Source organism: Undibacterium sp. Ji83W (assembly GCF_049340385.1).
Lineage (GTDB): Bacteria > Pseudomonadota > Gammaproteobacteria > Burkholderiales > Burkholderiaceae_D > Undibacterium.
Genome location: NZ_JBMPOZ010000011.1, coordinates 1 through 57671, shown reverse-complemented (window position 1 = coordinate 57671; position 57671 = coordinate 1). Strand labels below are relative to the sequence as shown.

At 51.5% G+C, this 57671-nt stretch carries 54 protein-coding genes and 2 pseudogenes (1 of these 56 running past the window's edge); 23 read left to right on the top strand and 33 right to left on the bottom strand.

Annotated features, from left to right (window positions below):
* Positions 1–525 carry the 3' portion of a DUF2182 domain-containing protein gene (locus ACO0LD_RS18330; protein WP_423009383.1) on the top strand. It extends 213 nt beyond the left edge of the window, so 525 of the gene's 738 nt are visible here — the last part of the coding sequence; the start codon falls outside the window, past its left edge; its stop codon occupies positions 523–525.
* Positions 526–736: 211 nt separating this feature from the next.
* The gene (locus tag ACO0LD_RS18325; RefSeq protein ID WP_423009381.1) at positions 737–952 is read left to right on the top strand and encodes a VF530 family DNA-binding protein; all 216 of its coding nucleotides are present in this window, start codon (positions 737–739) and stop codon (positions 950–952) included.
* Between the two features lie 527 nt (positions 953–1479).
* Here the strand turns inward: ACO0LD_RS18325 and ACO0LD_RS18320 are convergent.
* From ACO0LD_RS18320 to ACO0LD_RS18275, 10 genes are all read right to left on the bottom strand, one after another.
* Complete coding sequence (locus ACO0LD_RS18320) at positions 1480–1902, bottom strand: hypothetical protein (RefSeq protein ID WP_423009379.1); 423 nt, start codon at positions 1900–1902, stop codon at positions 1480–1482.
* 479 nt (positions 1903–2381) lie between these two features.
* Positions 2382–2816: a hypothetical protein gene (locus ACO0LD_RS18315; RefSeq protein ID WP_423009377.1), complete on the bottom strand. Its 435-nt coding sequence runs from the start codon at positions 2814–2816 to the stop codon at positions 2382–2384.
* 147 nt (positions 2817–2963) lie between these two features.
* Entirely contained in the window at positions 2964–3347 is a 384-nt protein-coding gene (locus ACO0LD_RS18310) for an immunity 22 family protein (protein ID WP_423009375.1), read from the bottom strand.
* 103 nt (positions 3348–3450) lie between these two features.
* Positions 3451–3690, bottom strand: a complete 240-nt coding sequence (locus ACO0LD_RS18305) for a hypothetical protein (protein WP_423009373.1) — start codon at positions 3688–3690, stop codon at positions 3451–3453.
* Positions 3691–3901: 211 nt separating this feature from the next.
* On the bottom strand, positions 3902–4489 hold the full coding sequence (locus ACO0LD_RS18300) for a hypothetical protein (RefSeq protein WP_423009371.1): 588 nt from the start codon (positions 4487–4489) through the stop codon (positions 3902–3904).
* A gap of 88 nt (positions 4490–4577) precedes the next feature.
* Complete coding sequence (locus ACO0LD_RS18295; RefSeq protein ID WP_423009369.1) at positions 4578–5060, bottom strand: hypothetical protein; 483 nt, start codon at positions 5058–5060, stop codon at positions 4578–4580.
* 11 nt (positions 5061–5071) lie between these two features.
* Complete coding sequence (locus ACO0LD_RS18290) at positions 5072–5644, bottom strand: energy transducer TonB (RefSeq protein ID WP_423009367.1); 573 nt, start codon at positions 5642–5644, stop codon at positions 5072–5074.
* 53 nt (positions 5645–5697) lie between these two features.
* Positions 5698–6462, bottom strand: a complete 765-nt coding sequence (locus ACO0LD_RS18285) for a hypothetical protein (protein WP_423009365.1) — start codon at positions 6460–6462, stop codon at positions 5698–5700.
* Between the two features lie 76 nt (positions 6463–6538).
* A complete protein-coding gene (locus ACO0LD_RS18280) occupies positions 6539–7684 on the bottom strand; it encodes an energy transducer TonB (RefSeq protein WP_423009363.1) in 1146 nt (381 codons plus the stop codon).
* A 10-nt stretch (positions 7685–7694) separates the two neighbouring features.
* The gene (locus tag ACO0LD_RS18275; protein ID WP_423009361.1) at positions 7695–8123 is read right to left on the bottom strand and encodes a hypothetical protein; all 429 of its coding nucleotides are present in this window, start codon (positions 8121–8123) and stop codon (positions 7695–7697) included.
* 423 nt (positions 8124–8546) lie between these two features.
* Between ACO0LD_RS18275 and ACO0LD_RS18270 the strand changes: the two genes are divergently transcribed.
* Complete coding sequence (locus ACO0LD_RS18270; protein WP_423009359.1) at positions 8547–8963, top strand: CC0125/CC1285 family lipoprotein; 417 nt, start codon at positions 8547–8549, stop codon at positions 8961–8963.
* Positions 8960–9385, top strand: coding sequence for a hypothetical protein (locus ACO0LD_RS18265; protein ID WP_423009357.1), 426 nt, complete (start codon positions 8960–8962; stop codon positions 9383–9385). Before ACO0LD_RS18270 ends, ACO0LD_RS18265 begins: the two co-directional genes overlap by 4 nt.
* 296 nt (positions 9386–9681) lie before the next feature.
* On the opposite strand, the gene ACO0LD_RS18260 is transcribed toward ACO0LD_RS18265, so the two are convergent.
* The 3 genes from ACO0LD_RS18260 to ACO0LD_RS18250 form a co-directional block, all read right to left on the bottom strand.
* Positions 9682–11310 (bottom strand): SulP family inorganic anion transporter, encoded by a 1629-nt coding sequence (locus tag ACO0LD_RS18260; RefSeq protein WP_423009355.1) that lies wholly within the window; start codon positions 11308–11310, stop codon positions 9682–9684.
* 232 nt (positions 11311–11542) lie between these two features.
* Positions 11543–11980, bottom strand: coding sequence for a hypothetical protein (locus tag ACO0LD_RS18255; protein WP_423009353.1), 438 nt, complete (start codon positions 11978–11980; stop codon positions 11543–11545).
* A gap of 49 nt (positions 11981–12029) precedes the next feature.
* The gene (locus tag ACO0LD_RS18250; RefSeq protein ID WP_423009351.1) at positions 12030–12245 is read right to left on the bottom strand and encodes a hypothetical protein; all 216 of its coding nucleotides are present in this window, start codon (positions 12243–12245) and stop codon (positions 12030–12032) included.
* A gap of 493 nt (positions 12246–12738) precedes the next feature.
* On the opposite strand from ACO0LD_RS18250, the gene ACO0LD_RS18245 reads away from it, so the two are divergent.
* The 5 genes from ACO0LD_RS18245 to ACO0LD_RS18225 all read left to right on the top strand — a co-directional run bounded on the left by ACO0LD_RS18245 (position 12739) and on the right by ACO0LD_RS18225 (position 22002).
* Positions 12739–13713 (top strand): DUF535 family protein, encoded by a 975-nt coding sequence (locus ACO0LD_RS18245; protein WP_423009349.1) that lies wholly within the window; start codon positions 12739–12741, stop codon positions 13711–13713.
* 401 nt (positions 13714–14114) lie between these two features.
* Positions 14115–14531 carry an NAD(+)--rifampin ADP-ribosyltransferase gene (gene arr, locus ACO0LD_RS18240; protein ID WP_423009713.1) on the top strand — a complete coding sequence of 139 codons (417 nt, stop codon included), beginning with the start codon at positions 14115–14117 and terminating at the stop codon, positions 14529–14531.
* A 628-nt stretch (positions 14532–15159) separates the two neighbouring features.
* A complete protein-coding gene (locus tag ACO0LD_RS18235) occupies positions 15160–19266 on the top strand; it encodes a response regulator (protein WP_423009711.1) in 4107 nt (1368 codons plus the stop codon).
* Between the two features lie 186 nt (positions 19267–19452).
* The gene (locus ACO0LD_RS18230) at positions 19453–20397 is read left to right on the top strand and encodes a diguanylate cyclase domain-containing protein (protein ID WP_423009347.1); all 945 of its coding nucleotides are present in this window, start codon (positions 19453–19455) and stop codon (positions 20395–20397) included.
* A 300-nt stretch (positions 20398–20697) separates the two neighbouring features.
* Complete coding sequence (locus ACO0LD_RS18225) at positions 20698–22002, top strand: HEAT repeat domain-containing protein (RefSeq protein ID WP_423009345.1); 1305 nt, start codon at positions 20698–20700, stop codon at positions 22000–22002.
* Between the two features lie 281 nt (positions 22003–22283).
* Here the strand turns inward: ACO0LD_RS18225 and ACO0LD_RS18220 are convergent, their stop codons facing one another.
* Both ACO0LD_RS18220 and ACO0LD_RS18215 read right to left on the bottom strand, forming a co-directional pair.
* Entirely contained in the window at positions 22284–22709 is a 426-nt protein-coding gene (locus tag ACO0LD_RS18220) for a hypothetical protein (protein ID WP_423009343.1), read from the bottom strand.
* A 130-nt stretch (positions 22710–22839) separates the two neighbouring features.
* Positions 22840–23151, bottom strand: coding sequence for a hypothetical protein (locus ACO0LD_RS18215; protein ID WP_423009341.1), 312 nt, complete (start codon positions 23149–23151; stop codon positions 22840–22842).
* 555 nt (positions 23152–23706) lie between these two features.
* Here ACO0LD_RS18215 and ACO0LD_RS18210 point away from each other — a divergent pair.
* Positions 23707–24585: a HEAT repeat domain-containing protein gene (locus ACO0LD_RS18210; RefSeq protein ID WP_423009339.1), complete on the top strand. Its 879-nt coding sequence runs from the start codon at positions 23707–23709 to the stop codon at positions 24583–24585.
* Between the two features lie 141 nt (positions 24586–24726).
* Here ACO0LD_RS18210 and ACO0LD_RS18205 read toward each other — a convergent pair whose 3' ends face one another.
* From ACO0LD_RS18205 to ACO0LD_RS18195, 3 genes are all read right to left on the bottom strand, one after another.
* Positions 24727–25212: a hypothetical protein gene (locus ACO0LD_RS18205; protein ID WP_423009337.1), complete on the bottom strand. Its 486-nt coding sequence runs from the start codon at positions 25210–25212 to the stop codon at positions 24727–24729.
* Between the two features lie 99 nt (positions 25213–25311).
* A complete protein-coding gene (locus ACO0LD_RS18200; RefSeq protein ID WP_423009335.1) occupies positions 25312–26463 on the bottom strand; it encodes a branched-chain amino acid ABC transporter substrate-binding protein in 1152 nt (383 codons plus the stop codon).
* A gap of 242 nt (positions 26464–26705) precedes the next feature.
* A complete protein-coding gene (locus ACO0LD_RS18195) occupies positions 26706–27698 on the bottom strand; it encodes a LysR family transcriptional regulator (protein ID WP_423009333.1) in 993 nt (330 codons plus the stop codon).
* 269 nt (positions 27699–27967) lie between these two features.
* Here ACO0LD_RS18195 and yjjJ point away from each other — a divergent pair, with 269 nt between their 5' ends.
* Complete coding sequence (gene yjjJ / locus ACO0LD_RS18190; RefSeq protein WP_423009331.1) at positions 27968–29329, top strand: type II toxin-antitoxin system HipA family toxin YjjJ; 1362 nt, start codon at positions 27968–27970, stop codon at positions 29327–29329.
* Between the two features lie 142 nt (positions 29330–29471).
* Positions 29472–30380 carry an amino acid ABC transporter substrate-binding protein gene (locus tag ACO0LD_RS18185; protein WP_423009329.1) on the top strand — a complete coding sequence of 303 codons (909 nt, stop codon included), beginning with the start codon at positions 29472–29474 and terminating at the stop codon, positions 30378–30380.
* A 253-nt stretch (positions 30381–30633) separates the two neighbouring features.
* Here the strand turns inward: ACO0LD_RS18185 and ACO0LD_RS18180 are convergent, their stop codons facing one another.
* Both ACO0LD_RS18180 and ACO0LD_RS18175 read right to left on the bottom strand, forming a co-directional pair.
* Positions 30634–31830: a M20 aminoacylase family protein gene (locus ACO0LD_RS18180; protein ID WP_423009709.1), complete on the bottom strand. Its 1197-nt coding sequence runs from the start codon at positions 31828–31830 to the stop codon at positions 30634–30636.
* A 4-nt stretch (positions 31831–31834) separates the two neighbouring features.
* Entirely contained in the window at positions 31835–33064 is a 1230-nt protein-coding gene (locus tag ACO0LD_RS18175) for a diaminopropionate ammonia-lyase (protein ID WP_423009327.1), read from the bottom strand.
* 132 nt (positions 33065–33196) lie between these two features.
* On the opposite strand from ACO0LD_RS18175, the gene ACO0LD_RS18170 reads away from it, so the two are divergent.
* From ACO0LD_RS18170 to ACO0LD_RS18145, 6 genes are all read left to right on the top strand, one after another.
* Complete coding sequence (locus ACO0LD_RS18170) at positions 33197–33667, top strand: Lrp/AsnC family transcriptional regulator (protein WP_423009325.1); 471 nt, start codon at positions 33197–33199, stop codon at positions 33665–33667.
* Positions 33668–33813: 146 nt separating this feature from the next.
* Complete coding sequence (locus ACO0LD_RS18165) at positions 33814–34569, top strand: gamma-glutamyl-gamma-aminobutyrate hydrolase family protein (protein ID WP_423009323.1); 756 nt, start codon at positions 33814–33816, stop codon at positions 34567–34569.
* 25 nt (positions 34570–34594) lie between these two features.
* A complete protein-coding gene (locus tag ACO0LD_RS18160) occupies positions 34595–35848 on the top strand; it encodes a D-amino acid dehydrogenase (RefSeq protein WP_423009321.1) in 1254 nt (417 codons plus the stop codon).
* Positions 35849–35857: 9 nt separating this feature from the next.
* Positions 35858–36763 (top strand): ornithine cyclodeaminase family protein, encoded by a 906-nt coding sequence (locus ACO0LD_RS18155; protein ID WP_423009319.1) that lies wholly within the window; start codon positions 35858–35860, stop codon positions 36761–36763.
* Positions 36764–37236: 473 nt separating this feature from the next.
* Positions 37237–37902, top strand: a complete 666-nt coding sequence (locus ACO0LD_RS18150; protein WP_423009317.1) for a site-2 protease family protein — start codon at positions 37237–37239, stop codon at positions 37900–37902.
* 437 nt (positions 37903–38339) lie between these two features.
* Entirely contained in the window at positions 38340–38966 is a 627-nt protein-coding gene (locus ACO0LD_RS18145) for a LysE family translocator (RefSeq protein WP_423009315.1), read from the top strand.
* Positions 38967–39069: 103 nt separating this feature from the next.
* On the opposite strand, the gene ACO0LD_RS18140 is transcribed toward ACO0LD_RS18145, so the two are convergent.
* From ACO0LD_RS18140 to ACO0LD_RS18100, 9 genes and pseudogenes are all read right to left on the bottom strand, one after another.
* Positions 39070–39519 (bottom strand): hypothetical protein, encoded by a 450-nt coding sequence (locus ACO0LD_RS18140; RefSeq protein WP_423009313.1) that lies wholly within the window; start codon positions 39517–39519, stop codon positions 39070–39072.
* A gap of 115 nt (positions 39520–39634) precedes the next feature.
* Entirely contained in the window at positions 39635–39964 is a 330-nt protein-coding gene (locus ACO0LD_RS18135) for a hypothetical protein (RefSeq protein WP_423009311.1), read from the bottom strand.
* 494 nt (positions 39965–40458) lie between these two features.
* Positions 40459–41556, bottom strand: coding sequence for an SEL1-like repeat protein (locus tag ACO0LD_RS18130; protein ID WP_423009309.1), 1098 nt, complete (start codon positions 41554–41556; stop codon positions 40459–40461).
* Between the two features lie 217 nt (positions 41557–41773).
* The gene (locus ACO0LD_RS18125) at positions 41774–42529 is read right to left on the bottom strand and encodes a hypothetical protein (RefSeq protein ID WP_423009307.1); all 756 of its coding nucleotides are present in this window, start codon (positions 42527–42529) and stop codon (positions 41774–41776) included.
* The gene (locus ACO0LD_RS18120) at positions 42526–43344 is read right to left on the bottom strand and encodes a hypothetical protein (protein ID WP_423009305.1); all 819 of its coding nucleotides are present in this window, start codon (positions 43342–43344) and stop codon (positions 42526–42528) included. The genes ACO0LD_RS18125 and ACO0LD_RS18120 overlap by 4 nt, the downstream gene beginning before the upstream one ends.
* Positions 43341–44138, bottom strand: a pseudogene (locus ACO0LD_RS18115) (ATP-binding cassette domain-containing protein); the annotation flags it as partial. The gene ACO0LD_RS18120 and the pseudogene ACO0LD_RS18115, both read right to left, overlap by 4 nt.
* A 451-nt stretch (positions 44139–44589) precedes the next feature.
* Positions 44590–45057: a hypothetical protein gene (locus ACO0LD_RS18110; protein ID WP_423009303.1), complete on the bottom strand. Its 468-nt coding sequence runs from the start codon at positions 45055–45057 to the stop codon at positions 44590–44592.
* A gap of 173 nt (positions 45058–45230) precedes the next feature.
* Complete coding sequence (gene dapF, locus ACO0LD_RS18105) at positions 45231–46061, bottom strand: diaminopimelate epimerase (protein WP_423009301.1); 831 nt, start codon at positions 46059–46061, stop codon at positions 45231–45233.
* Between the two features lie 101 nt (positions 46062–46162).
* Positions 46163–47119 carry a quinone oxidoreductase family protein gene (locus ACO0LD_RS18100; protein ID WP_423009299.1) on the bottom strand — a complete coding sequence of 319 codons (957 nt, stop codon included), beginning with the start codon at positions 47117–47119 and terminating at the stop codon, positions 46163–46165.
* Between the two features lie 102 nt (positions 47120–47221).
* Here ACO0LD_RS18100 and ACO0LD_RS18095 point away from each other — a divergent pair, with 102 nt between their 5' ends.
* Positions 47222–47674, top strand: coding sequence for a MarR family winged helix-turn-helix transcriptional regulator (locus ACO0LD_RS18095; RefSeq protein WP_162060311.1), 453 nt, complete (start codon positions 47222–47224; stop codon positions 47672–47674).
* A gap of 580 nt (positions 47675–48254) precedes the next feature.
* The gene (locus tag ACO0LD_RS18090) at positions 48255–48722 is read left to right on the top strand and encodes a hypothetical protein (protein WP_423009297.1); all 468 of its coding nucleotides are present in this window, start codon (positions 48255–48257) and stop codon (positions 48720–48722) included.
* Between the two features lie 90 nt (positions 48723–48812).
* On the opposite strand, the gene ACO0LD_RS18085 is transcribed toward ACO0LD_RS18090, so the two are convergent.
* Positions 48813–50060, bottom strand: a complete 1248-nt coding sequence (locus tag ACO0LD_RS18085; protein WP_423009295.1) for an amino acid--tRNA ligase-related protein — start codon at positions 50058–50060, stop codon at positions 48813–48815.
* Between the two features lie 102 nt (positions 50061–50162).
* Complete coding sequence (locus ACO0LD_RS18080; protein ID WP_423009293.1) at positions 50163–50321, bottom strand: hypothetical protein; 159 nt, start codon at positions 50319–50321, stop codon at positions 50163–50165.
* A gap of 184 nt (positions 50322–50505) precedes the next feature.
* Between ACO0LD_RS18080 and ACO0LD_RS18075 the strand changes: the two genes are divergently transcribed.
* A complete protein-coding gene (locus ACO0LD_RS18075; protein ID WP_423009291.1) occupies positions 50506–51621 on the top strand; it encodes a metallophosphoesterase family protein in 1116 nt (371 codons plus the stop codon).
* A gap of 146 nt (positions 51622–51767) precedes the next feature.
* Here the strand turns inward: ACO0LD_RS18075 and ACO0LD_RS18070 are convergent, their stop codons facing one another.
* Complete coding sequence (locus ACO0LD_RS18070; protein ID WP_423009289.1) at positions 51768–52901, bottom strand: serine hydrolase domain-containing protein; 1134 nt, start codon at positions 52899–52901, stop codon at positions 51768–51770.
* A 739-nt stretch (positions 52902–53640) separates the two neighbouring features.
* Here ACO0LD_RS18070 and ACO0LD_RS18065 point away from each other — a divergent pair.
* Positions 53641–54000: a hypothetical protein gene (locus tag ACO0LD_RS18065; RefSeq protein ID WP_423009287.1), complete on the top strand. Its 360-nt coding sequence runs from the start codon at positions 53641–53643 to the stop codon at positions 53998–54000.
* A gap of 641 nt (positions 54001–54641) precedes the next feature.
* On the top strand, positions 54642–57518 hold the full coding sequence (locus ACO0LD_RS18060; protein WP_423009285.1) for a ligand-binding sensor domain-containing protein: 2877 nt from the start codon (positions 54642–54644) through the stop codon (positions 57516–57518).
* 45 nt (positions 57519–57563) lie between these two features.
* On the opposite strand, the pseudogene ACO0LD_RS18055 reads toward ACO0LD_RS18060, so the two are convergent.
* Positions 57564–57671: pseudogene (locus ACO0LD_RS18055) on the bottom strand (IS110 family transposase); the annotation flags it as partial.

Below are 57671 nucleotides of genomic sequence, written 5' to 3'. Positions count from 1 at the left end.
TGGCTATTGATGTTACTGGCCATGATGTCACCCTTGCTTGCACAAGAAGTGACTTACCTGTGGCAGCGCAGCCTGGCACGCCGCCGCCTGCGCGCATTGCTCTTGTTTGTCGCCGCCTACCTGCTCGTGTGGAGCCTGGCAGGTGCATTCATCATGCTGGCCTCGTTAGTGCTGCGTCTGGCCACAGGCGACTTGCGCTGGTGCTTTGCCATGTTGCTGGCGCTGGCCCTGCTATGGCAAATCAGCCCGGCTAAACAATATTGCCTGAACCGCTGCCACAGCCGCCCCCGCCTCGCCGCCTTTGGCTGGCAAGCCGACCGCGACAGCCTGCGCTATGGCCTGCAAGCCGCCCTCTGGTGTGGCGGCACCTGCTGGGCCTGGATGCTGGCCGCCACCGCCGCTGGCCCTTTCCACTTCCCCTTCATGCTGCTGTGTTCCGCCTGGCTATTGATAGACCGCCAAGCCCCGGGCCGCATCCCGGCGTGGCAGTTGCCATATAGCCTGCGTTGGTATCGCCTGGCTTAGAGGCTGGCGTAGAGGCTGCGGCAAAAAATAAGCCAAGCGCTTGCCAACTGCCATGAGGATTGACCCAGCGCATTGATAGGGTCCTTAATTCGTTTCTTGATTCGTTTCTTATTTCGTTTCTTATTTCGCGTCTCAATTGACTTCTCAATCAGATTTGTTCCCAGCCTGATATCATCCGGTATCACCGAGAAACAAACATGAGCACACAAGCATGAGTACGCCCACATCCCGCAGCCTGAATGGCATCACCCTGGAAGCAATCCTGGAACAACTCGTGGCCTATTATGGCTGGGAGCAAATGGGCAAATTGATAGACATCAACTGCTTCACCACCGACCCCAGCATCAAATCCAGCCTGAAGTTCTTGCGCAAGACACCATGGGCACGGGCCAAGGTGGAGGAATTGTATTTGGGGATGCCGGGGTGAAGACAAACGTGGCCGTACCTGTAGGGCGCATTGCAATGCGCTGGATGTAGCTTGAAAAACGACTAAAGTACATGTGTTTCATACATATCTACTTGATAGAGAAGTACGCCATTCCATTCTTGGAAGAAAAGACCAAAGTAAATAATTTTTTTTGCAGTAGTTTCGATTTGATCTGAAAAAGTTAATCGTTTCTACGCTCCTTATTGCCATAAACCCTATTGAACTCATTAACGTCCATTCCGTCTTTCAAAACGTTATAAACATAGGCACTCGCTTTTAAGGCAATATTTGGTGTCAGGATATACTCTACGTATGCTATTGCGTGAATGCATGACAGGTTACAGAGCATCCTCATTTCTTCATGATTGCGTGTAGAGAAGGATAAAAATGAATCGACGCTTGCTTGCTCTTCTTCAGTTAAGCCTCGTTCCAATTTCCGGTCTACAATCTTTTTGAGTATGTTATATGTCGGTAGCATAATTAAAAAAAGATACAATTATCAAATTCATATATTTCTACCTTTAGCCCTAATATGTAAGAACATACTTGCTTGAGGGATCTATTCTTCTTTTGCTGACGACCTGTCTTTTTAAGCTGAAAGGGTTGGCTATTCCTTGCATTGTTCCGTCTTCCATATTGAATAAGATTCTCGTTTGGCACTCGCTACCTGCCAAAAGTGTAGGTAACGATAACCTGCGCCTGGTTTCAAGTATTTCTCCACTGGCTACATCCATAATTTTATGTCGGCCGCCTTTAAGTTCTGCACAAGAAATACCATTTTCGGATAGCACTCGTTCTGCATCCCTAATGCTTTTGAAAAAAGACTCGTCAAATGTTGTCATATCAAAATACCAGCCATCTTCTTGAATTCCGTCAGGAGAAACAGAGCAGGTAATAGCATCAAGAACATTACCATCAAAGTACAAGGTCCATGTTCCGTATCCCCACATGTCCGCATCCAAATAATTTGGAATTCCCCCCCTGTTCTGAGTGTACCCAGCCAAGTGGGATACCAAACAACTCTGATACTTATTCTTTGGTATTGCCAGGTGAAACACCAGCGAGTTCTCCGGTTTGAATCCAGGAGAATATATCTACTTCAGGTTTCGAGGTTTCGAGATTCATATAGATAGAGGGATACGTTGCATTGATGCATTACTAAACTCTGGGAAGGAATATTTATCGCATGTTGCTCTTTCTCTCCCCTCTTGACGTAGCACCCTACCTGCAAGAGCTCAATACATTGTAGAGTGTTAAAAAAGACGTGGCTGTTTTAACATTCTTGAATTTCGAAATCATGCGTGCGAATACGCGGGGCTATTCGCACCTACGCGGGCTGTGGTCGCCGTTTGCCCATTTCAATGCGATAGACTTGACCCGATCGCTTTGCTGAAGCTAATAGAAATCGATTCAGCCCCAAAATCGAAGTTCAAGTCAACACTCTTTTAGTTTCTCTCCTATACAGCTTCTTGCTGTAGACAGCAACAAAACCCACAATCACACCAACGGCCAGCCAAATCCAGGGGGATTCCAGCTCATTACTTGAATACAAGACATATTCAAGATTGTCCTTCTGAAACATGACAGGAATTTGCTCTCCATTTATCAATCTTTCTGCCATCGCTTTGCTCAGAGGCTTTTTTGGCACCAGGGTTTCGCCGCTTTTTTCAAGGTATTTCACTGAGGCATAGACGCCACTGATAGGATGGTCACTCAGTTTTTTTGAGGGGTCCTGTATGACCATCATTGCCGGATGTCCAAAAAAATACCATTTCGCCTGAGTGCAAAGATTGATAGTTCCTATAATCAGCATGCATGCCGACATCATATAAAGCCCGACCACGAACGTAAATCCACGAAGCATCAATTTTCTCTTTGTATTAATTGGTCAAAAGCCCAGGGCGAGTAATAGTAGTCCAGCAGTTTACATCCGTCAAATCCGAGAGCTGCGAAACACTTCAAGTCCATACACGCGCAAATAGCAGCCCATGTTATTTGCAGACCGCTAGTCCTATACGCACTCAAAGCAACCAAGGTATTTCAAGAAATAGTCGCTTGCGCTGACAGTCCTGGGCGCATGGAACTGGTCTGCGTTGGCGATAACGAATACATTGATTTTATCGATACCCTCATCGCCGCATAATTTGACGACGGCATCCAGATATGATGCGCTGTAAGAATGACCGTCGATGAATTGCCGTGGCGATTGTGCGTCTTTCCAATCCAGATAGCTTATTTCAGTGAAGTCATAGTCAAAACTGAGCTCTCCCTGCTCCATGGCGAAGCTGTTCATGGGGTCTACACCCACCTCGCGCTCACGGTTTTCTACAAAATAATTTGCGGGCGCGGCATCACTAAATTGCCCTACCCAGATGTGTGATTGATGAACGTGCATTTACTGGCTCCAGTATGGCAGGAACGATATTTTCCCAGATAGATGGTTGTGCAGATTATTTCCCAGCAACTATGCACGACCGAAATTGAAGACTTAAGCCCCGTCAATCGCCATTACGCAAGTCATTGCCGTACAGCCTATTGAATTCATGAACGTCCATACCATTCTTCAATACATTATAAACATAGGCACTAGCGCTCGATTGAAGATCCGGAGCAAGGATATACCCAACGTATGCTATTGCATGAAGAGCTGACTGATTAAAGAGCACTCTCATTTCTTCATGATTGCGCTGGGAGAAGGATAAAAATGAATCGACGCTTGCTCTTTCTTCTTCAGCCAAGCCTCGTTCCAAATTTCGGTCTACTACTCTTTTGTATACGATGTATAGGGGATGCATAACAGGCAAAAAAAATGAGATGGCTCTCACATTAGCACGACTCAAAATCATGAGCCAGCAGTAGAGGACCTCATAGTGAGTGTGACGAACAATTGACTCAATCTCACAATGCAGCCACGATGCTCACTAAGCATGGGGACTTTTACCAGCATGACTAACTGGTCGACATTGCAATAAACTCTGCCCCTACTGGCCCAGAATGCTGAAGTACTAGCAATTCGCCCTCCCGGTTTTTCAGGCAGTTATATACAGTGTTGAAATTGCCGTTCTCCCAGAGAGTGTCAGCGCATTCCGAGCCACAATAGCTGCTGTCCGGAATAAAGCAGGCACGGCTTGAAGACAGCGCGCTGGCAAACAGGCTGATGCTTGCGATCATCAGTTGCCTGCATTGATCATCATTGCAAAATTTTTTCCAGCGGGTGCTGTCGCTAAAGATGACTGCATCCTGACACAGCTCTGCGCGCCAGCCGTAGGGACCATTCAAGCAAAAATACGCTTGCGGCATGTCGTCACCGACAAAGTTTTTCTTTGGGATGAATTCTGGCATTGTCCAGTTGGCGATATAAACCTCTCTGAATTTCTCCAGATTCAAGGCCTTGAAACCGGCGTTAACGGGCACTTCATAGTGATCATGCCACAGTTCACACATGTCTTCGTAGCTCGACTGCAAGGCGGCCAATACCGAAGCATGGGATGGCTCTTTCAGGCCTATATCAACGACTACTTGCAGATCAACTCCCATAGCCTTGCTCCATGCGATATTTGTTTGTGTTACCAGCTTGTACGGAGCGCTATAACGCACCCTGCCTGTGAGGCATTTTCCATCGCCATCACATATACAAGGTCTTGTGATGCAAATAATTGCGATAGACGATCTTGAATGCCTCGATATCGCGCTTGTCTGCCTGCACGAGCAAATCGCGTACTTCGCATTCGTTGTCTTCGATTTTATAAACCCAGAAATCGAGTTTTATTTCTGGATGATCTTGCGAAACGATGGAGACACCCTTGCCGCCACCAAGAAAATTGGAGAACAGATAGACCAGGAATTTACCCTTGAGGATTTTCTTGTCTATCTTTAATTCATCGAGAACGCTGGCGGCTCTTTCTTCTGCGGGCGAGATATCCTGGCGGTGGTCTGCGTAGGTATTGAGAAACTGGCGCAAATGTTTGACCTCTGCGGTTTTATAGGTCTGGCCATATTTGGCTAGCTGCTCTTGATTGAGTACGAGTTCTTTGGGTGCTTCTGTTTGTGCGTGGCTGGCGAGGGGGAGCAGGAACAGGGGTAAGAGGAGCAGCTTTTTGATCTTCATGTTTTTCTGGTTTATTTTGATGCGGTACTTTTGTTATCAGTGGGAGCTTCTGTTTCTCTCTTGTTAAAATTAAAATGGAAGATAAGCACACGTATTTCAGCTTGCTTGTTGCTTGTCCTAGCCTTCGAAAACCGGGAAAAAGGGGCACTATGCCGGGCAATACTCAGGGCTGCGTCGTCGAGATTCTTATTGCCAGAAGACCTTTCAATTTGTATCCCACTGCCTTGTTCATCGATGTTGCCACTTTCCGTGATGGCAACGGACACATAAGCTTCACCATATAATTTCTTGCCATCTTTTGATGGAAAATGATCTGTGCCATAGTCTTCTATTTTTTTCGAGACCATTTTGTAATAAAGGGCATGCTCCCGGTTTTTTGTCGAGTGCGTAATATAGGTTCGATTGTTTTTGCCAGCAACAGAGATATTTTTTTGGCCGTTCTGCTCGTCTATCATCCGGGAAATTTCTGCAACCTTTGCTGCTAATTGCTCATCTGGACTTTTTAATTTCTCAGCGTCGGCACAAGCAGCGCTGCAAAATAAGAACAAACTCAGGGATAACAGGTATTGCGCAAGATGCTTCATTGAGATTTTTAGTATTTTTAAATTGGTATGTGGCGACAGGTAGCGCTGCTATTTTACTTAACTGAAACCGTAGCATCAGATTTATCTCCTTTTTCTCGATAGGCAGTCCCCATCCAGCCTATTGTCAGAAACCAGAACCCGACCGAACCTACATACGAAAAATACCAAGATAAGAACAGGGCAATAACCAGCATGGCCGATGCCGCGGCACAATTGGCATTGACGGCGCGGTTAGAGGGGAAGCAAAAGTACAGGGCCCAGCCTGTCATGATGACGAGGAAAGGGCCTGAGATGGCGAGGTCCAGCAGCCCACGCACATTGCTGATAAAAAGCTCAGGCGCGCCCAAGCTCACCCATAGCCAGGGCGTACCAAGAAAAGTGATAGCCGCCACGGAATAAATCAGGCCCCAGTTTCTACCGGAGCTCACTTTTACCCCAGGCTCATCCCCGGCACTGCCAGACTGTTTAAACGTACCGCCTCTTAAAGTCTGCAAGAGCAATAAGCCGGCAAAGATGATGAGAAAGCCAGGTGTCTGTTTAAACATGGCAAAAGTATTGAGCAAAAAACCTATGGTCAAGAATGAAGCCCCGGCACCGATGATGACTTTTTCTGTCCTGTATTTTGGTATGCTGAGAAAAACGGTCCAGCCAAGTATGGTCAACAGATAGATAGAAGAATGCAAGAAATTCTGCAGCCCACGAAAGCCATGCATAAAATAATCAGTCTGAAAAAAATAGTACCAGACAGGTGGTAGCCAGACCAGCAGTGTCAACAACCAGGCAATGAGGAGGACTTGTTTGTGCTTTGATATCTGCATCAGGGTATCTTATTTTCCAGCGCCACATTGTGGAGCAAGTGAGGTTGAAAATTCATGCTTTATTTTGACACAAGCGCTACACGCAGCTTGCTAGCTGAGCTTCTTGCGGCAGCAGTTTATCTTCAAATCCCAGTCTATAAAATATCACGCGCACCTCAGTTGCACGGCCAGTGGATTTGCTTTTGGAAAAACCGGGAAAAGGGCCACTACGGCGGGCAATGCTGAGGGCAGCAAGGTCGAGCTCATGGTTACCAGAAGATGTTTCAAGTTTGATGCCCTCTCCTTTTACATAGATAGCACCATCTTCCTTAATGGGAATCGAGACGTAGGCTTGACCCTGGAGTTTTTTGTCTTGCCCGGACGGGAAGTTACTGGCCACATAGCTGTCGATTTTCTGGCTCACAGCCTGGTAGTAACTGGCCAGCTCGCTATCAATGGTCGTGGGGGGGACATAGATTTTTTTGACTTTGCGGGCGAAGAAGGCGGTTCTTAATTTATTGTCTTTTTGAATCGACTCAGCATTCATCAATACCTGCCAGACTGGCAGAAATAGCAAACCCGCATAAAAAAACTCTGGATCAGCTTGAAAAAACACGGCAATCGCAAGCAAGGAAGCTGCCGCGCCAGAACTGGTGTTGAATGTTCGTTTTGCAGGGAAGGACAACAACACTGCCCAGTAGCCCATGATGCCTAGCAAAGGCGCGGCCACAACGATATCTTGCAGGCCACGCATGCTGTGATGAAAAAAATCTTGCCCGCTCAAGAATTTCCAAAGCCAGGGCGTGGCGAGAAAGATGACACTTACCCATGCAGGCAAAGTGCTGTATCTCATTTGCAAAGGAGCTTTGCTGGTGGCTTGCTCAGATACAAACGCTTTACCATTTACCAGGCCAAACAAGAGCGCAAACCCGGCAAGCAGAAGTAAAAAGCTACCCTCCGGTGACAGGCCAGCATAAGTTTGCAGCAGCAAGCCCAGGGTCAGAAATGAACAGGCAGCACCGAAGATGTTTTTCTCAGTCCTGAACTTTGGTATCGATAAGATGACAGACCAGGCGAGGACGAGCAGCAGATAATATGCACTACTCCATGAATCCCGCAAACCATAGGCACTGGAAAAAAAGTAAGTTGTCCCGAAAAAATAATGCCTGGTAAGTGGCAACCAGACGAGCAGTGTCAATGCCCAGACTATAAAAAGGGCTTGTTTTTGTTTTGGGGTCATCATCGCAAGATTCTTATTTTCCATCATCAAGTTCAGGCTCTTCCCTCACCATACTTAACATGCTCATCCCTGAAAACAGGACGACGAAGCCGCCAGTATGATGAAAAATTTCATAATAAATGAGCACAAATCCCAGGCTCATGAAAGAACTACCTGCACCGATGATGATTTTCCGTGTCCTGGTTTTGGGTACTGAGAGAAGAATAGCCCAGCAAAATATGATCAACAGGAAAGGAGCAGACACTTTGAAATTTTGCAGCCCGCGAAAATTCCCCAGGAAGTAATCTGTCTGAAAGAAATAAAACCAGATCGGTGGCAGCCAGACGAATATGGTCAAGCCCCAGGCGATGAGGAGAATTGATCTGGTTTTGTTTAACAGCACAGGCTTCCTTATTTGGCGATGCTGACGATCATGCATGCTTGCCATATTACCATTATTCATATTGATCTTACAGCCAGCCTGATCACATTCACATCGTGGCAAATACCTGCTTTGTCAGCGACTGGCTGCTACGGCTAGTCTGTTCGCGGCTAAAGCCGCTCCTGCAGGCAGCAAGTGCATGGCATGCTGGATAATTATCGGCTCGCTACTGGCGGCAGGATGGAAATTTTACAGCAGCTGCGCGGCATCCTTTGTTACAATGGTGGGCTTTTTTTTATTGAGGATAGCTCATGAGCAGCAGGCGCTTCACGTTTGCCTTGCTTCGCATGCAGCGATCAGGCCATCTCCATTTGATGAAAACTGCCACCAACAAATCTGGCCGGGCGAAGTTTATGACGGCACTGAAGTGTTGTGCAAGCCCTACTCATATCTCATTTTTCAGCAGGTGTACATTTGCAAAATAAATTCTTTGGACCGATCGCGATGTCAATCTTGATATCGGCCACATTAAGTGGCTGTGCCACGCCCTATGGGGATGCAAGAAATCCCATTACCGGATGGACCGGTGGCTATTACGAAAGCAAAGGTCCAGGGGAATTGATCAAGGTGATTTTTGCTGGCAACAGTATCATTAAAACCGACACCGTCAGCGTCTATCTCTTGTACCGCTGTGCTGAAATTGCCCAGCGTGAAGGCAAGCCTTATTTTGCGTTCTACCAAAATCTGCCTGATGCCGTGCTGGATAAAAAAAGCACCAGTAAATCAGCCTCGACCGTAGGCAGGAAGCCAACGGATTATGCCTACATCCTATTGTCAAAAGAGGACAAGCCAGGCTATTTGTCAGCCAGTGCAGTGATCAGCAGTCTTGAGATACATGTCAAACCGGAGGGTGGGAAATGAAAACTACAGCGATCATCCTGCTAGGCCTGGTGACGGCAATTTCTGGCTGTTCTACAAATTATGCGATGAAAGAAGGCGCACCAACGGCCCGCCTGAATTTATCAACATCGCAATTCAAGACGGTCTGCGCCGAAGGCAAGCTGTTCAACCTGAGAGCGGATGCCAATAATATTGCCCTGGTCGAAGCGGGCAAGCGTATTACTGTGCGTGGTGGCTTTTATAACTATGTGTATGGCGGCGTATCAACTTCGTGCACGGCTAGCTCCAGTTTCGTCCCGCAAGAAAACCGCGAATATTTTCTGGATTTTCAGGTTGAGTCTGAACACTGCTCGTCCATTATTTATCAAGTGACGAACAAAGGGCCTACAGGCCTGGCGTGGGAGCCAAGTTTGCAGCCATCGAGAGAGTGTCGCGCGAAATAAGTGGCGACTGCGTGACAAGAAAGAGCATATCTGCAGTGATCAAGTGCAGGTAGCAATTGCCGTGACGTAGGGCGGATTGTAATCCGCCGCATGAGAATACTAATTTCTGCAAGCCTTGATATTTACCGTGCTCTGAATTGACGCTTTGTAGGTATGCCCGGGCTTGCTACCCTCTGAGGGGAAATCATTTTGCCGCGAGTGAGGCTCACATGCGGCGCATTGCAATGCGCCCTACGTCACGGCTACGTTTACTTGCGTCTGCCTGCGCCTGCTTGCGTCTGTTTTTCCGGCGCGCCTCAATCCTTCCCCACATACAACTCACGCGCCATGGTGACAACATCATCGACGCTGAGCTCACTGAAATTACCGATGTGCAGATGGGGGATGGCCGCCCTTTCCAGCACGGCACGGGCGCCAGATTTAAGGCGGGCGAACATCAGGTGTTTTTTCTGCAGATACAAGGCCGCGCAAAAGTCAGCAATGGCTTCTATGCTGGAGCTGTCGAGGTCTGGGGATTCTTCGAGACTGATGACGACTACTTTGGCATCGCTGGTGGCGACATAGTGTTTGGCTTGCGTCAGGGCGCGTTCGGCGTTGGCGAAAAACAAGCCTGTCTCTGGCCGCAAGATCAACACGCCGGGGATGACCTTGGCTTCAGGATAATTGACCAGGCTGACAAAATCATGACCGTTATTCAAACGACCCAGCACAGAAATACTTGATTCTGCCAGCCTGCGCAATAACATCAGCAAGCTGATACCGATGGCGACCAGCAAGCCATCCAGCACACCTAGCATGAGCACAGCGATCACAGCAGCGATCGCCACGAACCTGTCCCTGTGCAGGCTGAAATAAGGGTAAAACATGGATGGCCGTAGCGAATGGCTAACCGCATGGATGACGATGGCTGCCAGCACGGGTGAAGGCGTCAACGCTATCATGGGCAATAAACTCAGCATGATAATCAACAAGGCCGCTGCTGCAGACCAGCCCGCGACCTTGCTGCGTGCACCATTACTCTCATTGGCTGCCGTGGCAGAAAACCCCGCCCCCACCGGCAAACCCTGGAACAAGCCGGACAGCAAATTGGCCGCCCCCAGCGCCAGCAAGTCACGGTTGGGTGCCACGATATCGCCATGGCGTATCGCAAAATTGCGGATGGAGCTATACGACTCGGCATACAGTATCATCAGCATGGCAATACTCAATTCACCTATGCGCAGCCACTGCACATAGCTCATGTCGGGCAGGCTGGGCACTTGCAGTTGCAAGCTTATCTGCCCTACCAGCTCTACCCCGTTTTGCGCCAGACCCAGCCATTGTCCGGCCAGTATGCCAAGTACAATCACCAGCAGACCGGCTGGCATATAGGGTATGCGCGCCAAAGCAAACAAGAGCAGCAATGCCACCACGCCCACCGCCAGCGACAGCCAGTTCCAGCTTTGTACCTGGCTCAGTAAAGTATAGATAAAGCGTGGCATGTCGGTGTAATGCACATGTGCCCCCACGACGTGGGCAAACTGCTTGATGATGATGACGGCGGACAAACCAAAGGCAAAACCACGCAGCACTGGCCGCGCAATAAAATCAGAAATGCTGCCCAGCTTGGCCACCCCAGCGAGTATAAAAAACACGCCCGTCAAGATGACCAGCCCCATTGCCACCAGCATGCGCAAACCTGCGTCGCCATTTGACATGGAAGCCGATGCAGATGCCAGCACTGCCGCGGATGAAGACGTGGCCGCCACAATGGCAAAACGGCTGCTGCCTATCAAGCCATAACAAATCAAACCGGCAAACACGGCGACTATGCCTGCCTGTGGCGGCAAATTGGCGATGCTGGAATAGGCCACGGCTTCTGGCAGCAGAAGGCCAGCCAGCGACAAACCGGCGATGATGTCAGACCAGGCCCAGGTTTTGTTCATGTGGATTTTTTTGGTGAATGCGCTTGGGTGAATGCGTTTTTTGAAAGCACATATTGGATAAATGATTTATCTTTTAATTCACCCAGTATACGCTGCGCAGATACGAACGTGGGAAATGTCAGGCTGGGGCAGATGCTTTAAAGAGCTCGTGCATGACGTATCTCAAAGTCGCACCACACAGAGTGCACTGTGCGGAGCGCATGAATGGCAAACCCTGTCACCATCGCCTGTTTCAAGCCCGGCGTTTTTGCCCCTTGCCAGGGGCAGGCCCAGTGGCATCATCTATATCCATGGCCTTGTCGGCTGCAAGCTCATAGGCTTTCCGATCTATTGTCTGCCTGTAGGTATTCAACAATGCACCTCCTATCGGCATAACGATCAGGCCGCCAGTATGCTGGAACATCTCATAGTATTGCATAAGCAAGCCCATGGTAAAAAGTGAGCCACCTGCACTGAGGACCATGCCCCAGGTTCTGGTCTTTGGCAGCGTAAGCAAAATAGCATAGGCCAGTATGATCAATAAAATGGGCGCAGAAACTGCAAAATTTTGCAGGCCGCGCATATTTTTGAAAAAGAAATCTGTCTGGAAAAAATATTGCCAGACTGGCGGCAACCACATCACGATAGTCAGGGACCATATAGCGATTAGCGTATCTTTGCTTTTGGGCATCTGCATTGCAGGATTCTTTAATTTCAATTGATGATATGCATAGCCAAAGCTACGGACCACGCTCAGCATCCTCCTGCTCTATCCCCACAAGTTTCAAGGCCAGCACGGCAAGACCCAGCACGATGCCAACAAAGATGTCAGTGAGCTTGCCCGAATAAGGTAGCAGGAAGATGCTGTACATGATGCAAGCCAGGATGATGACAATGCATGCCCCCACGACCATCGTCCTGATGATTGTCGCTTTGTTTGCGGGAGGTTTGTTCATGTCAATCACGCCTTGCCAAGCCAGACCTGGATTGTGCTACATACCTTTATGCCACATTTTACTTCGTATTGGCAAAAAGTATTTAGTACTTCGCAATTTATATTTCCTATCAGCAATAAGTTCACGTACCTGCATTGGCTATTGGCGCACTGTCGGAATTGCATCCCGCTTTTACAATCGTTTTCAGTCGCTGGTAACGGGCTGCTGCCGTACTTGCATGCAAAAACTGCGAGGATGGGTCACCCAAGAACTGATGTGAATTGCAACATAACGTTACAAAGCAAAATATCTGCCTCCAAAATCGGCTAACTCCGGCTTTTTTCTTTACCAAAGTCAACATTATTTCCATGCGGAAATTATGCAAATTTATCATTTTCTCTTAACTCCACACAAAATGATAACAAATTGACGACAAAATTAAGCTTGCTAATATATTCCATCATTTGATACATTGGGTTACATTTATCCGCAGTACGAAACAAATGGTGCGATCGTGAATATATTGAACTGGCGTGAACTATGGACTGCAGGCAGGGTGCTGGAGGCCATTGATACAAAGAAGCTGCATGAGACCGGCAGTTTGATGGATAGCTTGCGCTGGGCTTTGCAATTGCGCCTGAACGATAGCAAAAGCAACCTGAAGAGCAAATGCCTGTTCGTGGTACGCAGCGGCTTGCGTCCGCAGATCAGCTTGCGCTGGTATCACTATCTGCACCAGACCTATTTGCGCAATGCCGCGCCAACAGATATCGCTTTGCTGGACGCCATACACCGCCCTTTCTTTGACCGCCAGATTTGCCAGGTCTCGCGCCTGCGCCTGCTGCGCAATCATTTTCATTTGTCTGACCAGCTATTTGGCCGCCACCGAGCACAAGACATGCTGTCTGGCCGTGACTTTACACTGGCGACGATACAGGGCAAGGATCAGGAAGACTATCGTATCAGCCTGTTTCGCAGTTGTGCCTTCAAACGTGAAGGCGGGCTTAGCCTGGGCCTGTTCCAGGGCACGAACCTGCTGCAGTGCATCAGCTTTTCTTTTGACCGTAAAGACCATCAATTGATGATACGCGTAGGTGGCCTGCAGTCTTGCAAGCACAATGCCCGTGATGTCATGCGCGCCTGTACCAAGAACCTGCATGGCATACAACCGCGCCTGTTGCTGATAGAAGCACTGCGCAGCCTGGCGCGCGAGCTGCACTGTGCCGGCATAGAATGCATCGCCAAAAAGAATCACATTTACCAGTCCTGGCGCTACCGCTTCAGCAAGACCATCAAGGCAGAATATGACAGCCTGTGGCAATCCGCCGGGGCTGCAGCGCAGGCGAATGGCAATTTCCTGTTGCCGCTGGCGAGTGATGATGTACCACTGTCGGAGCGGCCATCCAACAAGCGCAGCGAATACAGGGCGCGAGATGGCTTGACGACGAGGATGCGGGAAGGGATCAGGCGGAGCCTGGTGGGGGTTTGATGCAGGTTTGATGTGAGCTTGCGGCAAGAATTTCCGACTGCGATCCTACCGCAGTTGCCATCATCGCCATCGTCACCTTAACGTAGCCGCTATGTGAGGCGCATTGCAATGCGCCTCATGAAATCATCATATCTCAGGGCAAATCATCGTTGCCGTGTGCGGGGTGCACATGCGGCGCAATATATTGCGCCCTACGTTACGGCTGCGTTTCAACAATGCCGCTTGCCCTGACCAGAAGAGCTGATTGCCTCAAAAATAAGTCGATTCGATCGCTGTGAATCACCTCTCCCCAAACAATCCCAGCCAGATTTGGATACACTATCCAGTATCAGTCGCGCCCTCCCCCAATCACGCGACGAACACCGCCAAAACAACCGGAGATATTCATGAGCAATGGATCAATGTCAAATCCTGAGGACCTGCGTGCGCAGACGCTTTATCACGGCACACGGGTTGACCTGAAAACGGGAGACCTCATCGCGCCTGGTTACAGCTCCAACTACGGCAAGGGCAAGAAGGCGACGTACGTCTACCTGAGCGCTACACTGGATGCGGCCACCTGGGGGGCGGAGCTGGCAGCAGGTGACGGCCCCGGCAGGATTTATATCGTTGAACCGGTTGGCGAGATCTTTGATGACCCCAACCTGACGGATAAGAAATTCCCTGGCAACCCCACAAAATCATACCGTAGCCGTGAGCCATTAAGAGTCGTGGGCGAAGTCAGGGATTGGCAGGGGCATCCGCCAGAAACGCTCAAGACCATGAAAGACCATATTGAACAACTGAGGCTACAGGGGATTGAGGCGATTGACGATTGAGTTACTTTCATGCATTCATGGGCATGCGTTGCAATTATTCCGGGTGGGATGATCGCAAACGGTATTTTTGAGCGCAGCCGTGAAGTAGGGCGCAATATATTGCGCCGCATGCACACCTCGCACACGGCAAAGATAATTTACTTGAGGATACAGTGGTCACATGCGACGCATTGCAATGCGCCTCATATTATTACGGTTACGTTACGGCTGCGTTACGGCTACATTAGGTCGATGATGGCGATTGCAGTAGGTTCGCAGGCACAGTGGTAGCGTAACAAGACGACTTTCGCTGCAAACCCGAATCAAACTCCCAGCAAACTCCGCCCGATCTCCTTACCCCCTGGCCCGCAAGGTGTCTTGTAACACACCGTTTTTGGATTTCGCCTATCAATCGAAAATGAACTTTCATTTCGTCCATATGCTATGAATCACGCAGGTGCATCATGTCAAATCCACCCCCATTACGACTCGCAGGTAGTGTCTTAGCTGCAGTGCACAAATCGCGCGAGCATCAATAAACCACACACGTCTGGCCTCAGTCTGCAATTTCCAGCAGAAAATCGTGTAAACTTAACCACACTATCCTCACCCACGCCATACCCAGCGCCTCAACCGGAGAACAAGCTTGATGACAGCCCAGCATGAGCCTACGTCTGCCGCCAGGGTATTGCTACCGGCCTGCCTCTGGTATTTTGTGCTGGCGGTGGCGGGTATGTGGCTGACGCGGGGGGAGAACCAGGTTTCGATACTCTGGTTTGCCAATGCGCTGGCAGTCGCCTATATGTATGGCCAGGGGCGCACGGGTCAATTGCAGATACTGGTACTGACGATGGTGGCCAGCCTGGCGGCGAATCTGCTGACGGGCAATAACCTGGCGGTTTCTACCCTGTTCACGCTAGCCAATGCGCTGGAAATCGTGCTGGTAAGTTATACCATACGCCATGCTGGGCTGGACCAGAACTTTGAGCAATCCAGTGGCGACATGCTGAAACTGATACTGCTGGGCTTTTTGCTGCCCTGCGCCTGCAGCGCCACGCTGGCGGCAGCACTGGCTGCCTGGGTCGGCCTGGGTGAGTTTGAGCTGATCTTCACTGGCTGGTATGTGGCTGCATCGCTGGGGCTGATCCTGATTTACCCCCTCGTGCGCATGATGCGGCGTGATGCAGCCCCCGCCTGGGCCAGCCGGATCAACTGGAAACGCTTTGCCCGGTTTGCCTTGCCGATACTGGTGCTGGTACTGGTCTCGCTGCTGTATCTGCCACTGCCCTTCCTGTACATTTTGGTGGCGCTGACATTTGCTACCCACAAACTCAATTTTGATGAATCGCATTTGCTGACTGTGCTGGCCATCACCAGCCTGGGGCTGATGTTAAGCCTGGGCAATGTCATGCCACTGGGTGGTGTGGCGCGCTGGCAATTGCTGTTTGTCTACCTGCCTATCCTGATCACCTCGGTGCCGCCAATGTTGATGGCAGCAGCGCGCAATGAAAACCTGATCAAGGAAGCAGAACGCCAACGATTTTCTGAAGAGCTGCAAAAGAGCAAGCAGTCACTACAATCCACCATCGACCATATGCCAGCGATGATAGGTTATTGGGACCAGAAATTGCACAATCACTTTGCCAATGCCGCCTACCACAAGTGGTTTGGCCTGACGCCTGAGCAGATACGCGGCATGCATATACGCGATGTCGTCGGCCCGGAAATTTATGAGCTGAATTCCCACCATATGCAGGCAGCACTGGACGGTGAGCCGCGAATATTTGAGCGCTCCATCGTCGACCCCGAAGGTAATCTGCGTTATGCACTGGCCTACTATACGCCGCATGTCGTCGCCAGCCAGGTGCAGGGTTTTTATGCTTTCGCCACAGACATCACGCCGCTCAAACAGGCACAACTGCAAGAGAACCGCGCCCAGGCAAAATTGGCCAGTGTGATTGAAGCCGCCAGTGAATTTGCCATCATCGCTACTGATATGGACGGCACCATCACCCTGTTCAGCAAGGGTGCAGAGCGCATGCTCGGCTACCAGGCCAGTGAACTGGTGGATCAGAAAACACCCATCATCTACCACCTGCATGAAGAAGTCATCACCCGTGGCGCAGAGTTGAGTGCTGAACTGGGCTATACCGTACAAGGCTTTGAAGTCTTTGTCGCCAAGGCACGGCGCGGCTTGCCGCAAAGCCAGCAATGGACTTATCTCAGCAAGCAGGGCCAGCACATTCCTGTCAGCCTGATCATCAGCACCATCCATGATGAGCATCAGCAAAACATCGGTTTTTTGGCCATCGCCACCGACATCGGCCGCCAAAAACAACTGGAAACCTCATTGATTGCCGCCCGCGACCAGGCCGAGATGGCCAGCCGCACCAAGTCAGAATTCCTGGCCAATATGAGCCATGAAATCCGCACCCCCATGAATGCGGTGCTGGGCATGAGCTATTTGCTGGGCAAGACTGACCTGACCTCTACCCAGCGTCATTATCTGGAAATGATACGATCGTCCGGCCAGTCTTTGCTGGGGATCTTGAATGACATCCTGGATATCTCGAAGATAGAAGCAGGCCGCATAGAATTGTCGCCGACCCGTTTTTATCTCAAGGATGTACTCAGCGCGCTGGCCAATATGATGTCGGTCAATGTCGGTGAAAAGCAGCTGGAATTGTCGATGGGCATAGACTCTGCCGTGCCCAAGGAATTGATAGGTGACGCCCTGCGCCTGCAACAGGTACTGATCAACATCATCGGCAATGCCATCAAGTTTACCGCGAGTGGTGAAGTCTCGCTGCTGGTGCAAAAAGCAAACCCGGCAAACCCGGTAGACACAGTTGACGCAGCCAGCCAGAGCGAAGACAGTCTGATGATACAGTTCATCATCCGTGACACTGGCATAGGCATGTCGGCAGAACAGATCAGCCGTCTCTTCAATGCCTTTGAACAGGCCGATGCCTCGACCTCGCGCCGCTTTGGTGGCACCGGCCTGGGGCTGGCCATCTCCAAACGTTTTGTCGACCTGATGGGCGGTGATATCCGTGTCAACAGCCAGGAAGGTGCAGGCACGGAGTTTGTCGTCAGCGTGCCCATGCAAACTGCGCCTGCACTGGCGCAAGATAATGCCAGCACAGCGCTCAGCAGCAACCAGGCCAGGAAAATCCTGGTGGTGGATGATAATGCCACCAGCCGCAGCTATATCGCCAAGACCATAGAAGCCTGGGGCTGGCACGCCGACACCGCCAGCACTGGTGAACAAGCCCTGCAAAAAGTGCGCGACCACCTGGCGCATATGCCCGCTGCCGAAGATGAATATTGCGCCATCCTGATCGACTGGCATATGCCCGGCCAGGACGGCCTGGCCACCCTGGCCGCCATCAAGGGCATGCAAACCAGCCCGCGCATCCCCCTGATTTTAATGAGCAGCGCCTATGACCGCAGCGCCCTGCAAATGGAAGGCCAGCCCGGCGCACCCGATGCCGTCTTGCTGAAACCCGTGACCGGCTCCAGCCTGTATGATGTGCTGCAAGAAACCAGCCTGCATCTGCACCATGCTGCCACCACACTCTCTGCCGCAAACCAGAACAAGCAACAGACCATGAACAACAGCAGCAGCAACCACAACAGCAACAGCCCCGTCAAAGTCGGCACTGGCAGTTTTAGTGGCAAACATATCCTGCTGGTAGAAGACAATTATTTCAACCAGATCGTCGCCACCAAAATCCTGGAACAAACCGGTGCCAGCATCAAGGTCGCCAGCAATGGCAGCGAAGCGGTAGAAATTTTTAAAATCGCAGAAGAACAGTTTGACCTCGTCCTCATGGATGTGCAAATGCCCATCATGGATGGCTGGACCGCCACCGAAATACTGCGTAAGGAATTAGGTTTGCCCATCCCCATCCTGGCCATGACCGCCGGTGTCATGACGGCAGAGCGCGAACAGTGCATCGCGGCAGGCATGAATGATGTCATCTCCAAACCCATAGACATAGACCAGATGCTGGGCGTGCTGGCGCGCTACCTCTCGCCCGAGCAGCCCGTTGCACCTGCGCCTTCCCACAAGCCGGTTGCCGCTGCACCACTTGCCAGCGCAAAACCAGAGGCATTGCCAGAAGCATCGCCACCTGCAAGCACAGCAACAGCCCCCCCGGCCAGCGGCATCTTTGACCCTGGCAAAATCATGGCACTGGCCAAGGGCAATACTGCTCTCATCAAAACCCTGTCAGGCGTCATACAAAACATGATCAACCATGCCAGGAAAGATTTTGACCAGGCCGTCAGCCACTGGCAGCAAGGTGACGCCCAGCAAGCCGCCCGCACCCTGCACACCATGCGCGGCAGCATAGGCACCCTGGGTGCCAGGGACTTTGCCGGGGCTGCCCTGGCACTGGAACACGCCATCGTCCAGCAAGACCAGCAACGCGTCCCCAAGTTACTGGCAGATGCCGACCACCAGCTCAGCCTCACTATCTCCAGCGTGCAGGCCTGGCTGCATGAACAAATGGCGCACAACGCTACGCCCGCCCCTACCGCAACTACCGCGAGCCAGATCAAACCGGCTGAACTGCAGGAATTAAAAACCTTGCTGCAAGCCCAGAACATGCGCGCCACCGTCCGCTATGAAGAACTGCAGGCCAACCTGAAACAGCACTGGCCCGCCGGGCAGCAGCAAGCCATGCAAGATGCCATGCTCAACCTGGACTTTGCCACCGCTTTAAACTTGCTGGATGAGATCACCGTATAAATATTGCAACAAAGCAAAATTCGATTGCGTTCTGCATAACAAATGTTATGCTGGGAAGTCAGTCCGGCAAGAGCGATGAACTTGGCAATGTGCTTTACAATGCGCTTTGCAATGCGCTTCAAAATGAAATACGGCAATGAACTAAAGCAATAAATTAAAGTAATAAGTTAAGCACCATGTAGAGCCATGCCCAACAAAAAATCCCTGGCCAGCCTGATCGACAATCTTGAGTTTCTGGCGCATCGTCCGCGCATACTCGTCGTGGATGATCAAGTCATCAATATCCAGGCCCTGTACCAGATCTTTGCCAAAGACCATGAAGTCTTCATGGCCACCAGCGGCCAGAACGCCCTCGATTTTTGCAAGAAAACCCCGCCTGATCTCATCCTGCTCGACGTCATGATGCCCGACATGGATGGCCTGGAAGTCTGCGCCCGCCTGAAGCAGGATGAATACACAGCCGACATCCCCGTCCTGTTTGTCACCGCCCAGAACGATGCCAACCAGGAATCGCGCGCCCTCATGGCTGGCGGCATGGATTTCATCAGCAAACCCGTCAACCCCGACGTCGTGCGCGCCCGCGTCCGCACCCATATCACCCTCAAGCTGCAGCGCGACCTGTTAAAAAAACTGGTCTTCACCGACCCGCTGACCGGTCTCGCCAACCGCCGCAGTTTTGACCAGGCCATCGCCAAAGAATGGCGACATTGCCAGCGCAACAGCAAATCCCTGGCCGTGCTGATGATAGACATAGACTGCTTCAAACAATACAACGACACCTATGGCCATCAACAAGGCGACACCTGCCTGACCGTCGTCGCCAACTGCCTGCAAACCAGCCTGGGCCGCCCACACGATGTCGTGGCCCGCTACGGCGGCGAAGAATTCATCTGCCTCATGCCCGAATGTGAACTCGCCGGTGCCATCACCAAAGCCAACGCCCTGCTACGCTCCATCACCGACCAGACCATCCCCCACAGCACATCCAGGGTCAGCGACATCGTCACCCTCAGCATAGGCGTCGCCGCCGTCATCCCCAACGAGCAACACAACACCGCCGACCTCATCGCCAAGGCAGACCAGAAATTGTATGAAGCCAAACAGGCGGGGCGGAACCGGGTCGGGGCGTAGGGCCAGTTTGTGGGGTGTGCCGCGCTTACCGTTCGCAATCACGATTGCCGTAAATTTGAATACCAAAACCGGTGCGCACGGCACACCCTTCGGGTTTGAAATAAGCCTATCCCAATGGTGAACATCGCCGTAAGGTAGGGAGTATTGCAATGCGCCGCATGGTATCCTCACCCACCGAAAAAATATCTTCCCAGTTAACGACGCGCACGTACGGCACAATATATTGCGCCCTGAATGAAGGTGCTATGCCACGCTATGTCACTCGATTCACGCCAAGCCAACACTTTTTACTTTTAAGTCATGCAATTCTTACGACTCGCCGTCACAACCACCGCAACATTATTCCTGCTGGTTGCCTGTCAAAAAAATATCGATGTCAATTTTGATCCGTCTGATATTAAACCAATAGCTGACGTGAACTTACCAGACGCAGATGCAGACTTGCCCACTATCTTTTCCAGGCTTGACGTTCAATTTGCAAAAAACAAGATCCAGGTGATGCCACCGCTTGATGATCAGGAAATTGATACTTTGGAACAGCAACTGCCCTGCAAGCTACCACCGATCTTGAGAGCGATGTATCGGTGGCACAATGGCATCGTGGAATTCACACCTGCATATGAATTCCAAGCTTTAAACAAGGTCGTAGAAGGGTACAAATTCTTCAAACGCTTGAACAAGGAATCCGGCTTGAATGAGAGCGAAGGTTGGCCAGCGCACTTTTTGCCGATTTTGCAGTTTAACGGCAAAATGTACCTGGCCCTGGATTGCAAGGATCAGGGCCACACTCCTCTGTTTTCTTATTTCATCGAAGACGGCGCGCCCCAAGCCATGTACCGTGGCCCTGGCCATCTGCTACAAGTAATGCTGAGTTCTTACGAATCAGGCGCATACAGACGTGAGTTTAATAGTATGGAAGTTGATACCCTTGCAGAAGCCAAGGTATTTCGCCAACATGCTTTTGCAAGTGAACTGCAAACCATGGAAGATAATTGGGTGATGACGAAAAAATTCCTGCCGACGGCCAAAGGAGAGAACTTCAGGACGGTGGTTGGGTCCATGGACCCTGACGAACGCGCCATTCCTTTCCTGATAGATAAGTTGCGTGATGCAGATCCAGAAGAAATCGTTGATATCTGTCTTGCATTTGGCAATTTTAAGTCAGAAGCAACAAGACCCGCATTAAATGATTTGCTCAAACACAAATCATCCCGAGCACGCGATTTTGCAGCCAGCGCCTTATCAAAATTGAGAGGCCCGCAAAGCCCGGCTGAAACTGAGACCCTGCTGACCATGCTGGAAGATAGTGACAAGCTGGTACAGCTCAGCGCTATCCAGGCATTGAAACATGCCAAATCCTATCGCGTGATCGATACCCTGATTGATAAGCTGCATCACAGCACGCCAGGAATACAGGTCTATATTATTGGCACATTAGCCGATATAGGCGACAGGCGCGCCCTGCCTGCATTAAAAGAACTACAGGCCAGTTTCCCTGCGCAACTCGATAACAAACGATACGCCCGCGCCCGCGGCGATGATCCCGCACCTGCTGATTTCAAATCAAGCGTCGATGAGGCGATCAGACGATTCGGGCAACAGTGATTTTATACTCAGAGCTCTTGCCGACTATCGTTCATCTGGCAAAGCCTGATGATCACAAGTACGCAGGCTAAGCATCTGCTCCCACACGCGCCGCATTGTAACGCACCTCACGTTACGACTACATCAGGGTGATGCTTGCGGCTAGGATGTACGCAAATCCTGCCCTGTAGGGTGCGCCATGCGCACCGATGTCACCAAGAAAAAAACGCGCCACATCTCACAATGGCGCGTTTCTCTTTACTACTTAATCTACTGCTCAATTTACGGCTTACGCCGCAAACTTATTTCACTGCTGGTGTTACTGTTTTGCTGGCACCTGCCGTTGCAACTTTGCCTGCGTCAGTTTTTACTTCCGCTTTGACCTCTGGCTTGGCTTCTGTTTTCACTTCAGTCTTTGCCTTGGCATGCTTTTCATGAGCGACATGCTTGGCGTGCTTTTCATGTTTCTCTGCTGTTTTTTCTACTGCTGCAGTTTTACCTTCAACTGCCGGTGTTACCGCTGCAGTTGTGGTTGTTACCGTTGTCGTCACTGCCTTGCCTGCAGGTGTAGTAGTCGTTACAGCTGGTGTTGCTGCTGTCGTCGTTACTACTGCAGGTGCTGCTGTTGTTTTTGCTGGCGTCGTTGCAACAGTCGCCGCAGGTGTTTGTGCAAATGCGCTACCCATCAAAACAGTAGAAGCGATCAGGGCGGTAATGAGTTTGTTCATGGTGATATTCCTTAATATATATGAGCGATTTGCGTATTTTTTTACCGGCAGCTTTTGCTGCCGGTATGTGTTCTAAAACTGCTTATTGAAACTTTGTATTGAAACTTTGTATTGAAACTTTTACTGAAACTTATTTCGATGCTGCGCTGGCTGCGGCAGAGGCGCCTGCTACTTTCGCTTCTTTCTTGCTGTGTTTAGTGTGCTTTGCAGCTTTTTCGCCTGTGTGCATGACTGGCTTGGTTTCTGCAGCTGGTATTGATGCACTGGCTGATGCAGGTGCTACCACAACTTTAGCTGCCGGGGCAGATTTGGCTACACTCGCTGCTGCCGCGGCTGTTGCTGGTTTTGAGGCAGCAGTAGCAGATGCGGAAGCTGGTGTCTGTGCAAATGCGCTACCCATAACAACTGTGGAAGCGATGATGGCGGTGATCAGTTTGTTCATGATATTTCCCTCTTTATGTTTGGGTTGCTTGCTTGGTTTTGCATTTCGTTTTGCGTCTCGTAGTCACGCTACGTAAGCCAAAAACGCCGCCCGGATACATTGCGTTGACGCAAAAAACCACAGGACATGGGGCTTAGTGTTGTTGCTCTAAACGACATGCCACCTGTCAACCGAATGCCATGCTCATGCGTTACGCGCGTAGGAACATAAAAAAACGACGCCTGCTTGATGCATGGCGTCGTTTTGTTTTGGGAGAGAGTGAGCACGACAAACTGTGCCCCTTAAGCGAAGTCGTGACGTAGGGCACAATGTATTGCGCCGCATGTCAACGTCGTGCACGGCAAAGATATTCGGCTTTTGAATGCGGTACTCACATACGGAGCATCGCAATGCTCCTCCCGTTACGACTATGTTAGGGCAATGATTTGGATATGCGTGCTTTTCCCCTACTGCCTTACTCATCACCGTTGCCACAAAACACAATACGTTCCTGTGAATCGCACTGCTCTAACCGAATGTCAGTACAATCATGGCACCTAACCATGAAGGCAAGACATGTACGACGAACATACATGGATGCAGAATGCAATAGCCGAATTCGCCCATGCAGATACCAAACAGAAAATCGCTTATCTGGAGAATTTTTACCTGCGTCTGCGACCTTTACCCATAAAGATACAGACACTGATATGCGATGTTGCCGGGCAGAGCCCGCCTGCTGACAATGATGGTGATCAAATGAAATGGCGCCATGCCATCATCGGAGCGCTATCACGTTGTGACGAGATGAAGCAGCCTGCCATTGCTCTGTTGTGTAACTACCTTTACAGCAGTATCTGGCATTTGCGTGGCAGCGCTGCAATCTCGCTCGGAAAGCTGGGCGTGGATGACACTGCCATCATCAGCCGCATCGGCGACCTGTTATCTGACCATGAAGGCAATGATGAATTTGTCCATGAGTATGCGCTGATCGCGCTGACACATCTGGGCAGAGCCGGGCGACAAGAATTGTCGAAGATACTTGATCTCGCCAACAATTTTCTTCTGGAAGAAGGGAATGGCTGGGACAATAGCACGGCGTATCTGCCTGATTGCCTGGCCAACCTTGAAGTACGCACGCCTGAAGTATTTGACATATTGTGCAGCATTGTGCGTGAACATCGCTACTTCAGCCACGATGCCTGCCTTGCCCTGGCCTTGCTTGATGCCCCGGCAGAGCTGGCAAAACCAGCCATTGCAGGCTATCTGCTCAGTGACGAATTTTATATTTATGAGGCGTCCAAGCTACATGAACTCATCAACGCATTGATAAATGTTGCCGAGGGTGACCATGCCATCATCATGCAATGCCTGGAACATCTTTGCAATGACTGCAACACTGAAATGGCCAGCATTGCCTGGGAATATCTGGACAGGATGCGGCGTCTGGCCTGAGCACCCCGGCACACCGCAAGCGTGTGTCGACGTCCGGTAGGGTGCGCCGTGCGCACCTGGTTTTGATTTAAATGATGGCAATATGTTGGCTGAAAATGGTGCGCACGGCGCACCCTACTGGCATGGGATTTTGATATCCGTTCACAAAAAACTCTTGACCTTCCTTACCCCACGCCTACCCCAACGTCGCGCTGTCCTTTGCGACTGGCTGACGCGGTCCAGCTGTACGCAACGCAGGTGCGAGCTGATGCTCTGGTCTATGTTCCACAGGGCCTGGGTGATGAGCAAATCCATTTCTGTGGTGAACTTGCCTGTCACTGGCGCATTGGTGATGATACGTGGTGCATCTGCCATGCTGATGCGCCACGCGTCTTCCAGCGTGATACCACCTGCGGGTTTGGCGAGGTTCCAGTGCAGGCTGTTTTCTGCTGCCGATATCAAACCTTCTTCCTGCAGGCGCAGGCAGATTTTGCGGATGGCATACTTGCTCATGCCACAGTGTTTTGCCAGTTGATCCAGCCTTACCTCAGCCGGAGCAGCGGCCACAAAATGCTCCAGCACCCTGGCCAGTTTGCGGAACATGCCGTATTGCGAGGCGGGTAAAAATTGTGCTGTGCTCAAACTCATGGCTGGATCTTTCTTTGATACTCTCTTTGATACTCTCTTTGGTACTTTTCAGGCATGGCACATACAGGCAATGTATGCGCCATGCAGTTCACAAAACAATCAGTGCGTTACCGCGATCAACTCGCGCTTGCCACCCTTGTAGGTATACAAAGTCAAAGTACCATCACGAATATCGCCATGCGCATCAAACGCAATTTCACCTGTCACGCCCTTGTGTTTGATCCTGGCCAGTTCAGGCAAGTATTTAGCGGGTTCAGCGGAGTTGGCCTTCTGCATGGCGGCGACCATGGTCATCACGCCGTCATAGGCATAGGGGGCATTCAGCACGACTTCATGCCCATATTTTTTGCTGAAGTTGGCTTTGAATTTATCCAGATCTGCCTTCTTGCCCTCTTCTACCCCGCCTGCCTCGGCACAGACCACGTTGCCTTCACCGATGGCATCGCCTGCCAGTTGTGCCAGTTCTGTCGAGCAGATGCCGTCGCCGCCCATGAACTTGACCTTCATGCCCAGTTGCTTGATTTGCTTGAGCATGGGGCCGCCCACTGCATCCATGCCACCAAAGAAAATCAGATCAGGGTTTGCCGCCTTGATGGTGGTCAGGATAGCGCTGAAGTCAGTTGCCTTGTCGGTCGTGTATTGACGCGAGACGATCTTGGCAGGCATGAGTTTGCCGGTCGCACCCTTGACGAATTCATCTGCCACGCCTTGCCCATAAGCGGTGCGGTCATCGATCACGGCGATATTTTTTGCCTTTTGCATTTGTACTGCATAGCGGCCCAGCGTGCCACCGAGTTGCCCGTCATTGGCGACAACGCGGAAAGCTGTCTTGAAGCCCTGCTGGGTGTATTTTGGATTGGTGGCGGAAGGTGAAATCTCTGGTATGCCCGCATCATTGTATATTTTTGACGATGGGATGGTGGTGCCAGAATTCATGTGACCAATTACACCATTAACCTTGGCATCGACCAGCTTTTGCGCCACGGTCGTAGCTTGCTTGGGCTCACCCGCATCATCTTCTGCCAGCAATTCAAATTTTGCTTTCTTGCCACCGATGGTGACACCTTTGGCATTGAGTTCATCCACAGCCATGCGTGCGCCTTCTTCGGTATCTTTGCCCATGTGTGCAGATGGGCCGGACAAGGGGCTGACGTGGCCTATCCTGACTACAAGATCCTGCGCACTGGCATTGCCTGCCAACAGGATGCCTGCAGAAGATGCGGCGACGATGAGTTTGATGGTCGTGGACATAGGTATTCCTCTCTGAATGGGTTTTAGGTATTGGTTTTGTTAATTCGGTTTCGCCTTTCGGTGATGAATGATTGTCTGGCGCATCTCAATGCACAAGGCAATAATTCTAAGGGTATGAATTAGCAGGACTAATGCGTAAAGACAGGCCACGCCCTGTACAGGTGCAGTGGCCAAGAGGAAAAAGATGGATTAGCAGGGGTAATACTATTGCGCTCAATTTGCCGTTACAGCGAGCCAGAAAATCAGACCAGGCGCGCAATACCTGACAAAATGGCATTGCGCTGTGTTTCAAATTCGCGACACTCTTCCGTCAGCCAGTCTTTGAAGATACTGACGGACTTTTTATTACCCACATGCTCATTGATGACTAAAAAATAAGCCGCACTGGCCTTGATACAGATAGGCACGGTAGGCTTCAACTGCCCCTGGATGAGTTCATCGAGTATCAATGAAGTGCGCGCCATCGCCATGCCCTGCCCGTAGGTGGCAGCATTGATGGCCAGGTGCGAGAGATTGTATTGATGGCCGTGGCGCACAAAATCCTGCACCTCGTTGTCATTGCACTGGGTGGCAATACGCATCCACTCACCCCATTCTGCATAGGGTGGCGCGTTCTCCCAGGGGGAATCATCATGCAGCAGGATGTGCCCGGTAAAATCAGATGCCTGCGCCAGCGCCGGGTAACGCGCCAGGTAATCACTGTTGGCCACCGGCAACAGGTATTCAGACATCAACCTGCTGGCATGGTGGTTACTCTGGTCTGGCCCCTGGCCGTACAGCACCAGGATGTCTATGGATTCTGCACTCATCTTCAGCGCGCTCATGCCAAACAGCTCACCACGCAAGTGGATTTCTATCTCCGGGTACAGCCGCCCAAAGCCACTGAGCCTGGGCATGAGCCACATCATCGAGAACGAGGGGGATGAGCGTATCGCCACGCTCTTGTTGTTCAGGCTCGGTTGTATGGCCTGTAATTGCAGTTCCAGCTCTTGCAGCAGGCGGTTGACCACCCTGTGCAGCTCGCTACCCTCGCGCGTCAGCCGCAGGCTGCGCGTCATGCGCACGAACAGGCGCGCCCCTATCTGTTCTTCCAGCCCCTTGATCTGCTGGCTGACCGCCCCCTGGGTCACATGCAACTCAGCCGCCGCGCGGGTAAAACTCAGGTTGCGCGCCGCTGCATCAAAGTATTTGAGTGCATGTAAAACCAGGGGAGTAACAAGCTTTTGGGTGCGCATGAGCGGGCTTTAAAAGTGGGGCTAGGGTGATTATAAGTTTGAAACGTACAAACCGGGCTATGTCGGACATATGTACTCATTCAGGAAACAGAGCAGGCAAATATTCCAAGGTGCCTCTAAAAGTATCTTTATAGAAAAATTATTAAAAGTATCTTACCAGAGAATCTATTCACAAATCTATTCATTAATCTATTCACTAATCTATTCATTTAGAGTAATCTTCTCTATGAAATATACTCAATATTATCTATTCAGTGAAACGCAGTAAAATGTCTAAAAATCAACAACTGGGCAAACTCAGGCATTTGCTCATGCAAGGGCCACAGAAAACCGCCGCCATCCTGGCCGCGCTGGACATCAGCCAGCCCACGTTTTCACGCCTGTGGTCTACTGCGAGCGATGGTTTCGTGATAGGAGCGGCCAGGGCGCGCAGCTATGCCTTGTTGCGTCAGGTGGCCGGAGTGGATACACCGATACCAGTATTCAGGGTGACTGAGCAGGGGCAGATCGAATCCATAGGCAACATCGATCCACTGCAAGGCGCTTATTACGCGCTCACAGGCAAGTCCAGCCAGTTGTTCCAGGGCATGCCTTATTTTCTAAGTGACCTGCGACCGCAAGGTTTTTTAGGTCGCATGGAGCCGGGCAAAAATCCTGACCTGGATTTGCCTGCAGATATCCTGCGCTGGACGGATGAACATGTCCTCAAGTACATTGCACGCCGCAGCGAACATGCTGCAGGCGACCTCATACTGGGTAATGAGTCGTATGCCCGATATCTGTCCGACACAGGCAGGATACATGCATCAGTGATACCAGAATCACAGCGTCAGGCGCTCTACCCTGCCATGGCGGAAAACGCCATGCAAGGAGAACCGCCTGGCTCCTCTGCGGGTGGAGAACAACCCAAGTTCACTGCGATCGTCCAGCGCGATACACAAAGCGCTGAGACAGAGAATATTGAACATGTCATCGTCAAATTTTCACCTCCGGTTGATACGACAAACGGTGGCCGTCGCTGGGCCGACCTGCTGATCTGCGAACACCTGGCGCTGGAAATCTTGGCACACAATCAGATTGCTGCGGCAAAAACCGCACTGATTGAAGCTGGTGGACGCGTGTTTTTGGAAGTGCTGCGTTTCGACAGAGTGGGCCTGAAAGGCCGCCGCCCCATGGCCACCTTTGCTGCCATGGATGGCGACCTTGGCATGATGGATCAAAAATGGACAGCCGTCGCACGCGAACTTGCCCGCATGGGGCAGTTGTCTGCAACAGATGTAGAGACCGTTGAAATTCTGGACCTTTACGGCACACTGATAGGCAATACAGACAAACACCACGGCAATATCGCGCTGGCCTGGACATTTGAGCAGCGTCACCATTTACTGCCAGCTTACGACATGCTGCCCATGTTCTACCGGCCCAACGCACATGGCGAGATCGTGCCGCGGACATGGGTAGCTAATCTTGCCGCAGGTCTTGAGTTGCGCCACCTGCCCAGATGCTATGACATGGCGCATCAATTCTGGACAGCAGTATTAAATGACAGCCGTATTTCCCAGGCATACAAAGATGAAGTGGCCGAGCCTCATTTGAAGACCCTGAGCACTTTGAATAATCAACGTGAGTGATCACGCAAAATGCAAGCAGATTAAAACGCAATAGCCCCGCTAATAACCCCGATTAGAAATTATCGTTTGTTGCGCAAAACGACAGCACCCACAATCGCAGCCATCATGTGCACCCGCTCATGAACACGATTGGGGAAATACCATGCACGTACTTAGCGCAAGATACCAGGCAGCCATGCTGATCATGGCAGCCGCAGCATTCAGCATATCCAGCAACTCAGCAATGGCGGGCGAGACGCTGGAGCGTATCAGCCGCAGTGGCAAGATCGTGCTGGCGACCAGGGATGCGTCCATTCCTTTCTCCTACAAGGACAATAATGGCAAACCCCTGGGTTATACGGTGGACATCTGCCTCAAACTGGTCGATGCCATCAAGCTGCAACTGAAGCGGCCTGATCTGCGCATCGACTATATGCAGGTGACACCGTCCAGCCGTTTCAAGGCCATTACCGAAGGGCTGGCGGATCTGGAATGCGGGCCTACCACCAACACCGCAGAGCGGCGTGCGCTGGTGGGTTTTACGATTGCGAATTTTATTGCCAGTGCAAAGATGCTGGTCAAAAAAGACTCTGGCATACGCAACTGGGCAGACTTGCGCAACAAGACCATTGTCACTACCGCAGCTACCACCAATGCCAAGTCGATCGCTGACCGCAATGACGTGGGTGCCTTGCGCATCACCCTGCTGGAAGCGAAAGATGACCTGGAATCTTTCCATCAGGTAGAAACCGGCAAGGCCGATGCTTTTGCCATGGATGATGTCTTGCTGTACGGCCTGAAGGCCATGTCCAGGCACCCGGCAGATTACCAGGTTGTCGCCAGCCCGCTGACGGTGGAACCGTATGCCATCATGTTTTCTAAAAACGATATCGAACTGAAAAAGCTCATGGATGCAGAAATGGCCAGGATCATTTATAACGGCGATGTCGAGAAGCTGTATAAAAAATGGTTCAACAATCCCATTCCGCCTTCTGGTGTGAATCTGGATATGCCGATGAATGCCTTGTTGCGTAATTCGTTTCAGTTTCCGTCTGATAAGGTGGCGGATTGAGGAGGTATGCTTTGTGCCAGCGGAATCTAAGCCAATTGGTATATCCCCTCCCTTTCAAGGGGATGTAGTCGGGGTTTCATAAAGCATGCTTTGTGCCGACGGAATCTAAGCCGCTTGCAAGCGGCGCAGTGGACGGGCTAGGGTGGGGATGGGTTTCAGTTGATTTACCAGCAATGATATTTCGTCAGAAACCCATCCCCATCCCAACCTTCCCCTTGAAGGGGAAGGAGTTTAAAAATGTCACTCCAGCGAGTCAGAAGATTCCCCCCTCACCCAACTCCAGCCGCACAATCTCAGCAAAATACTGCGCCCCCGTCGCCAGGATTTCATCATTGAAATCATAGCCCGCATTGTGCAAGGGGATGCCACCCTGGTCGAGGGCGACGCCATTGCCGATGAAGCTGAAGTTGCCCGGCACGACTTGCAGGAAAGCGCCAAAGTCTTCAGAGATCATCATGGGCTGCACGTTGGCATCGACCTTGTCTTTGCCGACGATGTTGGCGGCGGCCCTGGTGGCGACATCGACAAACTCAGCCGAATTAACAGTCGGGGCAAATTCATGGGTATATTCAAACACGCATTCTGCACCGTGCACGTGGCAAATTCCCTCACTGATGTCGCGCATGCGTTGTTCGAGCATTGCTTGCACCTCGCGGGAATAACTGCGGGTATCGCCCTTGATGATGACGTTCGATGGGATCACATTCCTGATGCCGTCAGTGATGAATTCAGTGCAGGAGATCACTGCCTGCAAACCTGGGTCAAGATTGCGCGAGACGATGGTTTGCAAGGCCAGCACGATTTGCGAAGCGATGACTATCGGGTCTATGCCCATGTGCGGCCTGGCTGCATGGGTGCCACGTGCCTTGATGTGGATGACGAAATTATCTTCCGATGCCATGATGCCGCCTGCGCGGGTAGCGAAAGAACCCGCAGGCATGCCCGGCATATTGTGCACACCAAAAATCGCAGCGACAGGGAAACGTTCAAACAAGCCATCCTGCATCATCGCCTTGGCACCGCGCCCGTGTTCTTCTGCCGGTTGAAAGATAAAGCGCACGGTACCGTTGAAGTCTGGCCTGGCGGTTAATAATCTGGCTGCGCCCAGCACCATGGCCATGTGGCCGTCATGCCCGCAGGCGTGCATTTTGCCGTGCGTGCATGAGGCATGTGGCCTGTCGGGTGCGTTCTCGGTGATGTGCAGGGCATCCATGTCGGCGCGCAAGCCTATCGCCCGCTTGCCATTACCTGCGCCATTACCTGCGCCCTTACCCGCACTGAGGCTGGCCACCAGGCCGGTGCCGCCTATGCCGCGATGCACTTCCAGCCCCATGTCCTGCAAGGCTTTGGCGACATAGTCAGCAGTTGCGACCTCTTCAAAACCAGTCTCTGGATGCTGGTGCAGATGCTTGCGCCAGGCCAGCAATTCTGCCTGCAATGCTGATTCCAATGATTCATTCATGATGCCTGTCCTTCCAGGAATTTTGTTGAGCAAGTACCGCGCCTGCCGATACGCCGACCAGATCGTGATACACCGCTGCTGCCGTTGCGCCTTCGGTATTGATGACCAGCACCCTTGAGCTGGCATCCAGGCCCACTTGCTTCATGCAGACCTTGTTGCTGCAAATACTCAGCAGGCCAGCCAGACCCGCCACGCCAGATTCGCCAGCAACTATGGGAATATCCGTCTCGCTGCCCGCTGCCAGCACGCGCATGGCCTGGATGGCGAGTTCATCCTCTATCGTCAAAAAATAATCGACAGCAGGCTGCAAGAAGCGCCAGGCCAGAGGCGAAGTCTCGCCACATGCCAGGCCCGCCATGACGGAATCAACAGAACCCGTCGCCCTGCTCGCCCGGCCATGCAAGGCACTTTGGTAAAGACAATCTGCCTGCGCAGGCTCTACCACGATGAAGCGCGGGCGGTTGACGCCATACAATTCCCAGAAATAACTGACTATTCCGGCAGCCAGGCCGCCGACGCCGCCTTGCAGAAAGATATGAGTGTATGCGCTTGCTCCCTCATTTCCAGCCATCTGCTCCACCACTTCAGCAGCAATGGTGCCATAGCCTTGCATGACATCACGCGGGATATCTTCATAACCTTCATACGAGGTATCTGAAATCACCTGCCAGCCATTGGTGCGAGCCGACTCTGCGGCTACTTCCACTGACTCGTCATAATTACCTGCGATGCGCACTATCCTGGCACTATAGGCCGCAATGGCGGCTTCGCGCTCTGCACTGACATGTGCATGCAAGACAATCACACACTGGCAGCCTGCAGACTTTGCGGCGGCTGCCAGGCTGCGCCCATGGTTGCCATCGGTAGCGCTGATGACGGTATAGTCTTGCAGCAGTTGTGCATAGCGGCCTGTCAGTACCTGTTCAGGGACTATATCGTGGCCAGGATAAAGCCGCAAAACCTGCCTGACCAACGCGACAGGTGCACCCAATGCCTTGAAACTTCCCAGCGGTGAACGGACTGATTCATCCTTGACATGGATACTGCCCACCTGCAATTTAGCTGCCAGATCCGGCAGAGCATGCAGTGGCGTTGCAGCGCTGGCCAGTTCTTTCCAGGGTGCCAGCCAGCGCTGGCTCTCCTGCGCATTCTTTATGTTCATGATGGCAGCAAGATCAGCGGAATAAGGCCGGCGTACAGCGTGTGGATTGGATAACAGCATGCTTGTTCCTGACATTGGTGATGATGGTTATTGCAATAATATTCCGTAGTCAGTGGTAAGATTTACGAAAATAACAAGGATGAACGCAAAATCTTTGCATAGATAAGCATAACTAACAATAACGGAGCATGCATGACTACCCTGGACAATTTTGACCGCCGCCTGCTGGCAGAAATCCAGCAAGACAGCAGCCTGCCACAAAGCACGCTGGGGGAAAGGGTTAATCTCTCCACCGCCGCCGTCAACCGCCGCCTGAAGCGCCTGAGTGATGACAAGGTCATAGAACGCTACAGCGCACAACTGCGCCCGGATGCACTGGGTTACCCCCTGACCATCGTCGTCGAAGTGGAAGTAGAAAACGAGCGCATGGATTTGCTCGACGCCATGAAAACCGCCTTTCTCGCCTGTCCCCAGGTGCAGCAATGTTATTACGTTGCTGGCGAATGCGATTTTGTCCTGATCTTCATCGTGCGCGACATGGCGCAATACACCGAACTGACCCGCCAGCTTTTCTTTGAAAGCAATAATGTCAAACGGTTCAAGACTCTTGTGGCGATGAGCAGGGTGAAGACGGGGCTGGATGTGCCGGTGGATCAAATCTGATGCCTGTCACTTAAGCTTCAGATTAAATACCAAATCATGCATTAGAAAAACTAATACCTGAACATAGAATTCATGGTTTGCGTTGAGTGTTTTGAACAGGGATGATGGCAACATCAAACCAATCAAAAACAATCAAAACAAAACCAATGACCAGCTCTCCACCACCCCGCATAGGCATCACCCCCGACCGCAGCGCGGCCGCAACAGATATCGAAGCCCTGTTCTTTGTACGCCGCAATTATTGCGCTGCAATCAGTGACAATGGTGGCGTGCCGCTGGTGCTGCCCTATGACCTGGATGCGGTAGAGACTTATCTCGACCAGATTGATGGCTTGCTCATCACGGGTGGCATGTTCGATGTCAACCCCGCCCTGTACGGCATGCCTGCCCGTTATCCAGAAAAAATGGCCCTCAAGGAAGACCGCACCGCATTTGAACAAGCCATGCTGCGTGCCGCCATTGCGCGTGACATGCCGGTTCTGGGCATCTGTGGCGGCATGCAATTGATTGCCGTTGAGATGGGTGCAAAGCTGCTGCAGCACATCCCTTCTGATATTGCCACCACCATAGAACACAAACAGGCTGAAGACTGCGATCTGGCCAGCCATGCCATCCACATTCGCCAGGGTAGCAAGTTAAGGGCGATTCTGGGTGTGGAAAGTTGCGAGGTCAACAGCCTGCATCACCAGTCCGTTGCGGCATCCACCGACAAGGTCAAGGTGGCAGCAGTGGCCGATGATGGCGTGGTCGAAGCCATAGAAGTGCCATCGCTATCATTTTGTATGGGGGTGCAATGGCACCCTGAATACCGGGTCAATGCCAGCGAAAAAAACCTGTTCACTGCCCTGGTTGCAGCAGCGAGGGAAAGCGCTGCACGCCATCTGACTACCATCAGCGTTTAATTTATTTTTATTCAATAAATCTATCATGAAAGTTTGTATCATCGGCGCTGGCGTCATCGGCCTCACCACCGCGTATGCACTGGCAAGACGCGGCCATGATGTCAGCATTGTCGAGGCACATGATGGTGCCGGTGAAGGTGCCAGTTTTGGCAATGGGGCGCAGCTCAGTTACTCTTATGTCGCGCCGCTGGCGGATGCCTCGGTCTGGGCCAGCATGCCTTCTTACCTGCTGAATCCCGATTCTCCCTTAAGCTGGCGCCCTGCGCTGGAGCTGGCGCAGTGGAAATGGCTGTGCGGTTTTTTGCAGGCCTGTAACCAGCGCAAATCGCGGCAGACCACGGCAGAGCTGTTGCGTCTGGCCTTCTATAGCCGCGATTGCCTGGCGACTTTGCAAACACAGTTATCACTGGATTTTGATCTGCGCCAGGCAGGCAAACTGGTCATGTATTCATCTGATGCTGCCCTCAAGAGTGCAGCGTCACAAGTCGTCTACCAGGCGCAACTGGGTTGTGAACAGCAAGTCTTGTCCACCCAGGCTTGCCTGGATATAGAGCCTGCCCTGGCACATGCTGCTGCCCGCTGGGTAGGCGGCGTTTATACGCCGTCTGAAGATGTCGGTGACTGCGCCCGCTTTTGCAGGCAATTGTCGCAGGCATTGACGCAGCACTATCCGAATGTGAAGTTCCTGTACCACACCCAGGTCCATGGCATGCTCGTGCAGGCAGGCAAATTGCAGGCCCTGCAAACCAGCCAGGGCGATATCAACGCCGATGCCTTTGTCCTGGCGAACGGCTCGCATGCTGCCACCCTGGCTGCCAAGACTGGCGTGCACCTGCCCGTCTACCCGCTCAAGGGTTATAGCATCACGCTGGATGCGCCAATAGCTGATGCCAGCCTGCCCAGCGTCAGCATCACCGACAGCGCCAGGAAGATCGTCTATGCCCGCATCGGGGACCACCTGCGCGTGGCAGGCCGGGTAGAAATCGTCGGCCACGACATGCGGATCAATGCGGCCCGCGCGCAAAGTCTGCTGAAAGAAACACAGCAATTATTCCCCTCGGTGAATGCAGATGCAAATGCCATACACGCCTGGGTGGGCATGCGGCCAGCGACGCCTACCGGCATCCCCATCATAGGCGTATCACCCGTCAGCAATCTCTACCTCAATGCAGGTCACGGCGCACTTGGCTGGACACTCGCTTGTGGCAGTGCCGAACTTCTGGCGCAGCAAATCGATGGCGAGCAGAGTGCGATTGACGCCAGCCCCTATCACTATTAAGGAAACCACATGCAAGTCATTACCAACGAACAAGTCGCCTCACTGCTGACAGTCAAGGACGCCATCACCGTCATGCGCGAGGCGTTTGCGCATTACGCCACAGCAGGTGCCATGCAGGAAAGGGTACGCATAGACAGCGGCAAAACCAAGCTCAGCGCCATGGGTGCCGTCATCCCTGGCTTGAATGCCGCCGGGGCCAAGATTTATTCCACCATCAATGGCAAGTTCACTTTCGTGATTGTCTTGTTCGCCGCTGACGATGGTCGCCTGCTGGCCGTGATGGAAGGCGACACCATGACAGAATTTCGTACCGCTGCCGTTACCGCTTTCGCTGCCGACAAACTGGCGCGACAAGATGCCAAGACGCTGGCCATCTTTGGCACTGGCATACAGGCGCGCGCCCACGTCCCTGCCCTGCTGGCCGTACGCAATTTTAAAGAAGTGCTGGTGGTCGGCATAGAAGGACAGGAGGCTTTTGCCCAACAAATCAGTACGCAATACGGCATCCCCGCCCGCACCACCAGCGCTACCGAAGCCGCCAGCCAGGCCGACGTCATCCTCACCGCTACGCGATCAAGCACGCCGCTATTTGATGGTAATGATGTCAAACCCGGTGCCTTTGTCGCCGCCATCGGTTCGAGCAAGCCTGACACGCGCGAAGTAGACGACACCCTGATACACCGCGCCAGCAAGATCGTCGTTGAATGGAAAAAACAGGCCGCCTATGAAGCAGGTGATTTGCTCCTGTGCGACAAGAGCAGCTTTGCATGGGACGATGTGCTGGAGATGACCGATGTAGTACAAGCTGCAGGCATACGCAGCAGTGAGTCAGACATTATTCTGTACAAGGCCATAGGTGTAGGGCTGGAAGACGTGGCGCTGGCGGAGTTTGTTTATCGTAGATTGGCTGGATAAGTTTGGCTGGACAAATTGACCTGCATAACCGGTAGGGTGCGCCGTGCGCACCGTTTTTATTCTTACTCTGGCGATTTGGAAACACAAACGGTGCGCACGGCGCACCCTACGAGTTGATAGTCGTTCCACCTCAACGGACTTTGCTCACATGGATCCCAGCCTGCGCTGGGATGACGACTTTGAGAATACGGCTGGATTGAAACCGGGATATTTGATCGCCCACTATCGTAGCAACGTCATTCCAGCGCAGGCTGGAATCCCGCGGCGTTCATCGCACTCGTCTGACTTTGTTATAAGCACGCAAGCCGCCCACCCGCAATGAGCATGCGCGACGTCCCATCATCGCCGTAATTGCCACTCATAGAAGCGGCACTTCCCCCTTCTCCGCGCATGACAGCAAACCATGCAAAAAAGATCAACAACTCCTTGTTCCAGACTACAATTACGCCAGATCCATCCACACACCACGTGCCATGCTCAATTTTGTCCTCATCCTCTTCATCTGTGACGCTGTGCACCTGTTCAGCATTGCCGCAGCAGGCCGGACCGCTGGTGCCAGGGTGCTGGAAATATCCATAGGCGTGGGGCCTGTGTTGTTCAGGTATAAAAGATTTGTCCTGAAACCTCTCCCTATCAATGGCTATGTCAAATTTCTCGACACCCGCGAGCACATCGTCAGTGATGACGACCTGCCCTTTGCCATCGACCGCTTGAGCCTGGGGCGACAAATCATGATCGCGCTATCTGGTTGCACCGCCCTGATGATTGTGGCCGCAGCTTTGAACGGCGCAGATGCTTGGCAAGACTTTATCGCGTTACCAGCACAATATGTGATGGGTGCGCTGTCCCCTTTTGGAACAGCGCAAACCCTGCTGCATGAGGCATGGCGCGTTATCAACACCACAGCATTGCTAAGCCTGCTGGGCATCACTGCTGCCAAGTTGGCGGCTTTTAATTTACTGCCACTGGCAGGTTCCAATGGCAGCCATATCATCAATGCAGTGGCCCAGCGCCTTGGCCTCGCCAAACCCTATCCTGGCGCCGTTCATAAGCTTGTCGTGTTCATCACCATAGCCGCCATCATCTCCTGGGTACTGGCCATGGTCAGTGCCCCTGTCTTGGCAGCATATGGTCTGTAGGGTGCGGTCGTACGCACCGTCTTTGATTTAGTTCGGCGATTTGGAAACGCAGACCGGTGCGCACGGCGCACCCTACAAGTTGGCACTCGCTCCATCCCAACGGATCTTGCGCAGATGGATCCCAGCCTGCGCTGGGATGACGACTTTGAGAATACGGCTGGGTTGAAACCGGGATATTTGATCGCCCACTATCTTAGCAACGTCATTCCAGCGCAGGCTGGAATCCACCGGGCTGGCGCGCCAGTGGCGTTCGTCGCATTCATCCAAGCTTGTTACATGCATGCAAGTCACCCACCTGCAATAAGCATGCGAGCACAACACCGCTGGGAAAAATATCTTTGCCGTATGCGGCGCATGCCGGATTACGCACCAAACATCTAGCCAATATGGCGTCTGCTGTAAAATTACGCATTCACCCCCAACTGCCAAGGACTCCCATGGAAAACTACGCTTCACTCATCGGCATCTGCGCCGCACTCACTGTCGGCGTCGTCAGCCCCGGCCCCAGTTTTGTGATGATAGCCCGCACCGCGATGGCGTCTACCCGTGCTGAAGGTGTCAGCGCAGCGATAGGCATGGGCATGGGCGGCACGCTGTTTGCAGTGGCGGCCTTGCTGGGTCTGCAAGGTGTCTTGCTGGCCTTGCCTGTGCTGTTTATTGCACTCAAGGTATTGGGCGGCCTCTATCTGGCCTGGCTGGGTTTCAAGATCTGGCGTGGTGCGCATGAACCTTTGCAGATCAATGCGGCTGAACAATCAGGTGAACGCAATTTGCGCAAATCGCTGTTACTGGGCTTTACTACCCAGGTCAGCAATCCCAAGACATCCATCGTCTATGCCAGCGTGTTCGCCGCCTTCATGCCGCGCACGCAAAGCCTGGCGTTTGATGTATTGCTGCTGGCTTGCGTCTTCATCATCGAAGCCAGCTGGTATGCGATAGTCGCTGTCGCCCTGTCTTCAGAAAAACCACGCACGACTTACCTGCGTTACAAGGCATGGCTGGACCGCGTTGCCGGTGGCGTCATGATCGCGCTGGGTATCAAATTGGTGGCATCGGCACGCTGATACCAGACTTGCCTGTTGCACATAACAAAAGACGCTCCATCGCGAATGATGGAGCGTCTTTTTTTCAGCTCTGATTATTGCCTGCTGCTAAAAGCCTTGCAACTTATTTTGTTGCTGGCGTTGCTGTCTTGCTGCTACCTGCTGTTGCAACTTTAGCTGTATCAGTTTTGACTTCAGCTTTGACGTCTGGCTTGACATCAGTTTTTACTTCAGTTTTTGCCTTGGCATGCTTTTCATGGGCGACATGCTTGGCAGTTTTTTCATGTTTTGCGACTGTCTTTTCTGCAGTGGCTGTTACTGGCTTTGCGTCTGACGTTACCGGTGCAACTGTTGCCGTTGTTGACACTGCTGCCGGCGTGGTGCTTGCTGCCATGGCTGTTGTGGTCACTGCTTTTGCTGCTGGCGTAGTCACAGTAGCTGCTGTTGCTGCTGTGGTCGCAACGACTGCCGGTGTAGCAGTTGTGACTTTAGCTGCTGTCGTAGCAGGAGTCTGAGCGAAGGCGCTGCCCATAACGATAGTAGAAGCGACGAGTGCAGTGATAAGCTTGTTCATGTTTGATTCCCTTATTGTTTTGAGTACTACGGTGTTTTTTTATACCGGCAGCACATGCTGCCGGTGTTGATTTCTGATATTTGATACTTGATACTGCTTGCCTATTGCAGAAAACTTATTTCGATGCTGCGCTGGCCGCTGCAGATGCGCCTGCTACTTCTTTTTTAGCGTGCTTGACATGTTTTTCATGTTTCGCTGGCTTTGCTTCTGGAGCAGATGCAGGTACTGAGGCCACTGCTGGTTTTGCTGCTGCCGAAGCACTTGCCGATGCAGAAGCTGCTACAACTTTAGCTGCCGGGGCAGACTTGGCTACACTCGCTGCTGCGGCTGCTGTTGCAGGTTTGGCTGCTGTGCTGGCAGAAGCAGATGCGCTTGCTGGTGTCTGTGCAAATGCGCTACCCATAACAACTGTGGAAGCGATGATGGCGGTGATCAGTTTGTTCATGATATTTCCCTATTCGTTTAAGTTGCTAGTTTGGTTTGCTTGCTTATTTTGCGTTTCGTAGTCACGCTACGTAAGCCAAAAACGCCGCCCGGACACATTGCGTTGACGCAAAAAACCACAGAACATGGGGCTTAGTGTTGTTGTTCTAAACGGCATGTCGCCTGTCAACCGAATGCCATGCTCATGCGTTACGCGCGTAGGAACATAAAAAAACGACGCCTGCTTGTGCATGGCGTCGTTTTTTTTTGAAGTAATCACGGCAAACCGTATCCCCTAAAAAATGCCGTAACGTAGGGTGCAATATATTGCGCCGCATGTACACGTCGTCCACGGCAGAGATATTTTTCTTGAGAGTGCGATGAACACATGCGGCGCATTGCAATGCGCCCCACGTTACGACGATGCCGACCTTGAGGATAGGCGTATTCTGCAGGCTGCGCCGCGCGTATCGCTTTTCGACATTTTTACCGCATATCGTGCCACCTGTAGACTCGTCACTGAATCAGATAAGCTGGTGCTGGACTATGCTGTGCCTTGAATTGCGCAACCCACTGCGCAGCGTCTTGTTGCACCTGTTTGCGCTGTGCTGGCAACAAGGGCTTGCTGATGATGTTGAAGTTGTTTGTCGCATTATTGTATTCAGCACTTCCCGGTGTAGCCATGATCTGTGCAATAACCAGCCATTTGCATGCGTGAACAGGGTCGGCAGGTACCCCTTGCCCCAAGCCATACATTGCACCAACTGCATTTTGCGCTGGTACATAGCCTTGTTCGGCAGCTTTGCGAAACCACGACACGGCCACGGCATCGACCTTGGGAACACCGGTGCCATTCACATATGCCATACCCAAATTGTACTGTGCTGTGACAAGCCCCTGCTCAGCGGCCGCACGGTATAAATTGGTCGCTTGTATAAAGTCTTGCTGGATAATCTTGCCCTCTGCATATTGCAAGGCAAGGTTGTATTGCGCCAATGCCAGGCCCTGCGCTGCTGCCTTGCGAAACCACGTCACTGCCTCAGTCGTATTGCGTTCAGTACCGGTGCCGCTCAGATACATGGATGCCAGATTATTCTGTGCAATGGGCAGCCCCTGTTCAGCAGCCTGGCGTGTCCAGTTATATCCTTCTCCAGGGTTGCGGGCAACGCCAACGCCATTGGCATAAATAAATCCCAGACTCAATTTTGCCTGCGCATTGCCTTGAGCGGCTGACTTGCGAAACCATTTCAATGCTTCGGCATCGTTTTTTGTCACGCCCAAGCCTTGGGCATACATCAAACCGAGATTATTTTGCGCAAGCGCATCGCCCTGAGCAGCCGCTTTCTGCGACCATTTCAATGCCTCTACATAATCAGATTTCCCGCCTATACCCTGAAAATACAGAGCCCCAAGAACGTTCTGCGCATCTGCGCCACCTCGCTCAGCATTGTGACGCAGGATATCGATAGCGGCCTTATCACCTGCAGCAGCCTTGGCAAACAGGACACGTTTTTCAGCATCGTTTGTTTGCGTCAGGCCAGTTACAGGGGGCAGGCTTAATAACGACGCCATGCATACGACAAGCAGCTTTTTATACGTGAGAACAGTCTTCATATGATGTCTTCCAAGCAAATATCCGTTGTCAGGGAAAATTACTTGTTATACGCAACCCAGCCTATGCAACTCAAGCAAATATCCATGATCAAACCTCATCACGCGGCGTAATCCGTTGCGCCCAAATTCATGGTATTTACCTGAATGCATGTGCGTTGCATCTGGTAAGGAGCGTTATAACAAACCCAACGCACCCTGCCAGACTGATTCATATGCGTCACCGCGAACCATTACCAAATCGTAGCGATTGCAAAAATTCACGTCGACCTGTAATGCTCACATTATCCCCAACATTCAACAGAGTTTCCTGTGGCACTTTGCTACCCGAATAATCCAGACTACCGTGTTGCATCACAACTTCCAGCTTCCCGATCTGTATTTGTTCGCTCAAATTAAATTGAGTTGAGCAGCATTCATTTTTCGGCGGAATCTGGCAACTGGCCACCAGTTTAAGTCGGTTGACCTGCAACTGTTCTATATTTATCTTTGCTGTGCAGCCCAGATTTTCCAGTACCAGTTCGGCAGCGGGTGCGGGCAAGCTGCCAGAAATTTCAACTGCATCAATGCCCGCTATTTCTACCTTGTTGACAGAAGATGGCAGACGAATTTCAGTAATCATTTTCTTGTGATGATCCATCGGTGCCACTGCTTTACTGAAGGTGATATTGAAAACACCATCAACAAATTGCGTGCTGGCGGCAACCTGCATGTCCTCGTTATTGATTGATGCCTGCGATGCAGCAGGATCAAAAACGAGTTTGATATGCGACACACGAAAATCATCGCCCAGTGCGCGTATCACCGCTCTGCTATTGCTGCCAATATCTGCGTGCTGTTCCTTTACGTGCATGCTCTCTGCGTAGGCAACTTGTTCTTTTTTCAGACGATCAAGAAAATAATTGCCTGCCAGATACCAGGCCACGGCAAATATGAAAATCCATACGCCAACTTTGGAAAAATAACGGGTCATCATGCGACCTCCCGTTCTTTAATGTGGAAAAATAGGGCAGTCCACAACAACAAGGGCACACCCAGCCACAAACCCACTGAAAGTCCGTATTCCATCGCACTGTAGTGTGGGTCATTTTCGCCATAATGTGTGGTAAAGATGCCCAATTGCGGAGAACCTATTACCCAGCTCGATACGATGAACAGCAAAAACGAAAACAATATCGTGCGCAACACAGGAGAGCGTTTGAAAAATGCCGTTCCCCCCGCGATCAGCGCTTGCGCAGCGGAAAGAGACAAAAAGAAAAATAACTGTGGTGCCAGGGCATGTTCTCCATTGTTCAGTCCCTTCAGCGCCGCCTCTTTCGTCACGAAGGGAAAGTAGAAATGAAAATTCCCGGAGCAGGATTCACAGCGTGGCAATTGCAGTGCCAGAGTCTTGGCCAACTGGACGGCAGGATAGTTGAACAACACATAAAGCAAGCTAAAGACCATGGGATAAAAAATGCTGATCACCAGAAAAGCCATCAGCCATTTCTCAAACACTGAGGCAGGACGCATCAGTGCAATCAGGCTGGCACCTGGATTCAGCAGGTATTTGAAATAGCGGCCAGCGAAAATGACCGCCGAAAAAAACAAACCAGTCATATACCACATGGTTTGTCCCTGGAACTGGAAAGCCCAGTATACGTTGCCAGAGTCCGTACTAAAAGAAATCGCCATGGCAATCAAATCCAGCATCACCAGCGCACCGGCAAACCAGGCATATTCCCGCCAGCTCTCGGCCCAATGCGCACGTAGCAAGCGGCCGAAGCGGTTGATATCAAAAAAATCCGTCATTGCGCATCCCTCGCTGCGTTTCCTGCGTCTGCTACATTTGTTGCACTTTTTGCGTCCAGATAACTCGCCACTGCATCAAGCACACCTTGTTTGTTGATGCTCAAGGCCTTGTAAAGCAATTCAAGATTGATCACACCCGGCGCGGTGCCTGCATTGCGGCTTACATAGGCCCATTGGTGACCGTAAGCTTCCTGATAAATACTGCTGGCTGTGTCAGCCTGATTATCAGCCACCCCCAGGTGCAAGGCACGTTGCAGCGTCTCCATACTGGCCGACAGCGCAAGCTTGCCGCTATCAACGAACAGTACATGATTCATCAGGCTTTCCAGGTCATGTGCCTGGTGGGTGCTGATGATCACCGTACGACCGGCATGCTCCTTGCCACCAAGGATAGTCTTGAATTGCGAGCGCCCGACGATGTCGAGACCATTGGTCGGTTCATCCATCAGCAGCAAGGGTGTGTGCGTTGCCAGCGCAAAGGCAATCACGGCCTTCTTTTTTTGCCCCAGGCTCATGGCAGCAAAACCTTTGTCACGCGGGATTTCAAAAATCTCTGCGTAATTTAGAAAATCACTGCCAGAAAAGCGCGGATAAAACGGCGCATGGGTTTTATACAAAACTGCCAGGTTGATATCGGGAAGATGAAATTCTTCCGGCACGACATAGACCTGCTCTAAAAAGGTTGGCAAGCGTGCTGCGGGTCTGTAACCAAGCACTTCTACCTGCCCGCCATGCGGGAATAGCAAGCCCGACAAAATTTTGAGCAGCGTCGATTTGCCACTGCCATTACGGCCAAACAAGCCATACACGCCGGGCTTGTTCAATGTCAGCGAAAAGTCGTCATAGACGTGCTTCTTCCCATAATCAAATTGTAGTTGTGTGACTTTGATCATTAAATTCCTTAAAGCGTTTTTATGTGCGGCAGGGTATCTTGCGTCAATAAAGCCGATGGCAAAAAAACTGATCATTGCCATTCTCATTCACGCCAACAAAAACACCGCGAGCTAAAGGCAGCAGTGTATTACTATTTTGGAAATAATGGGGATTTTTGGTCGCTGTTGCGATCATAGAAGATCAAATGTGCGAGACACATGATTACGATATTCTAGGTGAAAATATTTATTTTTGACATGCGATGATCTCATATTGCGCTTTGCAATGTATCCTGCATCACGAGTTTTTCAGTCCATTACATGTGACATGCAATGTGTAAAAATGAGGGGTATGTTGCGCACTCAAATGCGGCTAGGGGTTGTCGATAATCTCAAGCCGCGCAATATCTGAGCCACAGCGCTGTACCCGTATATGAAGACCATCCATCATGAGCCCGCCATTGCCTTTGGCCTGGTGAAAACCAGGTGACGAATCAAAAGCCGAGTATGCCAAGTGGGCATCGCCAACGTCAAAACTTTCATTTCCCTTGCCCTTCACTCGCAGGCCCGGATGAAAGTTCTTTATCGTACCATCAATCAATTTACAGCTTCCGCTCTCGTAGGCTGAACGTAATGATTGATAGTCGTAATATGTTTTTGCGATGATCAACACACTGATTAGCATACCAGCCCCCATCACCTTGAATGGAAAAGCAGGTGAAGACACTGCTCCCCGGCCACGCCAATTCATCGGAGGATAGCCCCAACGTTTTCGCCATGCATCAGCAAGGAGCATCACGCATCCAATCACAACAATGATGAACCCGGCGTTAAAAAACAAGCTCGTGTCATATGCAGTGTTTGTTATGTCGAAGAGGACAGTCGAGTGCATGTTGTTTGTGTATAGTGCAAAAATTCGTGATATTGCAATACGATAGGGTACGTTACAAAGCACCGAAAATGAAAATTAATATACCATTAGAGCATAATTTGTTGCCTCCAGCAAAACCAAAACTATCCATGCACCACCACCTTGCCATGGCACACCGCCAGCACAGGCCCCGTCATCATCACTTCAAATTCCGGTGAAATGACAATATCGATGTCTCCACCCCGCATATGCACCGTCAGGTTTGCATCAACCAGCCCCAGTTTATGCGCCACTGCAGCGGCTGCGCAACTGCTGCTGCCAGATGCATGGGTGTAACCGGCACCGCGTTCCCAGATTTCTATTTGTATGTTCTGGCGGTCTATCACCCGCAAGAACTGTACATTACTGCGATTGGGGAAGAGTGGATGTTGTTCCAGCAAGGGGCCAAGTTCTCTCGCCACGGCTTCATCAGGTTGCTTTGTCAGCACCACGCAATGCGGATTGCCTATGGTGGCGCAAGATACCTGCACGGTGCGCTCGCCAAGAGCTATCTCTTCCAGCAAAACTTCACGGGCGGGGCCAAGTACCGGTATCTGCTCTGCCTGGAAACTCACCTGCCCCATCGACACTTCCACTAATTGCTGCTCAGCAAAAACCCTGGCCTGCACGATGCCGCCCCTGGTCTTGACTGTGAACACCTGCTTGCCAACCAGACCCTGGTCATACAGATACTGACAAAAGATACGCAAGCCATTGCCGCTTTTCTCGGCCTCGCTGCCATCCGGATTGATGATGCGCAAACCAAAATCAGCATCATCCGGATAGCTGGGGCCAAACAGCACACCGTCACTGCCTATGCCATTCCGGAAATCGCACAGGCGCATGATTTCATCCATGCCCAGGTCTATCGCTCCGGCATCAAGCACCAGATAGGCATTACCAAGCGCCTGATATTTTGCGAAACTGATTTCCATGCCAATATCCACCGTTTGCATCGTTTGTACAGACAGCAAAGATACGGTAAACAATTCGCTTGTTCAAGCAGATTTATGCGGACGCTGCTTTCAGCAAAGCTTCAATCCATGGTAAACACCAGGCGCGGCAAGTTTGCATCCTTGTCCCAATTTTCTTCTACCGCAGATAAGGCCGCCGTCGCCACCGCAATCTCAAAACCACCCGGTACTGCAGCATGCAGCACTTCGCCTATCGATTTGAACAGACGCTGAGGCGGGATGCTGCCTATGCCGCTGCCCATCAGCACAATTGCCGATGAGCGCAGTACCGCACTCGGCAGATTGATCTCTTCACCACTGACAGAACCTACTTGCACGAAGCGCATGGGCACCGCTTCTTTACCAGCCTTGGCCGCAGCGATGAGGAGCAACTCTGCGCTCTGCCCCCACAGGTAATCGACTACCACATCAACACCTTCGGCAAATTGCTGTTTGAAGGCAACTTCCATGGCTTGCCTGTCATCACCAAGAGGGATCACCACATCTGCACCTATGGCTTGCAATGCTTCCAGCGCTTGCTTGTTACGGCCTGTGGCAATGACTTTCTTTGCGCCCAGGTACTTGGCGATTTGCACCGCCAAACGCCCCGCCGTGCCGGTTGCGCCATTGATCAGCACGGTTTCGCCCGCCACCAGTTTTGCCCGCTCCTGCATTGCCGCCCAGGCAGACATGCCGGGGTTGGCGATGGCTGCCGCCTTGATATCATCGAGCGCATCTGGCAAGGCGATGCATTGCGCGGCCCTGACCACGGTTTTTTCTGCCATGCTGCCAAATGGCGCTTGCGGCAAGGCAAAATAGACGCGGCTGCCATCCTCCAGACGGCCCACACCATCCACACCCACCACAAACGGCAGGCTGCCTGCAGAGCTGTAATGCCTGCCCGAAGCACGGCTCTTGACCACAGGGCTGAGCGCTGCCGCCACCACCTTGACAATCACCTCGCCATCGCCTGCGACTGGCTCCTTGAAATCACCATAGACGGGTGGTTTGCCTGCTTCTACTACGATTGCTGCTTTCATATCTGCTATCCTTTGCTGAAATTATTCAGGCTAGGCCAAAATGGATGCTCTGAATATGCGTGCATTATACACATATATTGAATTAAGCAAGGACAAGAAAAAATGAAGAAAGAAATCGGCGAATTGCGCGGTGCCCTGATGGATATCACCGGCGTGCTGAACCGCCCGCAGCCTGATGCGGCCCTCATTGCGGCGGCGGGTATCGATCTTGACCGCGCCCTCTTCCCCTTGCTGGTACGCATAGAACGCCTGGGGCCGATAGGCATAGTAGAACTGGCAGAACTGGTGGGGCGCGACCACAGCACCGTCAGCCGCCAGATCGCCAAACTCGACAGCCTGGGCCTGGTCAGCCGCTGCCCCAGCCCGCAGGATGGCCGCGTCAAGGCCGCCGTCATTACCGAGCAAGGTCGCGTCATGACAGATGCGCTGGATAGCGCGCGTCAAAAAATCATAGAAAAAATGCTGAGTGATTGGAAAAAAGAAGACGTACGCGAGCTGGCGCGCTTGTTGCGGCATTTTGCAGATGATGCGCTGGCCTGGGTGGGGGCTTTGTGAAAATGGGATGGCGGTGATCGGGTTTTTGGATAAACACAAGATGCCATTGCCGCTGCATTTGATTAACCAGTAGGGTGCGCTATGCGCATCGTTTGCACTTTCAAATCGCCGGAAAAAAAATGGTGCGCACGGCGCACCCTACTACAGGGCGATACGGCAATAACAACGATATACCAATGCGACGAACGCCGCTGGCGCGCCAGCCCGGTAGATTCCAGCCTGCGCTGGAATGACGACTTTAAGGTAGGGGGGCAGATTAGCACCGTAGAGTTTAATGATCCCCACCCATCGCAATGTCATCCCAGCGCAGGCTGGGATCCATCTGCGTAAAATCCGTACTCCTGAAATGGCAAATGATTTTGCAGATTGAATATCTGCCACTTCCAATCTGCTCACACAAACGCTGAACCTTGACGCCACTTTAGCATCCAGATAATATCGCGCAAAATTTTGTCCTGCTGCAGGACAGATAAAAATCCAGTACCCTTACCCACATCAAGGCCAGCCAGTGACATCCCTCTCTCCATACGCAAGACCCCTCGCCTGGGCATGTTGCCTGATCAGCTCTTTGCTGGTGAGCATGATCAATACCATGGTCTGGCGTGGTACTGGCCTGAATCTTTTTTCATTTTCTTATCTGGTGTTCCTGCCCATAGGTGCGCTCCTCATGGGGTTTTGTGCCCTGAGCGGGTTTTACCTGGTCGCAAACCATTTCAAGTTTCCAGCCCGCCGCATAGACTTTGCCTTTTTACTGCTGGCTGCCGTAGCTTTCGTCTTGCAGATTTTCTTGGGCATCTACCTGTCTTTCTACTTCATGGGCAAGGTCGCACATCCATCACCCGCTTCATTCATGGAATTCATTTCACTCTACGTCACCAGGGTCAAGCACGCCATGAGCCTCAATAGCCATACCCAGGACGCCGTCGCCGCCGGTGAAGCGGGATGGTATCTGTTGATGGTACAAGTCATGGCATTGTGCGCCGTTGCACGTACCATCTATGGCGCGACTGACAGAAGTGGCAATGCGCAATGGGAATCGACGTTTTAAACCAGGGCGCAGGTGTCTTACTCTGCACCACTCCATCTGCGCCTGCCTAAGCCTGCTTAAGCCTCCTTAAGATCAGCCAGCAATCCGCGCTCAGGGCGACAAGCGCCCTGGCCCTCGATGGATAAATGTCGCTTCTTTTATCCCTGGCAAACCAAGGAACAATGCCGTCAAACGGGCCAGGCCCAGGCCAAAGCCGCCGTGCGGTGGTGCTGCCAGTTTGAATGACTCCAGATAGAACTCCAGGCCCTTGCCTGTCAACCCTTTTTCTGCGAGTTGCGCCATCAGGACATCATACCTGTGCTCGCGTATGGCACCCGTGGTAATTTCAACGCCGCGATACAGCAACTCAAAACTCCGGGTCAGGTGTTCACCTTCGCGCATGTGGTAGAACGGTCTTTGCTTCCATGGTACTCGGGTCAGCGCCACCAGTTCGTGACCCTGCTCCTGCATCATCGCACCCAGTTTTCGTTCCTCCTCGGCGCTGAGTGATTCTTCCCCAGATACGCCAAGCAAGGCTTGAGCTTCTGCAAATTCGAGGATATGGCAGGTGGCCGGAACCGTTGCTTTGGGATAGTGCAATGCCAGCTCTGGCCCCATTCTGGCGATTACCTGCGCCAAAGCTTCAGTGATCATCGCACACTCAAGAGCGATGATCTCAAGCTCGCTTTTAACACCTTCCAGCTCAACGTCGAAGGAGATGAACTCGGTCGCGTGGCGCGAAGAAAAACTGGGTTCTGCCCTGAATACCGGGCCGACTTCATAAATCTTGCCCAGGCCTGCCATGATGGCAATTTGCTTGTATATCTGTGGTGACTGGGCAAGATAAGCCCGCTCACCAAAGTACTTCACTTCAAATACTTCTGAGCCTGACTCAGACGGCGCACCCATGAGCTTGGGTGAATGTATGCCAATGAAGCCCTGGCTCCTCAGATAGCTGGTCATTTCACTTTCGATTTCGCTTTGCACTATCAACGCCAGCGCCTCTTTGCGATCACGGAAACGCGCTGCCGGCCATGCCAGCCTGGTGCCAATGTCACTCTCTGCGGATATAGGCCACTGTATCGTCGGTGACATCAGTTCCAGCGACTCTGCCTGTATCTCAAAGCCGCCAGGTGCCTGTGCCGATGCGACGACTATGCCTTCGACTGCCGCATACGCCTGCTGCATCAAGGCCTTTGCCTGCTCACGTGCCGCGCCCGATGCCACGACCTGCACCTTGCTCGCGCCAGACTGCAAAATGGCGAATGCCATTTTGCTCTGTATGCGGGTTGTCGCCACAAAGCCTTCTACTCTTACTTTTTTACCTGCCTGTACTGCGATTTCATCGAATGTAAACATGTCCTTCTCCTTGATTGCGGGTTGATAAAAATGCCGCCTTCGGATTCCGGAAATGAAAAAAGCCCGGAATCTCCGGGCTTTTTGAATCGTGGTTCTCGCTATTTAATCAATTACAGCGAAACGACCCCAGCCCGAATTCGAGTTGGAATCATTATTATTAATGCTGGCAACAAGCGACAAAACCGCGCAGCCACAGGCGAGGCTACGCAGGGAGCGTGGCTCCGGCGTACTTGCTATGCGTGGATACAAAGTAGTTTGCATGATTGTTGTCAAAAATTATTGGTAGTCTGAATCAGACTGAACACCAAGGCTATATCAAGACTATCACGCTTGTCAAGCACAGTGACGGTGGTACTAAAAGCAGCGCTGAATGCGCTCTTATCGCTGTTTTATTCCTGTCACATAGCTCTCTTATACTCGGCATATTTAATTCGCCGGACACCCCATGTCGATCACACCAGCCACGCAAGCTCATCAGCTGCTAGCCAATCTTGCTTTTGTAATCTCCAGCCTGTTCGTACAGCAAAGCGTGTTTGCTGCCAAGCCAGACCCGGTGCTGGTTTCGTTTGCAACAGTGGGTGATTCACGTGCCGAACCAGGGCCGCATTTGAACAGGCAAGACCAGATCTGGCTACAAAATACCAGGGCCTTGTCACGCATATTGCGCGAGATACAGGTGCAGCGACCCAATGCCTTGTTTTTTAACGGCGACATGGTCATGGGATACACGACGGACAAGGCCACATTCAATCGGCAATATGCCTACTGGCGCGGCATGGTGGCCAACATGATGGAGACGGGTACCTATGTGGTACCCGTGCCCGGCAACCATGAAGTACAGGAACGCAGCAAAGACAGCTCAGGCAAGACCCAAAAGGCCGCCAGCCTCGCCAATGAAAACATCTGGCGCGAAAACATGGGAGATTTGATTGTTGACACTGAGCGCTGGAAAAGCATCGTTGGCAAAGAGCTTGCCGCTTTCCAGGTTGATAACGCCCCTGTCGTAGGTGGCCCGGACAATATCCAGACCAGCCAGTCGCAACTGAGTTTTTCTTTCGACTTTGCCGACAGCCATTTTGCCGTCATCAATACCGACCCGGTCGGCAATGACGGCCATGCACCTGCCCACTGGCTGGCAGAAGATTTCAAACAAGCCAAAGAGCGCGGCGCCAAACACTATTTTGTATTCGGCCACAAACCCGCCTATACCTATTTCTATAAAGCAGATGTGAACCTCGATGGGCTCGATATCTATCCTGATAACCTGAAAAATTTCTGGGATGTAGTGGAAAGCTATCAGGCCACTTATTTTTGCGGGCACCAGCATATTTACCATGCCTGGCAGCCGACACTTGCCACTGGCGGCAAGGCATGGCAAGTGACGGTAGGCTCAGGCGGTTCGCCATTCTCGGCCAAGGCAAGCGACACCAGCAAGCCGCAAGACCGCATGTATGCCTGGGCCATCGTTAAAGTGCATGCCAGCGGCAAAGTGCATCTGGATGTGTATGGCTTTGATGAGCACTATGGCAAAACACAAAAACTGAAGTCCATCTATTTTTGAGCCAGCCGCGCGGGGCACACATGCCATAGCTGGCAGCAAAATGATGATTAATGCCAGCTTGAACAAGGCATCACAATTTTCATGCTTGGATTTGCCTGATCACTCTTGGATTAAAGATGCTGCATCAGGGCCTGAAGCCTGGCTTGCTAAGGTTGTCCCGCCAACCCTTCCAGCACCGCCACAATTCGCCCTGCAAGCGGAAGCAGGCCGGGTTCATAGTTGGAAAGCACGACCACGGTATAGCCAGCATCAAGATACATATCGAGCTTGCCGTAAACCCCGGTGAACTGACCGCTGTGACCCACGACTTTACCCAGCTTGCCCGAGCTTAACTCAAAGCAGTATCCATAGCTGCCCTTGTCTGCTCGCCCACCTGTGTGGTCTTGCCAGAACAACTGGCGCGTTACTGGCTTGAGCAACTTGTCTGCCTGCAGTGCATCGGCAAAGCGCAGCAGATCATGCGTGGTCGAATAGCCCAGGCCATACGGCCCGCCGCGCAATGGTATCAGGACGGTGTTTTCTTTCCTGCTGGCTGCCGCGCCTCGCGTGCTGATGTAGCCGGTGGCGAGGTTTTCTATTCCCTCATCCCTGATATAGTTATCTGTACTATGCATGCCCGCCGCCAGAAACACATGCTGGCGCACATAATCATAATAATTTTGTCCCGAGGCTTTTTCTATGATGACACCGAGTAAAAACGTGCCCATATTGCTGTACAAATAATTGCTGCCGGGTGCAAACTCCAGTGTCGCATCACGTGTAAATGGCTTGTAGTCATCCAGGTTTCGCATAGCGACCATCTGCATATATGGACCGTTAAGAAACTTGCTGTTGAAAATATTACCCAGGCCAGATGTGTGCGACAACAACTGGCCTATGGTGATTTTCTTCGCCACTTCAGGCGGCAACCAGCTTGCATCCACATATTTGCTGACCGGGTCAGCATACGACAAACGCCCCGTATCTGCCAGTTGGCCTATGCCAACCGCCGTAAACATCTTGCCAATCGAGGCAACATTGAACCTGGTGTCTATCGTGTTCGCCACATGATAGCGCTTGCTGGCTTCACCACATGCAGCCTCGCTGATGATCTTGCCAGCTTTTGCGACCAGGTAAACACCAGAGAATTCATCCTTGTTGCAGGCGGTGTTGAACATGGCTTGCAGTTTGTTGTTCAATGAAATTTCATCGACTGCCTGGAGTGCAGCTTTTTCCTGAGCCACTACATGTGATGAGAGCAGCAAACTCAATATGACGGGTAGTGCATGGCTAGTAGGCATTGGTTTCCTTGCTGGATAGTCTGGCATTGAGATGGGGCAGAAAAAATATCTGGTACCTGTTGCTGATAACAACGTCAATTTTATCTGATTATGATGTTGAAATTATCATACTTTGAATTTCTTTCGCTTGATTTTCGGCGTCCTGCATTTTTTGTGTCCACATTATTCAAAAAAAATTTACTGCAGTTCTCATCCTCTCAGTGTTTCTTTTCTGATTTCTTGAATGCAGTCGGCCAGGCTAGCACCAATATTAATTCGCCATCTTCGTTTATAAAATAGCGATCGATCTACGCAAAAGATGGCAGGCAATTTCTGTTAAAAATCCCGGTGACAGTTTGAGATAATTCATGATTTTTTCTCAAGTATTTTATTTCTTTTCTCATCAAAAAAACAGGGCACGACACGCTCTTCAATTCAGCATTTTTCATTCACATTTTGCATGCCATTATTCGGAAATTTAGAACTGTGACGCTCGTGAAAATCACTTCATTTTTAAATTGATGAAGATAAAAAAATTTACTGTCAACGACAATCCAAACGGCTGCGTTTGTGTATCCAAGACGATGCATTAAACAGCACATCAATATTTTTAGAAACAGGTTTCAATATCAAAAATTGTCGAGGGAAATTTGAAAAAGAAATACAGAATTGTGCTGCGCTTTTGTCGGCACATCATTAGCTAGACCTTTTTTGTGGCCGGTCTATCTAACTCCAATCAGGCCACTTTTAAGGAACTAAAATGAACAGCCAATTTTTTTCTAAAACAAATAAAAGTTTAATTGCATCTGCTTTTTTGTTGGCAACAACAATCATGGGCAGCACCAATGCGATGGCAGCGCCAGGAAAGCTTGTCCTCGGTGACGATGGAGAATTGTGGTGTTGCCCTGGTGGTGAAAAGGGTCCCAGGTGCGGCCCGTCAAAGGCTCACATCGACAAAAAAAATGCGGGTAGCGATTGCGGCTTTGCAGACCCATTGCCAACTGGCAGCCTCGTCGACACATCGCCAACGCGTCCAGTAAAACAGGCCACCGGTATCAAGGCCGTTCAGTTTTCAGAAACCGATGCGGTAAAAACAACGAAGCAAATACCTGGGAAATAGAATCTTGACCTTAGTCAAAATGAATGAGGGATAGAAAGCATGAATGTTATCCCTTGTTCATTGAATTTGTTTTCAACTGATCTACTCAGACATGCTGCTTTTTAATAGCACGAAGCCGCCGTGACGATACTCAATAAAATGACACGACATCATGAAAAATCAGCTTTCACAGCTGTTTTTTCACACGCAGGTAACAAATACCCAAGGTCTTTTACCGCATAAGTGACACTTTCTAATTTCCATTAGGCTTACTGCCTGCGCTGTGTGATCACATGCAAAATTCCCCCGAGGAAAACATAATCTGTGCCACGGCAACGATAATTGACCATGAAGCAGGTTTTTATACAGCTTACTGCGCAAGTTGGCGCTTAGTTCATCAGAAACTGCTCAAGCAGGTAGCATGTTTATTTTTTTTGTGACATGCTTCTCCCCCGCTGAGAAAATTTCCTCACCATGGAAAACCGGTCAATTTCAAACCGGAAACTCTATGACATTTGCGTGACCAAAAATTTCGCTTGCATGTCAAATCACACCAGATAGTCAAGGAAATGACGCCACGTCAAATTTAAGGAGTTGCGAAATTGTATCGTTACAAGGGTAAATTTTTACCTCGCTTTATTCGTTGGATGATATTGGAGTTGATGTTCCTTTTGATACTGGTGATGTGGGCTGCACCAGTCAGGTCGCAACAAATACCGCTTCGCTACTACACCCAGCTTGATGGCCTGAGTAATCTGTCGGTCAGCGCCATGGAGAGCGATGGGGATGGCTATATCTGGGTAGGTACAGAGAACGGGCTATTTCGCTACAACGGTGCTGAATTTCGTCGCTACGCCAAGGCAGAGGGCCTGCCAGATCCATTTGTATCGACCTTGCATGTCGATGCGCAGCGGCGGCTATGGGTCGGCAATAATGACGGCCTCTATCTCAAGAAGGGCGAGCGGTTTGAGCCTGTCCTCGATCATGGTAAAAAATTGCCGGTTGCACCCGGCCAAAAATTAAGTTCGTCACCGGACGGCACCCTGTTCTTCATCAGCCAGCAACGTCTGTATGCACTGACCATGGCCCAGGGCCAGCCGCAATTACAGATACTGTTCCCTAACCAGCAAAGTCTTGCGCAACAGGCACCCGATACTTTATTGAGTGTCCATCGTGAAAAAAATGGTGATTTCTGGCTGGGTTGCGGCTCATCGATTTGCCAGTACACAGGCAGCCAGATTCATGTCTGGGATGCTTCACAAGGTGTGCCGGGCGACCAGTGGCTAGGTTTTCACCGCGACCGTAGCGGGCAACTCTGGGCCAGGGGCGAGCAGCATATTGTGGTTCTCCAGGCCAGCGAAAAACACTTCATCGACAGGACGCCACCAGGCGATATCCTGCATAAAAAAGGACTGGTGACCTGGATATCTGCCGATGCTGAAGGACGGATACTGAGCAATGCTGACCAGTCACTGATACGCTGGAATATAGATCACTGGGAAAATTTTGACAGAAAAAATGGTTTGAAAATAGCAGGCGGCCTGACTGCCCTGCTGTACGACAAAGATGGTGGCATGTGGCTAGGTTCACGCGGGCTAGGTTTGATCAAATGGCTGGGGTCTGGCAATTGGGAAAGCTGGACCATGGCGCAAGGCATGCCTGACGACGTTGCCCTGTCCATGGCCAGGGACAAAGAAGGCGTTTTGCATGCAGGTACACGCTCTGGCCCGGCGCAACTGCGCCCTGGTCAACGGCAATTCAGCAGCATCACAGACGGGCTGACAACATTGAACCACCAGTGGTCAGGCATGGTGGTCGATCAGGCTGGTACAGTGTGGGGCGGCACCTACTCTGGGCAACTGATGCGCTACGACGCGAAAACCCGGGTCTATGCACAAGTAGCAAGTCTGCCGCAGATTTTTAGAATGCTGTCCGACCATCAAGGCAAGATCTGGCTGGCGACCATGGATGGATTGTTCGTCATCGATACCAAGGCCAGCAAAATCAATGTCATGCGCCCCGCTGGTTTGCAGAATTTGCAGAGTCCACAAATCCCCAAAGCCATGAATTTTCGTGATCTGTGTCTGAGTCCGAATGGCAACATCTGGTTTATTGCACGCGACCACCTGCTGCGCTTTGATGGCAAGAACTGGGCTACATTCGAAGTGAGCTTCAATGGGCAGTCACCTTACATGTCCGCCGTCAGTTGCACTACAGGGAATGACTTGTGGCTGGGCACGCGCCAGGCGGGCTTGTTACGCGCAAGCGTCAACAACGGTGTCTTGCAGTTGCAGCAGCAAGAGTCACCCGTATTAAAAAACAAGATCATCTTTTCCTTGCTGGAAGACAGTCGCGGCTGGTTATGGGCAGGTACGGATGCAGGTATCGCCGTATGGAATAAAAAGCAGTGGCGGCTATTCAATCAAAGCAATGGCTTCGTCTGGAACGAAACCAATGGCGACAGCTTTTATGAGGACAACGATGCAGCAATGTGGGTTGCCACCAGCAATGGCATTTCACATATCCTCAAACCTGAGAAGCTGTTTAAAGAGCTTGAACTCAACACCCTGATTGAAAACATCCATCGCGGAGAAGAGTCTTACTCTAGCGACAAGCCGCTGGAGCTGGCCTGGTCACCCCAGCCACTGGAGCTGGTGCTGGCGAGTCTCAACTTCAGGAACCGCAGTGCGCTGGAATTTCATTACCGCCTCAGTGGCCTGGAAGAAAACTGGTCAAGTTCCACGACACCCAAAGTGCGCTACACCGCACTTGAACCTGGCAGCTACCGCTTTGAGTACTTTGTCAGTAATACTGATGCCCAGCAGTCGTCCGCGATCAAATCGCTGGCATTGATCATACAGCCACCGTGGTGGAGAACAACCTGGTTTTACATGCTGATAGCCGTGGCATTGCTGATGCTGATTTTTATCCTGCACAGCTATCGCCTGCGCAGGCTGACAGCGCTACAGGCCCGTACCGAAGCCATCGTCAAAGAACGCACACGTGAGCTGGAAATGTCCCGCGAAGAACTCAAAGTACGCGCATTGCGGGACGGTTTGACATCTGCCTGGAACCGTTCTGCCATGCTGGAAATGATGGAAATGGAACTGGGCAAAGCCCAACGCCAGCAAACGCCCTTGCTATTGGCCCTGCTGGACCTGGATCACTTCAAGCGCATCAACGACACTTACGGCCACCCCGCTGGCGACGCCGTATTGATCGAGGTAGTGCGCCGCCTGAATGCCACAGTGCGCCAGTCTGACGCCGTTGGCCGCTATGGTGGCGAAGAATTCCTGATCATCATCCCCGGGCTGGACGTCAGCCATGGTAAAGGCCTCATCGAAAGATTGCTGAAATCAATCCGCGAAAAAGAGATCGCCATCAGCGACCAGCAGTCCATCGCCGTCACCAGCAGTTTTGGCGTCATCGCCTTTGATCCGCAAAACCCGATGACAGCCGCTGAATTGATCTCGCATGCCGACCAGGCTTTGTACCGGTCCAAGCAGCAAGGCAGGAACAGGGTTGAGTATGTTGAGTGAAGATAGAGCAGTAAAGCGGTAAAGCGGTAGATACTGTTATTCCTGTCAAGCCAAATGCAAGCTAGCATCGAATGGTTTTCCGGATTTCAATACACCCAAAGCGACATGGACTAGTTTTCTCATCATAGCGCCGATAATGAGCATTGCAGGTTT

Excerpts from the sequence above, each read along its gene's own strand:
- ACO0LD_RS18275 (WP_423009361.1), bottom strand. The coding sequence starts at position 8,123 with ATGAATAATGGTAATATGGCAAGCATGCATGATCGTCAGCATCGCCAA.
- ACO0LD_RS18225 (WP_423009345.1), top strand. The coding sequence starts at position 20,698 with ATGCAATTCTTACGACTCGCCGTCACAACCACCGCAACATTATTCCTG.
- ACO0LD_RS18080 (WP_423009293.1), bottom strand. The coding sequence starts at position 50,321 with ATGCAAACTACTTTGTATCCACGCATAGCAAGTACGCCGGAGCCACGC.
- ACO0LD_RS18280 (WP_423009363.1), bottom strand. The coding sequence starts at position 7,684 with ATGATGACCCCAAAACAAAAACAAGCCCTTTTTATAGTCTGGGCATTG.
- ACO0LD_RS18235 (WP_423009711.1), top strand. The coding sequence starts at position 15,160 with ATGACAGCCCAGCATGAGCCTACGTCTGCCGCCAGGGTATTGCTACCG.
- ACO0LD_RS18210 (WP_423009339.1), top strand. The coding sequence starts at position 23,707 with ATGTACGACGAACATACATGGATGCAGAATGCAATAGCCGAATTCGCC.
- ACO0LD_RS18175 (WP_423009327.1), bottom strand. The coding sequence starts at position 33,064 with ATGCTGTTATCCAATCCACACGCTGTACGCCGGCCTTATTCCGCTGAT.
- ACO0LD_RS18070 (WP_423009289.1), bottom strand. The coding sequence starts at position 52,901 with ATGCCTACTAGCCATGCACTACCCGTCATATTGAGTTTGCTGCTCTCA.
- ACO0LD_RS18300 (WP_423009371.1), bottom strand. The coding sequence starts at position 4,489 with ATGGGAGTTGATCTGCAAGTAGTCGTTGATATAGGCCTGAAAGAGCCA.
- ACO0LD_RS18140 (WP_423009313.1), bottom strand. The coding sequence starts at position 39,519 with ATGAACAAGCTTATCACTGCACTCGTCGCTTCTACTATCGTTATGGGC.
- ACO0LD_RS18255 (WP_423009353.1), bottom strand. The coding sequence starts at position 11,980 with ATGCCCAAAAGCAAAGATACGCTAATCGCTATATGGTCCCTGACTATC.
- ACO0LD_RS18315 (WP_423009377.1), bottom strand. The coding sequence starts at position 2,816 with ATGCTTCGTGGATTTACGTTCGTGGTCGGGCTTTATATGATGTCGGCA.
- ACO0LD_RS18320 (WP_423009379.1), bottom strand. The coding sequence starts at position 1,902 with ATGTGGGGATACGGAACATGGACCTTGTACTTTGATGGTAATGTTCTT.
- ACO0LD_RS18100 (WP_423009299.1), bottom strand. The coding sequence starts at position 47,119 with ATGAAAGCAGCAATCGTAGTAGAAGCAGGCAAACCACCCGTCTATGGT.
- ACO0LD_RS18145 (WP_423009315.1), top strand. The coding sequence starts at position 38,340 with ATGGAAAACTACGCTTCACTCATCGGCATCTGCGCCGCACTCACTGTC.
- ACO0LD_RS18295 (WP_423009369.1), bottom strand. The coding sequence starts at position 5,060 with ATGAAGATCAAAAAGCTGCTCCTCTTACCCCTGTTCCTGCTCCCCCTC.
- ACO0LD_RS18165 (WP_423009323.1), top strand. The coding sequence starts at position 33,814 with ATGACCAGCTCTCCACCACCCCGCATAGGCATCACCCCCGACCGCAGC.
- ACO0LD_RS18150 (WP_423009317.1), top strand. The coding sequence starts at position 37,237 with ATGCTCAATTTTGTCCTCATCCTCTTCATCTGTGACGCTGTGCACCTG.
- ACO0LD_RS18160 (WP_423009321.1), top strand. The coding sequence starts at position 34,595 with ATGAAAGTTTGTATCATCGGCGCTGGCGTCATCGGCCTCACCACCGCG.
- ACO0LD_RS18125 (WP_423009307.1), bottom strand. The coding sequence starts at position 42,529 with ATGATGACCCGTTATTTTTCCAAAGTTGGCGTATGGATTTTCATATTT.
- ACO0LD_RS18215 (WP_423009341.1), bottom strand. The coding sequence starts at position 23,151 with ATGAACAAACTGATCACCGCCATCATCGCTTCCACAGTTGTTATGGGT.
- ACO0LD_RS18075 (WP_423009291.1), top strand. The coding sequence starts at position 50,506 with ATGTCGATCACACCAGCCACGCAAGCTCATCAGCTGCTAGCCAATCTT.
- ACO0LD_RS18205 (WP_423009337.1), bottom strand. The coding sequence starts at position 25,212 with ATGAGTTTGAGCACAGCACAATTTTTACCCGCCTCGCAATACGGCATG.
- ACO0LD_RS18130 (WP_423009309.1), bottom strand. The coding sequence starts at position 41,556 with ATGAAGACTGTTCTCACGTATAAAAAGCTGCTTGTCGTATGCATGGCG.
- ACO0LD_RS18200 (WP_423009335.1), bottom strand. The coding sequence starts at position 26,463 with ATGTCCACGACCATCAAACTCATCGTCGCCGCATCTTCTGCAGGCATC.
- yjjJ (WP_423009331.1), top strand. The coding sequence starts at position 27,968 with ATGTCTAAAAATCAACAACTGGGCAAACTCAGGCATTTGCTCATGCAA.
- ACO0LD_RS18120 (WP_423009305.1), bottom strand. The coding sequence starts at position 43,344 with ATGACGGATTTTTTTGATATCAACCGCTTCGGCCGCTTGCTACGTGCG.
- ACO0LD_RS18090 (WP_423009297.1), top strand. The coding sequence starts at position 48,255 with ATGATCAATACCATGGTCTGGCGTGGTACTGGCCTGAATCTTTTTTCA.
- ACO0LD_RS18220 (WP_423009343.1), bottom strand. The coding sequence starts at position 22,709 with ATGAACAAACTCATTACCGCCCTGATCGCTTCTACTGTTTTGATGGGT.
- ACO0LD_RS18230 (WP_423009347.1), top strand. The coding sequence starts at position 19,453 with ATGCCCAACAAAAAATCCCTGGCCAGCCTGATCGACAATCTTGAGTTT.
- ACO0LD_RS18195 (WP_423009333.1), bottom strand. The coding sequence starts at position 27,698 with ATGCGCACCCAAAAGCTTGTTACTCCCCTGGTTTTACATGCACTCAAA.
- ACO0LD_RS18265 (WP_423009357.1), top strand. The coding sequence starts at position 8,960 with ATGAAAACTACAGCGATCATCCTGCTAGGCCTGGTGACGGCAATTTCT.
- ACO0LD_RS18170 (WP_423009325.1), top strand. The coding sequence starts at position 33,197 with ATGACTACCCTGGACAATTTTGACCGCCGCCTGCTGGCAGAAATCCAG.
- ACO0LD_RS18290 (WP_423009367.1), bottom strand. The coding sequence starts at position 5,644 with ATGAAGCATCTTGCGCAATACCTGTTATCCCTGAGTTTGTTCTTATTT.
- ACO0LD_RS18085 (WP_423009295.1), bottom strand. The coding sequence starts at position 50,060 with ATGTTTACATTCGATGAAATCGCAGTACAGGCAGGTAAAAAAGTAAGA.
- ACO0LD_RS18060 (WP_423009285.1), top strand. The coding sequence starts at position 54,642 with ATGTTCCTTTTGATACTGGTGATGTGGGCTGCACCAGTCAGGTCGCAA.
- ACO0LD_RS18185 (WP_423009329.1), top strand. The coding sequence starts at position 29,472 with ATGCACGTACTTAGCGCAAGATACCAGGCAGCCATGCTGATCATGGCA.
- ACO0LD_RS18285 (WP_423009365.1), bottom strand. The coding sequence starts at position 6,462 with ATGCAGATATCAAAGCACAAACAAGTCCTCCTCATTGCCTGGTTGTTG.
- arr (WP_423009713.1), top strand. The coding sequence starts at position 14,115 with ATGTCAAATCCTGAGGACCTGCGTGCGCAGACGCTTTATCACGGCACA.
- ACO0LD_RS18260 (WP_423009355.1), bottom strand. The coding sequence starts at position 11,310 with ATGAACAAAACCTGGGCCTGGTCTGACATCATCGCCGGTTTGTCGCTG.
- ACO0LD_RS18250 (WP_423009351.1), bottom strand. The coding sequence starts at position 12,245 with ATGAACAAACCTCCCGCAAACAAAGCGACAATCATCAGGACGATGGTC.
- ACO0LD_RS18095 (WP_162060311.1), top strand. The coding sequence starts at position 47,222 with ATGAAGAAAGAAATCGGCGAATTGCGCGGTGCCCTGATGGATATCACC.
- ACO0LD_RS18135 (WP_423009311.1), bottom strand. The coding sequence starts at position 39,964 with ATGAACAAACTGATCACCGCCATCATCGCTTCCACAGTTGTTATGGGT.
- ACO0LD_RS18310 (WP_423009375.1), bottom strand. The coding sequence starts at position 3,347 with ATGCACGTTCATCAATCACACATCTGGGTAGGGCAATTTAGTGATGCC.
- dapF (WP_423009301.1), bottom strand. The coding sequence starts at position 46,061 with ATGGAAATCAGTTTCGCAAAATATCAGGCGCTTGGTAATGCCTATCTG.
- ACO0LD_RS18325 (WP_423009381.1), top strand. The coding sequence starts at position 737 with ATGAGTACGCCCACATCCCGCAGCCTGAATGGCATCACCCTGGAAGCA.
- ACO0LD_RS18155 (WP_423009319.1), top strand. The coding sequence starts at position 35,858 with ATGCAAGTCATTACCAACGAACAAGTCGCCTCACTGCTGACAGTCAAG.
- ACO0LD_RS18270 (WP_423009359.1), top strand. The coding sequence starts at position 8,547 with ATGTCAATCTTGATATCGGCCACATTAAGTGGCTGTGCCACGCCCTAT.
- ACO0LD_RS18065 (WP_423009287.1), top strand. The coding sequence starts at position 53,641 with ATGAACAGCCAATTTTTTTCTAAAACAAATAAAAGTTTAATTGCATCT.